Origin of the sequence: Campylobacter ureolyticus ACS-301-V-Sch3b, from assembly GCF_000413435.1 — a bacterium.
Lineage (GTDB): Bacteria > Campylobacterota > Campylobacteria > Campylobacterales > Campylobacteraceae > Campylobacter_B > Campylobacter_B ureolyticus_A.
Genome location: NZ_KE340326.1, coordinates 608887 through 666557, shown reverse-complemented (window position 1 = coordinate 666557; position 57671 = coordinate 608887). Strand labels below are relative to the sequence as shown.

Annotated in this window: 55 protein-coding genes and 6 tRNA genes (2 of these 61 only partly in view); 15 read left to right on the top strand and 46 right to left on the bottom strand. The window is 29.0% G+C overall.

What is annotated here, in order from left to right:
• Positions 1 to 1404, top strand: the 3' portion of a protein-coding gene (ciaB, locus tag HMPREF9309_RS03390) for an invasion protein CiaB (protein ID WP_016646521.1). It extends 381 nt beyond the left edge of the window; 1404 of the gene's 1785 nt are visible here — the last part of the coding sequence; its start codon lies off the left edge, out of view; it ends in the stop codon at positions 1402 to 1404.
• Here the strand turns inward: ciaB and HMPREF9309_RS03385 are convergent.
• Positions 1394 to 1915 carry a hypothetical protein gene (locus HMPREF9309_RS03385; protein WP_016646520.1) on the bottom strand — a complete coding sequence of 174 codons (522 nt, stop codon included), beginning with the start codon at positions 1913 to 1915 and terminating at the stop codon, positions 1394 to 1396. The two genes, ciaB and HMPREF9309_RS03385, sit on opposite strands and share 11 nt — an antisense overlap.
• Positions 1916 to 2041: 126 nt before the next feature.
• Here HMPREF9309_RS03385 and HMPREF9309_RS03380 point away from each other — a divergent pair, with 126 nt between their 5' ends.
• Entirely contained in the window at positions 2042 to 5446 is a 3405-nt protein-coding gene (locus HMPREF9309_RS03380; RefSeq protein WP_016646519.1) for an acyl-[ACP]--phospholipid O-acyltransferase, read from the top strand.
• Positions 5447 to 5499: 53 nt separating this feature from the next.
• Here the strand turns inward: HMPREF9309_RS03380 and brnQ are convergent, their stop codons facing one another.
• From brnQ to HMPREF9309_RS03345, 8 genes are all read right to left on the bottom strand, one after another.
• Positions 5500 to 6834: a branched-chain amino acid transport system II carrier protein gene (gene brnQ, locus HMPREF9309_RS03375; RefSeq protein ID WP_016646518.1), complete on the bottom strand. Its 1335-nt coding sequence runs from the start codon at positions 6832 to 6834 to the stop codon at positions 5500 to 5502.
• A gap of 141 nt (positions 6835 to 6975) precedes the next feature.
• The gene (gene htpX, locus HMPREF9309_RS03370) at positions 6976 to 7824 is read right to left on the bottom strand and encodes a zinc metalloprotease HtpX (RefSeq protein ID WP_016646517.1); all 849 of its coding nucleotides are present in this window, start codon (positions 7822 to 7824) and stop codon (positions 6976 to 6978) included.
• Positions 7825 to 7981: 157 nt separating this feature from the next.
• Positions 7982 to 11458 carry an autotransporter outer membrane beta-barrel domain-containing protein gene (locus tag HMPREF9309_RS09130; RefSeq protein ID WP_016646516.1) on the bottom strand — a complete coding sequence of 1159 codons (3477 nt, stop codon included), beginning with the start codon at positions 11456 to 11458 and terminating at the stop codon, positions 7982 to 7984.
• 410 nt (positions 11459 to 11868) lie between these two features.
• Positions 11869 to 11956, bottom strand: a tRNA-Ser gene (locus HMPREF9309_RS03360).
• A gap of 2 nt (positions 11957 to 11958) precedes the next feature.
• Positions 11959 to 12114: a lipoprotein gene (locus tag HMPREF9309_RS09035; RefSeq protein WP_016646515.1), complete on the bottom strand. Its 156-nt coding sequence runs from the start codon at positions 12112 to 12114 to the stop codon at positions 11959 to 11961.
• A 19-nt stretch (positions 12115 to 12133) separates the two neighbouring features.
• A tRNA-Cys gene (locus HMPREF9309_RS03355) sits at positions 12134 to 12208 on the bottom strand.
• A 12-nt stretch (positions 12209 to 12220) separates the two neighbouring features.
• Positions 12221 to 12307: transfer RNA gene (locus HMPREF9309_RS03350), tRNA-Leu, on the bottom strand.
• A 12-nt stretch (positions 12308 to 12319) separates the two neighbouring features.
• Positions 12320 to 12394: transfer RNA gene (locus HMPREF9309_RS03345), tRNA-Gly, on the bottom strand.
• A gap of 130 nt (positions 12395 to 12524) precedes the next feature.
• Between HMPREF9309_RS03345 and HMPREF9309_RS03340 the strand changes: the two genes are divergently transcribed.
• Positions 12525 to 12600 (top strand) — tRNA-Ala (locus tag HMPREF9309_RS03340).
• A 9-nt stretch (positions 12601 to 12609) separates the two neighbouring features.
• On the opposite strand, the gene HMPREF9309_RS03335 is transcribed toward HMPREF9309_RS03340, so the two are convergent.
• Both HMPREF9309_RS03335 and HMPREF9309_RS03330 read right to left on the bottom strand, forming a co-directional pair.
• Positions 12610 to 13134: a hypothetical protein gene (locus tag HMPREF9309_RS03335; protein ID WP_016646514.1), complete on the bottom strand. Its 525-nt coding sequence runs from the start codon at positions 13132 to 13134 to the stop codon at positions 12610 to 12612.
• A 40-nt stretch (positions 13135 to 13174) separates the two neighbouring features.
• Entirely contained in the window at positions 13175 to 14581 is a 1407-nt protein-coding gene (locus HMPREF9309_RS03330; RefSeq protein ID WP_016646513.1) for an SPFH domain-containing protein, read from the bottom strand.
• 157 nt (positions 14582 to 14738) lie between these two features.
• On the opposite strand from HMPREF9309_RS03330, the gene HMPREF9309_RS03325 reads away from it, so the two are divergent.
• Entirely contained in the window at positions 14739 to 15815 is a 1077-nt protein-coding gene (locus tag HMPREF9309_RS03325) for an FUSC family protein (protein WP_016646512.1), read from the top strand.
• On the opposite strand, the gene HMPREF9309_RS03320 is transcribed toward HMPREF9309_RS03325, so the two are convergent.
• The 25 genes from HMPREF9309_RS03320 to HMPREF9309_RS09295 all read right to left on the bottom strand — a co-directional run bounded on the left by HMPREF9309_RS03320 (position 15795) and on the right by HMPREF9309_RS09295 (position 37233).
• Positions 15795 to 16676 carry a DMT family transporter gene (locus HMPREF9309_RS03320; protein ID WP_016646511.1) on the bottom strand — a complete coding sequence of 294 codons (882 nt, stop codon included), beginning with the start codon at positions 16674 to 16676 and terminating at the stop codon, positions 15795 to 15797. The two genes, HMPREF9309_RS03325 and HMPREF9309_RS03320, sit on opposite strands and share 21 nt — an antisense overlap.
• 45 nt (positions 16677 to 16721) lie before the next feature.
• Positions 16722 to 17246 (bottom strand): thiol peroxidase, encoded by a 525-nt coding sequence (gene tpx, locus HMPREF9309_RS03315; RefSeq protein ID WP_016646510.1) that lies wholly within the window; start codon positions 17244 to 17246, stop codon positions 16722 to 16724.
• Between the two features lie 72 nt (positions 17247 to 17318).
• Positions 17319 to 17738 carry an RDD family protein gene (locus HMPREF9309_RS03310; RefSeq protein WP_016646509.1) on the bottom strand — a complete coding sequence of 140 codons (420 nt, stop codon included), beginning with the start codon at positions 17736 to 17738 and terminating at the stop codon, positions 17319 to 17321.
• Between the two features lie 21 nt (positions 17739 to 17759).
• Positions 17760 to 18311 (bottom strand): ribosome recycling factor, encoded by a 552-nt coding sequence (frr, locus tag HMPREF9309_RS03305; RefSeq protein WP_016646508.1) that lies wholly within the window; start codon positions 18309 to 18311, stop codon positions 17760 to 17762.
• A gap of 25 nt (positions 18312 to 18336) precedes the next feature.
• Positions 18337 to 18672, bottom strand: coding sequence for a preprotein translocase subunit SecG (gene secG / locus HMPREF9309_RS03300; protein WP_016646507.1), 336 nt, complete (start codon positions 18670 to 18672; stop codon positions 18337 to 18339).
• Positions 18673 to 18737: 65 nt separating this feature from the next.
• A complete protein-coding gene (gene serC / locus HMPREF9309_RS03295; protein WP_016646506.1) occupies positions 18738 to 19817 on the bottom strand; it encodes a 3-phosphoserine/phosphohydroxythreonine transaminase in 1080 nt (359 codons plus the stop codon).
• Positions 19818 to 19842: 25 nt separating this feature from the next.
• Positions 19843 to 21009 carry an exodeoxyribonuclease VII large subunit gene (gene xseA, locus HMPREF9309_RS03290; RefSeq protein ID WP_016646505.1) on the bottom strand — a complete coding sequence of 389 codons (1167 nt, stop codon included), beginning with the start codon at positions 21007 to 21009 and terminating at the stop codon, positions 19843 to 19845.
• Positions 21006 to 21722, bottom strand: coding sequence for a bifunctional demethylmenaquinone methyltransferase/2-methoxy-6-polyprenyl-1,4-benzoquinol methylase UbiE (ubiE, locus tag HMPREF9309_RS03285; RefSeq protein ID WP_016646504.1), 717 nt, complete (start codon positions 21720 to 21722; stop codon positions 21006 to 21008). Before ubiE ends, xseA begins: the two co-directional genes overlap by 4 nt.
• A complete protein-coding gene (locus HMPREF9309_RS03280; RefSeq protein ID WP_016646503.1) occupies positions 21706 to 23064 on the bottom strand; it encodes a hypothetical protein in 1359 nt (452 codons plus the stop codon). The genes ubiE and HMPREF9309_RS03280 overlap by 17 nt, the downstream gene beginning before the upstream one ends.
• Positions 23065 to 23090: 26 nt before the next feature.
• Positions 23091 to 23504: a Fur family transcriptional regulator gene (locus HMPREF9309_RS03275; protein WP_016646502.1), complete on the bottom strand. Its 414-nt coding sequence runs from the start codon at positions 23502 to 23504 to the stop codon at positions 23091 to 23093.
• A 40-nt stretch (positions 23505 to 23544) separates the two neighbouring features.
• Positions 23545 to 25395 carry a 1-deoxy-D-xylulose-5-phosphate synthase gene (dxs, locus tag HMPREF9309_RS03270; protein ID WP_016646501.1) on the bottom strand — a complete coding sequence of 617 codons (1851 nt, stop codon included), beginning with the start codon at positions 25393 to 25395 and terminating at the stop codon, positions 23545 to 23547.
• Positions 25396 to 25408: 13 nt separating this feature from the next.
• Positions 25409 to 26497, bottom strand: a complete 1089-nt coding sequence (hisC, locus tag HMPREF9309_RS03265; protein ID WP_016646500.1) for a histidinol-phosphate transaminase — start codon at positions 26495 to 26497, stop codon at positions 25409 to 25411.
• Positions 26494 to 27567: a prephenate dehydratase gene (pheA, locus tag HMPREF9309_RS03260; RefSeq protein WP_016646499.1), complete on the bottom strand. Its 1074-nt coding sequence runs from the start codon at positions 27565 to 27567 to the stop codon at positions 26494 to 26496. Before pheA ends, hisC begins: the two co-directional genes overlap by 4 nt.
• A complete protein-coding gene (gene lysA, locus HMPREF9309_RS03255) occupies positions 27568 to 28773 on the bottom strand; it encodes a diaminopimelate decarboxylase (RefSeq protein WP_016646498.1) in 1206 nt (401 codons plus the stop codon).
• A gap of 50 nt (positions 28774 to 28823) precedes the next feature.
• On the bottom strand, positions 28824 to 29885 hold the full coding sequence (locus HMPREF9309_RS03250; protein WP_016646497.1) for an LptF/LptG family permease: 1062 nt from the start codon (positions 29883 to 29885) through the stop codon (positions 28824 to 28826).
• Positions 29882 to 30430, bottom strand: coding sequence for an aminoacyl-tRNA hydrolase (pth, locus tag HMPREF9309_RS03245; protein ID WP_016646496.1), 549 nt, complete (start codon positions 30428 to 30430; stop codon positions 29882 to 29884). The genes HMPREF9309_RS03250 and pth overlap by 4 nt, the downstream gene beginning before the upstream one ends.
• Before the next feature lies 1 nt (position 30431).
• Complete coding sequence (locus HMPREF9309_RS03240; RefSeq protein ID WP_016646495.1) at positions 30432 to 30965, bottom strand: 50S ribosomal protein L25/general stress protein Ctc; 534 nt, start codon at positions 30963 to 30965, stop codon at positions 30432 to 30434.
• Between the two features lie 54 nt (positions 30966 to 31019).
• Positions 31020 to 32168 carry a type IV pilus twitching motility protein PilT gene (locus HMPREF9309_RS03235; RefSeq protein WP_016646494.1) on the bottom strand — a complete coding sequence of 383 codons (1149 nt, stop codon included), beginning with the start codon at positions 32166 to 32168 and terminating at the stop codon, positions 31020 to 31022.
• A 1-nt stretch (position 32169) separates the two neighbouring features.
• The gene (locus HMPREF9309_RS03230; RefSeq protein ID WP_016646493.1) at positions 32170 to 33168 is read right to left on the bottom strand and encodes a transaldolase; all 999 of its coding nucleotides are present in this window, start codon (positions 33166 to 33168) and stop codon (positions 32170 to 32172) included.
• A complete protein-coding gene (serB, locus tag HMPREF9309_RS03225; RefSeq protein WP_016646492.1) occupies positions 33161 to 33784 on the bottom strand; it encodes a phosphoserine phosphatase SerB in 624 nt (207 codons plus the stop codon). The genes HMPREF9309_RS03230 and serB overlap by 8 nt, the downstream gene beginning before the upstream one ends.
• 9 nt (positions 33785 to 33793) lie before the next feature.
• Positions 33794 to 34525 carry a UDP-2,3-diacylglucosamine diphosphatase gene (locus tag HMPREF9309_RS03220; RefSeq protein ID WP_034907675.1) on the bottom strand — a complete coding sequence of 244 codons (732 nt, stop codon included), beginning with the start codon at positions 34523 to 34525 and terminating at the stop codon, positions 33794 to 33796.
• Positions 34515 to 35513, bottom strand: a complete 999-nt coding sequence (gene argC, locus HMPREF9309_RS03215; protein ID WP_016646490.1) for an N-acetyl-gamma-glutamyl-phosphate reductase — start codon at positions 35511 to 35513, stop codon at positions 34515 to 34517. The genes HMPREF9309_RS03220 and argC overlap by 11 nt, the downstream gene beginning before the upstream one ends.
• Before the next feature lie 8 nt (positions 35514 to 35521).
• Complete coding sequence (greA, locus tag HMPREF9309_RS03210) at positions 35522 to 36007, bottom strand: transcription elongation factor GreA (protein ID WP_016646489.1); 486 nt, start codon at positions 36005 to 36007, stop codon at positions 35522 to 35524.
• 19 nt (positions 36008 to 36026) lie between these two features.
• A complete protein-coding gene (lpxB, locus tag HMPREF9309_RS03205; protein WP_016646488.1) occupies positions 36027 to 37067 on the bottom strand; it encodes a lipid-A-disaccharide synthase in 1041 nt (346 codons plus the stop codon).
• A 7-nt stretch (positions 37068 to 37074) separates the two neighbouring features.
• Positions 37075 to 37233 (bottom strand): YnfA family protein, encoded by a 159-nt coding sequence (locus HMPREF9309_RS09295; RefSeq protein ID WP_414526225.1) that lies wholly within the window; start codon positions 37231 to 37233, stop codon positions 37075 to 37077.
• A gap of 148 nt (positions 37234 to 37381) precedes the next feature.
• Here HMPREF9309_RS09295 and HMPREF9309_RS03200 point away from each other — a divergent pair, with 148 nt between their 5' ends.
• The 3 genes from HMPREF9309_RS03200 to HMPREF9309_RS03190 all read left to right on the top strand — a co-directional run bounded on the left by HMPREF9309_RS03200 (position 37382) and on the right by HMPREF9309_RS03190 (position 39240).
• Entirely contained in the window at positions 37382 to 38302 is a 921-nt protein-coding gene (locus HMPREF9309_RS03200) for an AEC family transporter (RefSeq protein ID WP_231370846.1), read from the top strand.
• Positions 38303 to 38381: 79 nt separating this feature from the next.
• A tRNA-Met gene (locus HMPREF9309_RS03195) sits at positions 38382 to 38458 on the top strand.
• 116 nt (positions 38459 to 38574) lie between these two features.
• Positions 38575 to 39240 (top strand): DNA alkylation repair protein, encoded by a 666-nt coding sequence (locus HMPREF9309_RS03190; protein ID WP_016646486.1) that lies wholly within the window; start codon positions 38575 to 38577, stop codon positions 39238 to 39240.
• Positions 39241 to 39305: 65 nt separating this feature from the next.
• On the opposite strand, the gene sodB is transcribed toward HMPREF9309_RS03190, so the two are convergent.
• The 4 genes from sodB to HMPREF9309_RS03175 form a co-directional block, all read right to left on the bottom strand.
• Positions 39306 to 39962: a superoxide dismutase [Fe] gene (gene sodB, locus HMPREF9309_RS03185; protein ID WP_016646485.1), complete on the bottom strand. Its 657-nt coding sequence runs from the start codon at positions 39960 to 39962 to the stop codon at positions 39306 to 39308.
• Between the two features lie 118 nt (positions 39963 to 40080).
• A complete protein-coding gene (locus tag HMPREF9309_RS09030; RefSeq protein WP_016646484.1) occupies positions 40081 to 40227 on the bottom strand; it encodes a hypothetical protein in 147 nt (48 codons plus the stop codon).
• Between the two features lie 75 nt (positions 40228 to 40302).
• A complete protein-coding gene (locus tag HMPREF9309_RS03180) occupies positions 40303 to 42513 on the bottom strand; it encodes a mechanosensitive ion channel family protein (protein ID WP_016646483.1) in 2211 nt (736 codons plus the stop codon).
• Positions 42476 to 43111, bottom strand: coding sequence for a carbonic anhydrase (locus tag HMPREF9309_RS03175; RefSeq protein ID WP_051115719.1), 636 nt, complete (start codon positions 43109 to 43111; stop codon positions 42476 to 42478). The genes HMPREF9309_RS03180 and HMPREF9309_RS03175 overlap by 38 nt, the downstream gene beginning before the upstream one ends.
• 199 nt (positions 43112 to 43310) lie before the next feature.
• Here HMPREF9309_RS03175 and HMPREF9309_RS03170 point away from each other — a divergent pair, with 199 nt between their 5' ends.
• From HMPREF9309_RS03170 to ung, 3 genes are read left to right on the top strand one after another with little or no spacing between them, the layout of a single operon-like run.
• Complete coding sequence (locus HMPREF9309_RS03170; protein WP_016646481.1) at positions 43311 to 44012, top strand: Bax inhibitor-1/YccA family protein; 702 nt, start codon at positions 43311 to 43313, stop codon at positions 44010 to 44012.
• Positions 44002 to 44439 (top strand): hypothetical protein, encoded by a 438-nt coding sequence (locus tag HMPREF9309_RS03165; protein WP_034907671.1) that lies wholly within the window; start codon positions 44002 to 44004, stop codon positions 44437 to 44439. The genes HMPREF9309_RS03170 and HMPREF9309_RS03165 overlap by 11 nt, the downstream gene beginning before the upstream one ends.
• Positions 44436 to 45128 (top strand): uracil-DNA glycosylase, encoded by a 693-nt coding sequence (ung, locus tag HMPREF9309_RS03160; RefSeq protein ID WP_016646479.1) that lies wholly within the window; start codon positions 44436 to 44438, stop codon positions 45126 to 45128. Before HMPREF9309_RS03165 ends, ung begins: the two co-directional genes overlap by 4 nt.
• On the opposite strand, the gene HMPREF9309_RS03155 is transcribed toward ung, so the two are convergent.
• From HMPREF9309_RS03155 to rpsU, 6 genes are all read right to left on the bottom strand, one after another.
• The gene (locus tag HMPREF9309_RS03155) at positions 45125 to 46468 is read right to left on the bottom strand and encodes a coproporphyrinogen III oxidase family protein (RefSeq protein ID WP_016646478.1); all 1344 of its coding nucleotides are present in this window, start codon (positions 46466 to 46468) and stop codon (positions 45125 to 45127) included. The genes ung and HMPREF9309_RS03155 overlap by 4 nt on opposite strands.
• A gap of 102 nt (positions 46469 to 46570) precedes the next feature.
• The gene (locus HMPREF9309_RS03150; protein ID WP_016646477.1) at positions 46571 to 47509 is read right to left on the bottom strand and encodes a D-2-hydroxyacid dehydrogenase; all 939 of its coding nucleotides are present in this window, start codon (positions 47507 to 47509) and stop codon (positions 46571 to 46573) included.
• A gap of 3 nt (positions 47510 to 47512) precedes the next feature.
• The gene (locus tag HMPREF9309_RS03145; RefSeq protein ID WP_016646476.1) at positions 47513 to 48694 is read right to left on the bottom strand and encodes a glutathionylspermidine synthase family protein; all 1182 of its coding nucleotides are present in this window, start codon (positions 48692 to 48694) and stop codon (positions 47513 to 47515) included.
• 49 nt (positions 48695 to 48743) lie between these two features.
• Entirely contained in the window at positions 48744 to 49340 is a 597-nt protein-coding gene (locus HMPREF9309_RS03140; RefSeq protein WP_016646475.1) for a UPF0323 family lipoprotein, read from the bottom strand.
• 4 nt (positions 49341 to 49344) lie between these two features.
• Positions 49345 to 50019 carry a hypothetical protein gene (locus HMPREF9309_RS03135; protein ID WP_016646474.1) on the bottom strand — a complete coding sequence of 225 codons (675 nt, stop codon included), beginning with the start codon at positions 50017 to 50019 and terminating at the stop codon, positions 49345 to 49347.
• A gap of 122 nt (positions 50020 to 50141) precedes the next feature.
• Positions 50142 to 50354 carry a 30S ribosomal protein S21 gene (gene rpsU, locus HMPREF9309_RS03130; RefSeq protein ID WP_016646473.1) on the bottom strand — a complete coding sequence of 71 codons (213 nt, stop codon included), beginning with the start codon at positions 50352 to 50354 and terminating at the stop codon, positions 50142 to 50144.
• Positions 50355 to 50507: 153 nt separating this feature from the next.
• Between rpsU and ccoG the strand changes: the two genes are divergently transcribed.
• The 5 genes from ccoG to HMPREF9309_RS03105 form a co-directional block, all read left to right on the top strand.
• Positions 50508 to 51884 carry a cytochrome c oxidase accessory protein CcoG gene (gene ccoG / locus HMPREF9309_RS03125; RefSeq protein ID WP_016646472.1) on the top strand — a complete coding sequence of 459 codons (1377 nt, stop codon included), beginning with the start codon at positions 50508 to 50510 and terminating at the stop codon, positions 51882 to 51884.
• A gap of 9 nt (positions 51885 to 51893) precedes the next feature.
• Positions 51894 to 52526 carry a TetR/AcrR family transcriptional regulator gene (locus tag HMPREF9309_RS03120; RefSeq protein WP_016646471.1) on the top strand — a complete coding sequence of 211 codons (633 nt, stop codon included), beginning with the start codon at positions 51894 to 51896 and terminating at the stop codon, positions 52524 to 52526.
• Positions 52527 to 52651: 125 nt separating this feature from the next.
• The gene (locus tag HMPREF9309_RS03115) at positions 52652 to 53767 is read left to right on the top strand and encodes an efflux RND transporter periplasmic adaptor subunit (protein WP_016646470.1); all 1116 of its coding nucleotides are present in this window, start codon (positions 52652 to 52654) and stop codon (positions 53765 to 53767) included.
• Positions 53767 to 56928, top strand: coding sequence for an efflux RND transporter permease subunit (locus HMPREF9309_RS03110; protein WP_016646469.1), 3162 nt, complete (start codon positions 53767 to 53769; stop codon positions 56926 to 56928). Before HMPREF9309_RS03115 ends, HMPREF9309_RS03110 begins: the two co-directional genes overlap by 1 nt.
• A protein-coding gene (locus tag HMPREF9309_RS03105; RefSeq protein ID WP_016646468.1) for a TolC family protein crosses the window boundary here: on the top strand, positions 56921 to 57671 show its 5' portion. It continues 695 nt past the right edge of the window; the window shows 751 of its 1446 coding nt (coding positions 1-751); the start codon lies at positions 56921 to 56923; its stop codon lies beyond the right edge, outside the window. The genes HMPREF9309_RS03110 and HMPREF9309_RS03105 overlap by 8 nt, the downstream gene beginning before the upstream one ends.

Sequence of the window (57671 nt, the reverse complement as noted above, 5' to 3'; positions counted from 1 at the left end):
ATTCAAAAACAGTGGCAACATTTAGTAATTGATAAAAACTCTAAAATTTTTGCCTCAATGAGTGATCCATTTAAATTTATAGAAAAAAACAAACTTTATCAAAAAACCCCAAGAGGTGATATTTGTGATAGAACTTATGGAGTTGTATTTTTTAATGAAAACAACACAAGTGCTGTTTTAAAAACATATTATGAGTCTTTTTTGGATATGCCAAAACTAATTGAAGAGTTTGAAAATTTAATCCAAACACTATCTCTTATTGCTATAAACAGTGATGAAAAAGCATATATAGAATATCTTAAAAAACTAAAAATTGCATTTGCATGTACAAATAACTGTGAAGTTATAAAAGTTTGGAGAGATGCTGAAATGGCGTGGATGGATACAAAATCACATCTTCAAATTGGTCATCCACTTGAATACTATGAAGACTTTTACACTCATGCAGTTGCCTTAGAATGGGACATAAGACTAAAAGAAGAAACTACTTATGATGAAAAAGAGATAAAAAAATCAGTTAAAACTAGCTTTGATAATGTTTATAAAAATATTGGCTCAAATAACGAAATAATGCACTCTATTGTTAATTCAAACATAGATAAAACACAACTTTACATCTCAACTCCAATGATTTATTATGGAGCTGATTTAGAAGGGCTTTTTAGCGCACAAGTTGTGCCAAATGATGAGTTTGTAAGTGCAAACTCAGGCAAAAAAATATTTGCTTTTGTAGATCATGTTTATGAAAGCACAAAGGCAAAACCTTTTATGAAAATAAATGATGAAATTTTTGAAAAAGAGTTTTTAGACTACACACGCGATATTTTATTTAACAAAAAAGAAATTTGGCGTCAAGTTTATGGAGTAAGCACTATAGGGCATGAGTTTGGACATATTTTATTTATAGATGAAGATAGTGAAACTTCAATGAATAAAAGTGGAGTTTTTAAATTTGTAGAAGAGTATAAAGCCACAACTGGTGGGCTTATAGCATTTTTTGATAATGAGATTGAAGAGTTAAAACTTCCAGTTTTTGCCGAACTTATAAAAAGAAGCGTTGGACTTATCTCATGGATGGAAAATGACCCTGTTAAAGCATATTATTGCGAAGGTTTAATTCACCTAACTCTTCTTTTTGAAAGTAAAGCTTTAAAATTTGATGGTAAAAAGCTAAAAGTTAATTTAGAAAAATATAGTGATTTTAAAGACCTTTGTATAAAAAACTATGAAAATTTAGCAAAAATATATGATGAAAAAGAAGATGCAAATAAGTTTTTATCAAAATTTTGCATACCTTATAAATCAAGCTATTTGCCAATTTGCAAAGATGCAAAAGAGTTTGTTATCTACTACTTTGATCTTTATAAACAAATTGGCAACGAAATTTCAGAAGTTAAAGAGTAACTTCTTCAATATCACCTTTTGAAAAGCGAGATTTTATCTCATTTATTTTTTCTGTGGTCTCATCACTTAGTGGAAGCACGATGTGATGACCCTCTTTAAATGAGATAAAATAATTTTCCTTAGTTTTTGCTATCTTATCAAGTGAGTTTAAGCTAAAAATTTCACTTGGCTTTGGTTTTTCATCGTTTGAAAAAGTTATATTATTCTCATCTACATTAAATTTCATTTTTATTTTAGATTCTGGTAAATTATCTGACTTAATAAGCTCTTTATTGCAAATTTTTCTATAATATTTTGGAAAAAATACTAACCATAAAATAGCCAAAACCAAAGAAGTTAAACTTAAAATAGGAACTGTTTTTAAAAGACCATCTAAAATAAGACCAACAACAATAAACTCAAATGGCACAGCATAAAAGCTCATCATTTTTTGTCTTTTTGCTTTTTTACTGTGGAGTATCATAAATTTTCTTAAATTTCCAACATCTTTATTTGTAATTATTACTTCCATTTTTTTCCTTAAATTTTATAAATTTTGACTATTTTATCAAATTTTCTTAATTTATTTCATTAATTTCGCTAAAATCTTAAATTCACAAATGAAAATAATTTTTATATAAAAAATGCTAGGAAAGATATGCGAAAACTTTTTAACATAACAGGCTTTTTGCCTTTTATTGTAGTTCTTTTTATAAATGCAGTAGTTGATCTAGGGCACAAAATTACCATTCAAAATATCTTAGTTAAAAGCTATTCAGGTGATATTTTAATAGCTCTTACTGCGATTGTCAATTTGCTCATTTTACTTCCTTATATTTCACTATTTTCAATATCTGGATTTTTAAATGATAAATTTTCGCGTACTCAAATTTCAAGAGTTGCAGCAGCTGTTACTATAATTTTTACATTTTTAATAACAATTGCCTATTTTAAAGGTTGGTTTTATTTTGCATTTTTTATGACTTTGCTTTTAGCTGTTCAAAGTGCGATTTTTTCTACTGCTAAATATGCACTTATAAAACAAATTGCAAAAAAAGAAAATATTGCCTTAGCAAATAGCGTAGTGGAATCTGCCACAATTATCGCTATTTTACTCTCATCTTTAATTTTTTCTATAATTTTTGAAAAATTTGTAGTTATTGCTGATAGTCCAGGAAAGATGATGAGTTCTGTTTGGTTTATAGGAGTAATTTTATTTATTTTCACCTGTTTAGAAACATATTTTGCATTTAAAATTCCATATTTTGAAGCTGGCGATAAGACAAGTGAGTTTAAAATTAAAAAATATATAACTTTTGGGTATCTAAAAGAAAATTTAACGCTAATTTTTAAAAACAAAAACATCTTATTAAGCGTGCTTGGAATTTCTGTTTTTTGGGCATTGGCTCAGCTTATAATAGCAGTTTTTCCAAGACATTATAAAGATATAATAGATGATAATGTTGCAATAATTCAAATAATTTTAGCAAGTAGTACAATTGGGATAGTTTTTGGAGCACTGTTTTCAGGTTATTTATCTAAAAAAAGAGTAGAACTTGGGATAGTTTGCATCTCATCTTTTGGACTTTTTGTTATGCTTGTGCTTTTTGCAAGTGTAAATTCTATCTTTTTAATGTTTTTAACAGCTATTTTATTTGGTTTTATGGGTGGGGCTTTTATAATCCCTTTAAATGCAAATATTCAACTAAATGCAGGAAAGGAAAATGCAGGTAAGATAATGGCAGGAAGCAACTTTATACAAAACATTTTTATGGTTATGTTTTTATTTTTAGCGATATTTTGCGCATATTTTAGTATAAACTCAAAAAATATTTTTTATTTAGCAAGTTTGAGTGCGCTAATTTGTTCAATAATTTCATTTTTTATTCTACCAAATTTAACTTTAAGACTTTTTGTAATGCCATTTTTTAAACTTTTTTATAAAGTAAGAATTAAAGGTGAGATACCACAAAATGGTGGAGTTTTAATGCTTGGAAACCATCTAAGCTTTATAGATTGGGCATTAATACAAATTGCAGTTAATAGAAAAATTAAATTTGTAATGCATGTAAGTTTTTATGAAAAACTCCATTTAAAGTGGTTTTTTAATACTTTTGATGTTATAAGAGTTGGAAAAGGCACAAATAAACATGCTATGAACCAAATACAAACCGCACTTAAAAATGGCGAAGTTGTGGCAATGTTTGTAGAAGGTCACATAACTCAAAACTCAAATTTAAATGTTTTTAAAAAAGGCTATATGCTTGCCATAAAAGATACAGGTGCTAAAATAGTTGCTTTTCATATAAGAGGTTTTTGGGGTTCATTTTTTTCAAGAGCTGATATTAGTTATAAGAAAAAAACATTTAAAAGAAGAGTTTTAAATATAGCTTTTAGCCAGCCCCTAGACTCACAAATTTCACCAAGCAATCTAAAAAAAGAGGTTATAAAACTATCTTATTTTAACCTTGGGGATTATCTAGATTTACAAAAGCCACTTCAATATGAATGGCTAAAATGGGCAAAAAGAACTCCGTTTCATGCTTCCATGGTTGATTTTAGTGCTAAAACTTTATCAAATTTCAAAGTACTTGTTGGAGTGCTTTTGTTTGCAAAAAAACTTAACTTAAAAGATGAAGAAAATATAGGAATTTTACTTCCATCATCAAATGCTTGTGCGATAATCAACCTTACACTTCTTACACAAAAAAAAGTAATTGTAAATTTAAACTACACATCAAACACAAACTCTTTGCAAAATTGTTTAGAAAATGCAGGCATTAAAACCATTTTAACTTCAAAAAAATTTATAGAAAAATTAAATGTAAGAGAGATAAATTTTAACGCACAAATAATACAGAAATTCTTTTATTTAGAAGATTTAAAAATTACAAAATTTGATAAAATAAGAGCTATTGCTAAAGTAATTCTACCTAAAATTTTAATTGAAAAATTATATTTTAAAAAAGCAAACTTAGATGACACAGCAGCAATTATTTATAGCAGTGGAAGCGAAGGCGAGCCAAAAGGTATAGTTTTAACGCATAAAAATTTACTTACAAATATCGTTCAAGTAAGTGATCTTTTAGGAAGAGCAAATATCGAAGTCATGCTTTCAAGTCTTCCTGTTTTTCACTCTTTTGGACTTACTTTAACTACGCTTTATCCACTTTATTCAAATTTAAAAAGCGTTTTTGTAGCTGATCCAACGGATGGATTTACTCTTGGTACAATGCTTCAAAAACATAAAGCAGAAGTTATATTTGGCACATCTACATTTTTTAGACTTTATACTAAAAATAAAAAAGTAACAAAAGAGATGTTTGAAAGTATTAAATACGCAGTAGCAGGTGGCGAGAAACTAAATTTAAATACAAAAAGTGAATTTGAAGAAAAATTTGATAAAGAAATTTTAGAAGGTTATGGCACAACAGAAACTTCACCTGTAATTAGTGTAAATTTGCCAAATGAGATAAAAGATGGAAAAGTGCAAATTTTTAACAAAAAAGGAAGTGTTGGAATGCCACTAAATGGAACTATTGTAAAGATAGTAGATCCAGATACCCTAAAAGAGCTTGAAGATTATGAAAACGGTCTTATTTTAGTAAGCGGACATCAAGTTATGAAAGGCTACTTTAAAAAAACTAGCAATGTTTTAGTTGAAATAGATGGGATAAAATACTACAAAACAGGCGATATAGGATACTTAGATCAAGATTATTTTATATATATAACAGATAGAATATCTCGTTTTGCAAAACTTGGTGGTGAGATGATAAGTCTTTCAATGGTTGAAAATGCGCTTCACGAAGTATTGTGCGATGATGATATTATAAGTGTTACAAATTTAAAAGATGATAAAAAAGGCGAAAAGATAGTTTTACTTTATGAGGGCGAAAAAAGTATTGATGAAATAAAAGAGTTAATAAAAGACTCACATCTAAATGCTCTTATGAGACCAAGTGTTATCCATAAAGTAGAAAAAATTCCAGTCCTAGGAACAGGAAAGGTAAATTTTAAAGGCGCTAAAGATTTAGCCTTACAACTTGATAAGCAAGATTAAGATATAAAAATAAAAGAGTAAATTTGTAAAGATGAGGGCAAAAGCCCTCTTAGTTATATTGCTTTTTTACTTAGCTTTATTTTTGCCATACCGATAAATAAGCAAACAACACCTGGTATCATCCACTCAAGACTTTGATCATAAAGTGGTAAAAGTTTACATAAATCAACCAAGCCTGGTATCGCAACATGAAAACTTCTATCTAAAGTTCCAACTAAGCTTATCACTAAAACAGCATAAATAACGAAAGAATAAGTAAATTTATCTTCATTTAATTTATTATTTAATAAAGATAAAACTATCAAAGAAAGTGCTAGTGGATAGATAATACCCAAAAATGGCACCGCATAATTAATAATCGCAGTAAGACCAACATTTGCCATAAGTGAGCTTATAACAGACCAAATGATTATCCAGTGTTGATATTTAATCTTTGTAATTGTTATAAAATACTCGCTTATTGCACAAGTAAGTCCAACAGTTGTTGTTAAACAGGCTAAAAACATCGCTAAACCAAATATTACAATGCCGTATTTTCCAAACCAATACCCAGTTGCGATGGCTAAAATTTCAGCTCCATTTTTAGGATCTTGCTTGAACAAACCTACCGCTGCACCTGCACTTGCACCGATATATGAAAGCATCATATAAATTATCATTAAAATAAGTCCTGCTAAAAGTCCTGCTTTTATAGTTGCGCTTACTATTTTTTCATTATCTTGTATGCCAATTCTTTTAAAAGTAAGCAAAATAACAAGTCCAAAACTAAGGCTTGCCAAAGCATCCATTGTCTGATAACCCTCTAAAATACCAGTGGTTATAGGATGAGTTGCGTAATTGCCTTTTGCTTGTAAAAATGAAGAACTGTGAAGTGGATCAATAACAGAAACAGCAAATAAAATAAGTATTAAAATAAGCAAAATAGGAGTTAAAATTTTACCCAATGTTGATATCATTTTTGTTGGGTTTCTTGAAAGAGCCCAATTTACTATAAAATATACTACAGAATACAAAAATAAAGGCATAAAACTAGCTTGCAAACCCTGTGATAAAAATGGCTTAATAGCAAGCTCAAAAGGCATATTTGCAGCCCTTGGAATAGCAAAAAATGGTCCAATTATAAGAAGCAAAAATATTGAAAAAATTAATGCAAATTTAAGTGAAATTCTTTTTGCAAGGTTATGAAGTCCATTTGACTTTGCAACTGCTGCAATACCCAAAATAGGAAATAAGACAGCTGTTAAACAAAATGCAATTATCGCAATTGGAGTTTGTTCTCCTGCAAGATTGCCTAAAAATGGTGGAAATATAAAATTCCCAGCACCAAAAAACATAGAAAAAAGTGTAAGCCCAACTACTAAAAAGCTTCTAAACGATATCTCTTTCATACAAAAACCTTTATTTGACTTTTAGTAATAATATAGCAATTTAATTAAATTTGTATAAAATCACTAAAAATTTTAAAAATATGCAAAATTTATGTTACAAATTTACAATGAATTTAAAATTGTACTTAAATTTAACTAAATTTAAGCTTTTGTTTTTAATTTTTCAAGAGCTTTAATTCTTTCTTCTGTGCTTGGATGAGTTCTAAACAAAGATGAAAAGTTACTTTTGCCACTTAGTGGATTTACGATAAACATATGAGCACTGCTTGGATCTGCATTTTTAAGAGGATTTTTAGAATAACTTTCAAGCTTAGAAAGTGCTTTTATAAGCCCGTTTGGATTTGAAGTAAGCTCAGCTGAGCCACGATCAGCTTCAAACTCCCTACTTCTTGAAATTGCAAGCTGAATAATAGTAGCAGCAAGTGGAGCAATAACAGCAAGAGCGATTAAAACAACAATATTTGATCTATTTGAGTTTTTACTATTGCCTCCAAACATAGCTCCCATTTTTGCAATATTTGCTAAAATTGCGATTGCCCCTGCAAAAACAGCTGCAATTGAGCCAGTTAAAATATCATAATGCTTTACATGGCTTAATTCATGAGCAATAACAGCTTCAATCTCTTCTTCGCTCATTAAATTTAAAAGACCTTCAGTTACTGCAACAACAGCATGCTTTGGGTTTCTTCCAGTTGCAAAAGCATTTGGAGTGGGATCTGGAATAATGCAAATTTTAGGAAGTGGTAAATTACCTTTTTTACAAAGTTTTTCAACTATATCATAAAGACCAGATGCGTTTTGTTTAGTTACTAAAACTGCATTATAGTGCTTTAAAACTATCTTATCACTAAAAAAATAACTAAAAAAATTTGTTGCACAAGCTATTAAAAATGCGATTACCATACCACCTTGACCACCGATTGCATAGCCAATTGCCATAAATAAAAACATTAAAACAACCATCAAAATAGAAGTTTTTATTATTTGCATGAATTTATCCTTTGAATTTAGTATCTAATATTTTACACTAAAAATATAAATTTGTCTTTTTAAATCAATATAGTAGAAGTATGTTACACAGTATTTTACCAGTCTATAAAAAATAGACTGGTAAATTTAATTTTATAGTTATTTTTTGATATATTTACTACCATCCATACACAAATCTAAGATTTGCACTAAGTTCATCTATCTTACCACCCATTGCTCCAACACCAAAGCTTATATTTGATAGAGGTTTTATGCTATATATAACACCAAGTTCACCTCCACCACTAAAGCCTTTATTTGTACTTTCTATAGTTTTATTTATGTTAGGTGCATAGGTACTGCTTTTGCCATCAAGCTCATATATAAGTCTTGCTCTTGCATATAGGTTTGTATCTGTATTTGTATTATAGTAAGCTATACTATCAAATTTAATTCTTTTTGATGAGATATCTTTGATATTTAAAGTTTCACCATTTATATCTAAATCATAACCATCAACATTTGAATAAGCATAGCCAAGTCTATTTGTTAGCATAAATCTATCAAAGTAAGAATCATGTCCTAAAAATGCTCCAAGAGAGTAAAATGTAGAGTCTTTATTAATATTTAGATTATCGTAGCCTTTTAAGGTGTATTTGTTATTTAACTTACCTATTTTTGCATAAGAGTCTATAAAGAAGTTATTTCTTAAATCAAATCTTGCTAACGCTCCTACTGCATAAGCATTTATCTTTCCATCACTTGAATAAGAGTTCGCACTTCCATCATAATCTGCATAAGAGTATTCAAAAAATCCACCCATTAGTGCATTATCAGCTCTACTTGCAACACCAACATCAACAACTACTCCATTTATATCAGTATCGCTTTTATCGATATTGCTTTTATATCCTTTTATATATCCAAAACTTATAATATTATCAGTATTTACAGATATATTATCATCAAGCATTGCTATGTTTGATATATTATCACCCATTAAATCACTCATTTGATTTACAACATGAGAACTTGCCAAATTTGGTATTAATGTATGATTTAACTTAGGATTTACTTTAGGAGTGATAGGTTTATTAGGCTTTGGAGTTGGAGTTGGAGTTGTTGATTCAATTTCTCCAACTTCTAAATATAAATTACTTTCATCTTTATTTAACTTTACATTATAAATTGTACTAGCTCCTACTTCAGATACAATTGATTTAGTAGCTTTAGTCAACTCTTTACTTTTTATTTCAAGGTCTTTGTCTATAGCTTGTTCTTCCTCTAAAGTATTTTCATCAATAGATGCTTTTTTAATAATGTAAATTTTTTCTTTTGGTTTAAGATTTTTAACAATAGCTTTACTTTCTCCTTGCTCAACATAAGGATTTACTTTTACACTTTTTAAAGTTGTCGGTTCATTTTTTGTTAATTGAAGCACTACATCATTTGTTTTTATATCTTTTGGAAGATTAAAATTTACCTCATCAAAGTTGTTAATATTTCCTGCTATTAGATTTTTACCGGTAACATTTAATTTATTGCCTAAAATTGCATCTTTATTGTTACCATCTGAAAATCCACCATGAATTACACCTTTAACTAAAAAGTGTTTACCTAAAGCTAAATCTCTTGCTGAGTTATGAAATAAATTTACAGTGTTATTTATAGCATCACCTTCATTTGAGTAGCCACCATAAACATCACCACCTATATTTGATGAAGTTATATCTAAAATGTTATTGTTTACTTCATCTTTGGCAGAACCACCTGCTACAGAAGAGCCAACCTTTGAAATTTTCAATAAGACTTTGTTGTTGTTAGCAGCTCCTTCTGTTGATTTACCACCATGGATACTGTCACCTATATTTGATGAAGTTATATCTAAAATGTTATTGTTGGCTTCGTCTTTGGCAGAACCACCTGTTACAGAAGAGCCAACATTTGAAAATTTCAATGAGACTTTGTTGTTGTTAGCATTTTTATCTTCTGATTCACCACCATAAATATCATTTGCCATTTCTGAGCTGTCAGCTAAAACTTGATTTGAGTTAGCGTTGCCTTCTTGGCTATAGCCGCCATAAATTACCCAGTCCGCATGCGATGAAGATATATTTACAATGTTGTTGTTAGCATCACCGTTTTTTATTGAAACTCCACCAAAAATAGTATTATCTACATATGATGAAGATGTTATGTTGACTGCGTTTTCATTAGCATTGCCTAGTTCCGAAAAGCCACCATAAACCTTATACATTATAGATGAGTCGCTTATTAAAACATTATTTAAACTAGCGTCATTGTTTGCATACCCACCATGAACTGCACCATTTGCTTCAGTTTTATTTCTTATAACAACACTATTTGAGTTAGCTTTACCTTGATAAGTATTTGAAAAAGTATTTGAAAAGCCACCATATATATTTCCATCTACTGTTGAATTATCAACTGTAACTTCATTCAAAATAACACCATTTCTTGAAAATCCACCAATAACCATTCCTTCTAATTTTGATTTTGAAGTTACAATAACACTATTTTTTTCAGCACCATTGTTACCACCATGACCACCAATAATAACAGTATCATCAATATTCGGTACTTTCATATTAGATGATTCAACAAAAACTTTATTTGAATTTGCTTCTTTTCCTTCATCTGCTTGTCCGCCAACTACTTTTTGAAATATTTCAGAATTTCCTTTTATCAAAACTTTATTTAAATTAGCGGTTCCAGCACTTGAGCGTCCACCAATAACAGAATCTACTATATTCATTTGACCTGTTTTTGTGCCTATTTTAGATGATTCTATAACAACTTTATTTGAATTTGAGTTCATCATAGCAAATCCTGCTGTGGTTAACCCTCCTATTTCTGAATCTTTTATATTAACTTCATTATTGCTAGCTTCATATTGCATATCCCCACCAAATGAACGCCCACCATCAACATTTCCTACTACTTCAGCTGAATTGATGTCAACCACATTTAAATTTGCACTTTTCTTAGTGGAAACTCCTCCAAACACACTGTCTTGAATTTTTGATTCATTTATAGTAACTTTGTTTTCATTAGCTTCACCTTCAAATGAAAATCCACTAAATATTTTAAAAAGACCCCCCTTATCACTACCGTCTTTTATACCAGTAACATTGACCAAGTTATTATTAGTATTTTGCGAAAGAGAAATTCCACCATACAGATTAATTTTTCTTTCAGGATTGCCAGGAATGTTTGTAAAAATTAGTTTATTATTTAAAGCATTATTTTTTACAGATAATCCACCTATTAAATGTGCAGTATTTTTGTCAGGCGTAGTGCTTTTATCAAGATGACTCAAATCTACCTCTAAGGTATAGTTTTTTATATCACTACTTTGTGCTCCTCCTGCAATGTATGAAACTTGATCATCTGTATTTGTTATACCATCAAGAGTAAAATTTTTTTGGTTTGGAATATTCCCTACATTAATCTCTTTAAGACCGGAATCTTTAAAAAAAGAAAGATTGGATCCTACCTGTGGAATACCGGTATAAGTAAAGTCAAATCCACTAAAATCAAAATCGCTTTTTTTATCAACAAAGTCAGCCTCACTTGCATTTATAGTGCCGCACAACATGGCTGCCAATATCGATGAAATGACTATATTTTTCATCTATTTCTCCTTATGCACATAATTTATAGCGTATTTTACATTTTATTTACTTAAAAGGATATAATATATAGCCTATTAATTTTAGTTGGATTTGAAATTTTATCAATAGTTGATTTTATTTTTATAGCTAAAGCTTTTGTGGCTAAAATATCATCTGTAAAAAGAGAGTATTTAATAGTTATAATTTTTCCATCTTTATAAGCATTATCAAAATAATAAAAACTATTTTTTACTTATATTATCAGAAGTCATTTTTAACTCCTAATTTTAAAACCATTTTATGTAACAAAACGCCATATTTTATGTAACATCTTGAAATTTCATAAACAATAGATAAAATTTGATGATTTTTAGAAGTTAAGATAATAACGATATTATCGTTATTTATAAGTATTTTTAGATAGTATAAATGGCCGGGAAATAGGGATTCGAACCCCAGGAGGTGTGACCCTCAACGGTTTTCAAGACCGCCGCTTTCGACCGCTCAGCCATTTCCCGAATTATTCAGTTTTGTCTGAGACCCACTCTGCTCCATCATGAACTTTATCTTTTGTCCATTCAACATTTTGTTTAGTATCACTTTTTACACCGTGCCAAGTGCTAGAACAACCTGTTAAAAACAATAATGCCACAAATGCAGATAAAATAAATCTCATAACTTCTCCTTTATTTTGTTGGAGGCGACACTCGGATTTGAACCGAGGATCAGAGCTTTGCAGGCTCCTGCCTTAGCCACTTGGCTATGTCGCCTTGCAACGCTAATGGTGCCCAGAGCCGGACTTGAACCGGCACGGAAAAAACTTCCGAGGGATTTTAAGTCCCTTGCGTCTACCATTCCGCCACCTGGGCAAAACACCTTAATGGAGCGGGAAACGAGATTCGAACTCGCGACCCCAACCTTGGCAAGGTTGTGCTCTACCCCTGAGCTATTCCCGCATTTTTAAAACTGAATTGAAATAATACCAAATTTAAACTTAAAAATTTATTTATTTTGCAAATTTTTTTATTTTTTTATTTTAAAGGATATTATAAGAAATTTTAAGTAGAATTATGTTTTAAAATATTTGGGGGCATAGCTCAGCTGGGAGAGCGCTTGAATGGCATTCAAGAGGTCGGCAGTTCGATCCTGCTTGTCTCCACCATTTAATTTCTTAATCTATCTTTTCAAAAAGAAGATATAAAAACCCACCCCAACCTATTATAAGCAAGATAAAATAAAAGATGTGTGAATAAAAACCACTTCCTTTAATGCTTTTACTTACATCTTTATCGTCTTTTTCTTCATATTTTTTTTCTAAATATTCTTTAAAAAACTCATTTTCTAGGATAAAATTTTGTATATCTTCAGAGCTTTTTAAATCATTGTTCTCTAGTATGTAAAGCATATCATACTTTTGGCATGCCTCATCTAAATTTGAAAAATCTTTTTTTAAATCATATTTTAAAATTTGAATTTGTCTTATTATGTTTTTATCAACCATATCTAAATTTAAAGCTATTGCTTCATAGTTAAAGCATTTTAAATTTAAATAATAGTTGATTTTTTCATCTAAAAGTTCCAATAAAATTTCTATATTTTCACCACTTAAAATGATATTTTTTGCAAAATTTGCAAAATCTTCACATTTTTTTATTTCCACATCTTTTTGTGATAAAATATCTTCAAAACTTCTCAAAATAAAACCTTTTTATAATTTTAATAATATTATAGCAAATTTACTCTTCTTTTTTGCCTGTAAATTTATCTATTATTTTTTTTCCTATTTCACTTTGATTTAGCCCCTCAAGCATTGAAGCTAAATTTGTACCACCTTTTGAACTTAAAACATCTCCTATTTTATTTACTCCACTTGCAACATTTCCTTCATTTGCAATGATCTTAAGATCTGCATTGCTTAATGCTTTTGCTTGCTCAAGCCCGATATCCCTATTAGCTTCAATTTGTTTTATAGAGATTAAATAAGTTTGATATCCCTCATTTTCTCCAATTTCTTTTGCAAGCTCTATTTGAGCATTTACAGGAGCTAACTCTTTAAGCCTTAAAGCCTCAGCTTCGGCTGAGCCTATTTTAAGAGTTCCTTGGGCTTCCTTATCTTTCATCTCTAAAAGAGCTGCTGCTGCGAGAAATTGCTTTTCTTTATCACCTTGAGCAACTAAAATTTGATTTTCTTTTATAGCTTCTGCATCTTTGATTTTAGCATTTTTTCTAGCTTCGGCATCGATTTCAATTTTTCTTTGATCTTGCTCGGCCCTAACTATTTCAACTTGTTTTTTAATCTCAGCTTCTTTTACATCTTTTACTCTAACTACTTCCATCTCTTTTTCTTTTGTGATTTTTTCTTGATCTTTTATAAGCTGATTTGCAAGCTCTTTTGAAATAGCCACCTCTCTTTCGTTTTCAACAGTTTTTAATCCAACTATTTTATTGGCATCTTGTTGTTTTACCTCTGTTGCTTGAACAGCTTCAATTTCTGCTATTTGAGCTAACTTTAAGTTGTTTGCAACCTCTATTCTACTTTCTTTTTCAATTTCGGATTTTTTCTTCTCCATTATGTTAAATATAACTTTACTTCCACTACTATCTCTAATATCCATTAATTCTATATTTTTAACAGGTTCTATTCCCCAGCTTTGAAGCTGAATTTTAACTGCTTTTGTAAAATCATCCCCAAGCTCAGATCTAATTTGCAAAATATCTTCTAATGCCCTACTTGATAAAATACTTCTAATTGAGCCTTGAATAATATTTGTAAGTTGGATTTGTAAATCTTCGAAACTTTCCACTCTTTGAGCTGCCAAATTTGAATCTTCTATCCTAAAAAAAGCTGTGATATCCACAACAAAAGGAAGTCTTCCTAAATCATAAGCTTCATAATCATCTATTTTTATAGCAAAAACAGAAACCGGTAAAACTATCTTTGTTATACCAAAAATCGGCACCCAGCTAGGAAACTCATAATAAGTATTTCCATTTCCTGTATCTTTTCCATAGCTTACTGTTTTATTTGAACTTTGAACTATATGAACTTCATTTGTCTCAACAACTCGTCTAAAAAACAGTGGGATTATAATACAAAGTGCAATAACAATTGCAATTATGCCCAAAAATATGTTTAAAACCATAACTCTTCCTTTTGAAATAGAAATAATAAAATTATATCTTAATATTTGTTATAGTATTATAAATTTATAATGATTATTAAATATCTTGATTTATAAAAATTTATAGGGTAAAATTTTCAAAAATTTATATTTAGAATTGATATGGCTTTGGGATTTTATGAATATTATTAAAACAATAACCTACGAAATAAATAAAATATTAGAAATAAATAAAGACGATTCAACTTGGCATCTTGCATTTTTTACAGGTTTTTGCATGTCGGCTCCACTTTTAGTAGGGGCTTTTTTAAACAATATGCATTTAGCAGTTATTAGTTCAATGGGTACAATGCTTTTTTTATATACTCCAAAAACACCACTTTATCATAGAATGATAGTTTTAATGGCTTGTGGATTTGGTTTTATAGTAAGTTTTATCTTTGGAGGATTGGCGCATTTCTCACCGCATATAAGCCCAATTGTTTTATGTGTTTTAACTATTATTGTAACAATGACTGTAAGATTTTATCAATTATCAAACCCTGGAAATTTCTTCTTTATAATGATTGCTACGATATCTATCTTTTTACCTTTTAAAACATCACAGCTTATAGAAATTAGTGGATATTTTGTCTTAGGGACTATTTGGGCTGTAATAGTTGCCTTTATATACAGTTTATTAACGGCAAAAATTTTAAAAGTAGAAGATATTAAAGAGATAAAATATGATGGCTTTGATAATGTAGTTGTTGATAGTGTGATAATTGGATTTTTTGTTGGATTTAGTATTTTAATAGCACAAATAATAGGTATTGAAAGAGCGTATTGGGTGCCGATTTCTACACTAGCAATCTTACAAGGAATGACTCTAAGAAGCAAATGGACAAGGCAAATTCATAGAATTTTAGGAACCGCAATAGGAATAGCTTTAGTATATTTTTTGCTGCGTTTAAATTTAAATAGCCTACAAATTGCAATTTTAATAGGTGTTCTTGGCTTTTTAGCACAACTTACAATCACTAAACACTATGGCGTAGCCACAATTTTTATAACCCCGATGACTGTTTATATGGCTGAAATGAGTGGAGTAATAAGTGGTGGAGCAACAACTTTAATTGTGGCAAGGCTTGAAGATATTATTCTAGGAAGTATAATTGGTTTTATTGGTGGAGTTTATTTGCACAATCTTAAATTTAGAAAAATAATAATAAAAACAATTTACTTTTTTACAAATTTACTTCCTTCTAGCAAGTAAAATCGTACAACTTAATATCATTATAAAACCAATATAGTCTAAAAATACATACCTTTGCCCTAAAAACAGATAAATGAAAAAAGCTGATGCGACAGGCTCAATGGCTGCTAATAAACTAGTCTTTGTAGGGCCTAAAATACTTAGTCCTTTCATATAAAAACTAAATGAGATAATAGTTCCAAAAAACACTGTTCCAAATATAGCAAAAAGCCCATCTATATCTTTTACTCCGTGATGAGTCCAGTTTTTATTTATCAATGCAGCTAAAATGCCACCTATTATAAGTCCATAAGAAAGAGTTGTTAAAATACCATATTTTTTATTTATATTTATTGGAGTTATACTATAAACCAAAATGCAAAGTGCTGAAATTAGCCCAAAAACAATAGCTTCTTTTGGTATAGCAAAATCAAATTTTAGATGAGTTGCTAAAATAAAAACACCTCCCATAACAAGAAAAAGCGATAGAATCTCGAGTTTTGTAGGAAATTTTTTGTTTATAACTGCCATATAAATCATAATAAAAGCTGGAGATGTGTATTGTAAAATAGTCGCAATTGCAGCATTGCTTAATTTTATGCTTAAATAATAAGTATATTGACATAAAAAAAGTCCAAAAATAGCATAAAATATTAAAATAAAAAAATCTTTTTTATCACTAAAAATTAAAAAAATATCTTTTTTTTGATTTTTAAATGCTAGGAAAAACAAAAATATCCCACTTGCCAAAAGTCTAACTACAACCAACCACTCAGCTGAAACTTTTTTTATATCAAGTAGATACTGACCACAAGCAGATGAAAGTCCCCAAAAAATAGCACTAAAAATAGTAAATAAAAATCCCGCCATAAAACTATGCATTTATCATCCTAAAATATTGAGCATTATAGCGGGATTTAAGCTTATTTAGCAGCCTCTAGGACCACATCCTAAATTTAAAGCTTTTATCACTCCATCATAATTAGGCTCTTTTGTAATCTCGCTAACTACTTCTTTATAAATAATTTTTGAGTCTTTATCAATAACAAAAATAGCTCTTGCAAGAAGTCCTTTTAAGGCACCACTGTCTATTAAAACGCCATATTTTTTACCAAATTCTTTGCATCTAAAATCACTTAATGCATTAATGTTTTTAATATTTTCAGCCCCACAAAATCTGCCTAGTGCAAAAGGTAAGTCCATTGAAACAACACTGAAATTTACATTTTTTAAATTTGCCATTTTTTCATTAAATTTCTTTGTTTCCATTGCACAAACACCAGTATCAAGTGATGGAACTGTTGCAATAACTTGAATTTTTTCACTTGATCCACCAACCTTTAAAGTTTTTAGATCTGCTAAAACTAATTCAACCTCAGGTGCATAATCGCCAACACTAAGCTCATCACCAACTAGTTTAACAGCTTCACCATTTAATGTAACTTTACTCATAATTTCTCCTTAAATAAATTTAGCATATTATAACTTTTTGGTGTTAATAAAAATGTAATTTTTTATTTATTTTTATTCTTTCTTTTTTGCAGGAGTAGAATTTGTTAAAATATCATGTAGATTTAATCTGTCTTTTCTAAAAAAACACATTAATATCCCAAATAAAAAAGTGGCTCCAAAAATAAAAATAAGATATCTTAAAAAAGCTCTAAAAAAACTTATTTTCTTACCAGTTTTTATATCTATTAGATAAATTTGTTGTGATTTATAACCAGGAGTTTGAGCTTTTAAACTAAAAAAAAGTGAAGTTATAATGCCGTAAACAAGCCAAACTAACAAAATTGCTATTTGACTTTTTTGAAAATTTTCCTTTGAGCCTAAAACGGCATAGGTAGTAAAGTATAAAAGCGGCATAGAAATTAGAAATATATCTATAATAAAAGCTTTTATTCTTAAAAAGACAGGTGCAATAACAGCTTTTTGTTTAGCCATTTTGCACCATCTTAAAATTTATCATACCTTTAAAAGTTCAGCTTCTTTTTGTTTTAAAACATCATCAACTTTATTATTAAAGTTATCGGTGATTTTTTGAACTTCATCATGAGCTTTTTTTACTTCATCTTCTGAGATTTCTTTTTCTATTTTTTTAATCTCATCATTTGCATCTTTTCTAGCATTTCTTATACTAACTTTTGCTTTTTCGCCCATTGCTTTTGATCTTTTAACATTTTCTTGTCTTTGTTCAATTGTCATAGGTGGGAAAAATAGCTTTATACACTCACCATCATTGTTTGGATGTACACCGATATTTGCAGCTTGGATAGCTGTTTCAATAGTTTTTAACATCGGTTTTTCCCAAGGAGTTACGGTTATTGTCATCGCATCAGTTGCTAAAACAGTAGCTACTTGATTTAGTGGAGTTTGATTTCCGTAGTAATCAACATAAACATTATCAAGCACATTAACGCTTACTTTTCCAGTTCTTAGGGTTAGAAAATCTTTTTTTAAAGACTCAATTGCTTTTTTAGAAGCTTCTTCTTGTGTTTTATAAATTTTATCTAACATATTTATCCTTTATAATTTCGCCGTTTTAATTTGCCTTAGGAGCTTCAGGAACTGCTGGGGTTACTGGGGCTTCATTTGTTTGGGCAGGAATTTGAAGGGATTTTGTATCAATACTATCTATGACTGATTTTGAATTGCTTTTTTGATAATAATATCCTAAAGCCAAAGTATTTAAAATAAATAAAATTCCCATAACAACTGTAAATTTTGCTAAAAATCCACCAGCGCCTTTTGCGCCAAATAAACTTTCGTTACTCCCACTATAAACTCCAAGTCCCATTGATGAGCTTTTTTGAAGTAAGATGGCTATAGTAAGTATTACAGTCAGTACAAATTGTAAAACTAATAAAATCGTTGTCAAATTTAATCCTTTTGTTTTTATTAACCTTTGATTATACACAAAAAAATATAAATTTTTAGTTAAATTTAACCATTTTTCTTTGCAAAATCTCTCATAAAGCTAACTAAAGTCTCAACATTTTCATAAGTTATAGCATTATAAATAGAAGCTCTAATGCCTCCTAAATGCCTATGGCCTTTAAGTCCCATCATATTATTTTCTAAAGCTTTTGAAACAAATTTTTTCTCAAGCTCTTCGCCTTTTATAATGTTAAAACTTACATTCATTAAAGACCTTGAATCTTTCTTTGCATGGCCTTTATAAAAGTCACTCATTTCATCAATTGCAGAGTATAAAAGTGCTGCTTTTTTCTCATTTTTTTCATTAACTGCTTTTAGGCCACCTTCTTTGATAAGTTTTTTAAGCATTAAATTTAGCATATAAATTCCAAAAGTATTTGGAGTATTGCTCATAGAATTTGCATCAATTTGAGTTTTATATCTTAAAATATTTGGAACATTTTTGCCTACTCTATCAGCCAAATCTTTTCTTATGACAACTAGCGTAACGCCTGCAGGGCCGCCATTTTTTTGAATTCCACCATAAAAAAGTCCGATGTTTTTTGTATCAATTTCTCTTGAAAAAAGATCGCTTGAACTATCTATGACTAATAAAGATTTTGTTTTTGGGAACTCTTTATATTGCGTTCCATAAATAGTGTTGTTTGAACAAATATAAGTATAATCAGCATCCTTGCTAAGTTCAGGAATTAAAGGAATTCTATCAAAATTTGTATCTTCGCTACTTGCTACAACCTTATAATTTATTCCTAAAATTTCAGCTTCTTTTATCGCTTTTTTAGTCCAAACGCCTGTATTTATATACTCACACACTTTACCTGTGCTTAAATTCATAGGAATTTGGGCAAACTGAAGGCTTGCACCGCCTTGTAAAAATAAAACTGCATAATCATCACTAAAACCATAAAGCTCTTTTACTCTTTTTTCAGCACTATTTATAACTTCATCAAAAACTGCACTTCTGTGCGATACTTCCATTATAGAAAATCCCTTATTTTGATAGCTTAAAAACTCATCTTGTGCTGTTTTTAAAACATCTAATGGTATTGTGCTTGGACCTGCACTAAAATTTATAACTCTATTCAAAACCTCTCCTTTTTTATTAAATTATTTAAATAATAGTTGCTTTTTTGCTTGTTGTTTGCGAGTATAAGGTTATTATATCACCATTTTCAAGATCATTTAAAGAGATATTTTTACCATCTTTTTGAACTTGAATTAAATTTTTAGTAATGCTAAAAAAATGATTTTTTTCTTCCAAAAGTGCTTTTTTTATAGCTAAATCGCTTTCAAATTTTGAAATTTTGCCTTGAATTGCAAAATTTAATTTATGCTCTATATCTTTTAGGTTTGTAAAGCTCATCTCTATTTTTGAATTAAGTGCTATTTTTTTAAAACTTAATTCCAAATTTAAAACTTTATTTTTAGCGTTTAAAAAACGCTCTTTTATTGCTTTTTTAAAATTTGTTTCAAGATTATCTATTTTTTGCATAAGTTCATTTTTATCAGGAAGTAGATCAATCATTGATGCCGTTGGTGTAATACTTCTATGATCAGCTACAAAATCACTTATACTAAAATCTATCTCATGCCCAACAGCTGAAATTATAGGAGTTTTTGCTTCAAATATCGCTCTTGCTAAACCCTCATCATTAAAGCACCATAAATCCTCTTTGCTTCCACCACCTCTTGCTAAAACTATAGCATCATATCCTACTAAATCGGCTTTTTTTAAAGCTTTTATAAGATCATTTGCTGCTAAATTTCCTTGAACTAATGAGTTGTAAAAATAAAACTTGCAAAGATCAAATCTAACTTTTGCAGTTTTTATAATGTCTTCATAAGCAGCTGATCCAATACTTGTAATAACGGCAATTTTGCTTGGGAATTTAGGAAGTGGTTTTTTATGATCTTGGCTAAAAAGACCCTCTTTTAAAAGTTTTTCTTTTAATTCTAAAAAAGCTTTTTCTAAATCTCCAGTTCCTGCTTCTTTCATGGATTTTACAATAAGTTGATATCTACCACTTTCTTTATAAATACTTGCACTTGCCTCTAAAACAACCTCATCGCCGTCTTTTGGATCAAATTTGACAAGCTGGTTATTAAATCTAAACATTGCACAAGATACGGATGCATCTTTGTCTTTTAGGGTAAAATACCAATGTCCTGACGAATGCTTTGTAAGGCGAGAAATTTCACCTTTTACATTTAAATTTGATAAATTAAGCTCAAGTAAAGTTTTAGCCTGTTCGTTTAGCTTAGATACACTTATAATCATAAATCTCTTACTTTTTTAACAATAAATAATGTAGAAATATCAAAGCTATAACTTTTTACAAGCTGGCTTTCAAAACCTGCGCCATTAAGCTCTCTTACAAAACTTTCTTTATCTAAAAAATTTTCTATTGAATCAGGCAAATACTCATAAGCTTCTTTATTTTTAGAAATAAATCCTCCAACTTTTGGAAGTATTTTTGAAATGTAAAAATCTCTTGCTTTTGATATAATACCCTTTTTATCAGGCTTTGCAAACTCTAAAACAACTAAATACCCACCAAGCTTTAAAATTCTATTAAACTCTTCTAGCGCTTTTACTCTTTCAACAACATTTCTTATACCATAACTTATACTTATAACATCTACGCTTTTATCTTCTAGGGTTGTATTTGCTGCATCGGCTTGTATAAATTTAAAATTTGGAAATTTAGTTTTGGCAACTTCAAGCATTCCACTACTTGGATCAATACCTATTAAAGAAGTTATGTTTGCATTATAGCCTTTTGACATATCGCTCCAAAGTCTCATCATATCGCCTGTTCCACAAGCAACATCAGCTATACTTAAATCATTATTTATGAACTTTGCTAAAATTGCAGCACAAGCTTCTTTTCTCCAACTTTCATCTATGCCAAAACTCATAGCTTTATTTGCTTTATCGTATGTTGGAGCTATCTTGTTAAACATATCAATGATTTTATTTTGATTTTTCATAAATTTCCTTTTTATAATATACTTTTAAAACCTTGGAAGACTTTCTAGCCTCATCTATAAAGTTTGATTTTTCACCTATTAATTTGCTTCTTAGCTCAAACATAAAAACTGAAATTTTATCTTTTTGCTCTTTTAAAAAAGCTTTATTTTCACCCTTATCATATAAATTTATTATTTCACACCAGCTATTTTTATCATACAAATCATCAAGGCTAATACTTAGTTTTAAAACTTCTTTATACATTTTTTTTATTACTTTAAGATCAAAAACCAAATAAAAGCTTTTTAATAAAGATTTTAAACTATCGACAAAAATTTTAAACTCAAAAAACTCACTATTTAAAGACTCACTTGATAATTTATTAAATTTTTTCTGAACTAAAACAAGGTTAAATCTTATTTTTCTAGCTACAAATTCTTTAAGAATTTTACTATCTTTTTTATAAAAACCATTAAAATCCTCTAAAAAAACTTCATAATTCAAATCTTTTTTAAAGCCAAAAAACTCATTTTGATTTTTTAAAACAAACTCTAGACTCTTAACCGTTTTTTTAGAATAACTTATAGTTTTAAAATAATCAATCAAGCTTTTAAATTTATAAATTTCATCTATGTTATCTAAATTTTGCTTTAACAAATTTTGCAAATTTGTTAAAATTTCATCATCTATAATGTCTTTAAATTCATTTAAAAGTGATGAAATTTCAATTGTTTTTTGTCTTAAATCATATAAAAAATCACTATTTTTTGTCAAAGTATATTTTTCAAAAGTGTTTAAATATTGAAAATTAAATCGGTTGATTAGAATTAAAAAAGCTTTATATGCATCAATATCATCAGGAAAAACAAGCTCTAAAAAAGGTAAATTTTTTATAGCTTGAATAGTTTTTTTACTATCAAATTTCAAATACGATTTTTTGTAAAAAAATAAATCATCATCAAATTTATCATCTATGATTTCTTTCGTATCTATATTTTCAAAGATAGTAGGCAAATTAAAATTGCTTTCTTTATTATCAAATTCCAAAATAGCAAAATCCTTATAATCTTGTAAAATAAAATCACTACTTTCTATGCTAAATTTATAACTTTGCTTATTTATAACAGGAGATATTTTTAATGCTTTTTTATATTCATCTTTTGAAGTTAAAACTTCAAATTTGGTTTTTTTATCAAAATTATAAGTTGTGATGAAATATTTTTCATCTTTTTTTGAATATATTATTTTTTCAAATTTTGTAAATTTGGTGCAAAATTGGGATATGTTTGATTTAACTACTAAGATATTATTTTCATAAAGAATATTTAAGATATCACTACTTTTAAGTAAAAATTTACGCACAATATCAACTCTCCTTTATGAAAAAATTAATTTTTGCAGTTTTGACACTCATCAACAAAAGCTGTTATGTTTAAATCTTTTATTTTAGTATTTGTATTTTTTTCTAAAATTTTATGATAGTTTTTTAAGTCTGAAGTCTCACAATCACAGTCTTTTACATATCCACATTTTTTACAAACGATATGAATATGTGGCTTTTCTTTAATATCAAATTTAGACTTTAAATTTGGTCTTGAAATCTCCATAACTAAACCACAATCAAGTAAAGTTCCTAAGTTTTTATAAACAGTTGCTAATGAAATTGAAGGGTAATCTTTTTTTATCTCATCGTATAGCTCATCAATTGTTGGATGAGTGTGTTTAGCAAGAGTTTTTAAAATGCAAAGTCTTTGCGGAGTTGCTTTTAAACTACTATCTTTTAGTAAATCAATATATTGCATTACAAAGTCCTTATGAGTTTTTAAATTAGTTATAATTTTATCAAAAGTTCTTTAAATTAGGTTTATTGTGTAAAATTTTATCTTTTTGTATAAAATTTTTTATCTTATCAACACTTATGCCAAGGCTATCTTCAACCAAATTTGTATTTCCGTGAGTTATAAAAACATCATCGTATTCAAAACTTTTTATTCTTACATCAAAAATTTCTTTTTCTTGTAAAAAAGCTGAGATAATTTCTAGCAATCCACCTTTTTTTGCACTATCGCTAAAAATATACCAAACTTTACTATAATTTGCCAAATCCAACAAAAGCTCTTCATCAATAGGTTTTGCAAAGATTAAATCTATTAAATTTATATCATCATCAAGACTTTTTAAAACCTTATAAGCTTTTCCAACAGCATTTCCATAACCTAAAAAGCTTATATTTGCCTTTTTATCTATTAAAATTTCACCTTTTCCTAGCTTTATTTCACAGGGTTTAAACTCATTATCTAAGATAAAGCTTCCCCTTGGATAGCGAATTGCTAAAACGCCTTTATGCCTATAAGAATAATCTAAAATTTCTTTAAAGCTTACTTCATCGCGCGGAGAAATCATAGTGATGTTTGGAATCGCGTTTAAAAAGCTTATATCAAAAGCTCCTTGATGGGTTTCTCCATCTTCACCAACAATTCCTGCTCTATCCATGGCAATTACAACATTTAAGTTCATAATCGCACAATCATGTATCACTTGATCATAGGCTCTTTGCATAAATGTAGAATAAATCGTAATGTAAGGCTTAAAACCCTCTTTTGCCATTGCAGCCATTGAAGTTACTGCATGTTGCTCGGCAATTGCCACATCCCAAAAGCGCTCTGGAAAAGCTTCGATTAACGCATCCATGCCTGTTCCAGTTGGCATAGCAGCAGTAACTCCTACGATATTATCATGCTTTTTAGCTAAATTTAATAAATTTAAAGAGTAAATAGCTGTGGCTGATTTTTTGCCTGTTTTTTTAAAACTTTTTCCACTTTTTAAATCAAATGGGCTAACACCATGCCATTTTGCATCAAACCCTTCAGCATAGTTATAGCCTTTTCCTTTTAGAGTTTGAGCATGAACAACAACTGGTTTATTTAGCTTTTTAGCTGTTTTAAGAGTTTTTATCAAAGCCTCTAAATTATGTCCATCAACTGGACCAATGTATTTAAGTCCAAGCTCTTCAAACAAAAGACCAGGAGTAATTAACTTTAAACTCTCTTCAAATCTTTTTGCTAAATATGAAGCACTATCTGGTAAGTTTTTAGATACAAAATCTTTTATAAAATTTCTAAAATTCATATACAATGGCTCAGCCATTTTTTGGCTTAAATACTTACTTAGTGCTCCTATTGGTTTACTTATGCTCATTTCATTATCATTTAAAATTATAACGCAAGGATATTTTCTATCACCCAACTCATTTAAAGCTTCATAAACCATACCCGCACTCATTGCTCCATCACCGATAAGTGCTACTGGAAGCCTATCTTCATTTTTAAGCTTTATAGCTTTTGCAGCTCCTACTAAAAGAGAAATTGAAGTTGAACTATGTCCTGCTATAAAATAATCAAACTCACTTTCGCTAGGTTTTGTATATCCACTAAGTCCTCCAAACTGCCTAATAGTAGAAAATTTATCCCAACGCTTGGTTAAAAGTTTGTGAGTGTAGCTTTGATGGCTTACATCGAAAATAAAAGGATCTTTTTTAGCGTCAAAGACATAGTGCATTGCAACAATTAGCTCTACTGCTCCAATATTTGAACTAAGATGTCCGCCGTTGTGACTAACAACATCTAAAATTCTTTTTCTTATATCTTCACAAAGAAGTTTTAATTCATCTAAGCTTTTGTTTTTAATATCCAAAACCAAACTCCCTTTAAAGTAGCCTTTCAAGCTCTTTTAAGACTCTTTTATTTTGAGCTCTAAGTCCTATTGTTATACGAATAGCATCTAATTCATAGCTCTTTAAATTTCTTAAAATTATTCCTTTTTTTAGAAGATTATCACAAATTTCACTACTGTTTTTGATAAAAAATGTTATAAAATTTGTGTAACTTGTAATAAATTTAATATTATGTTTTTTTGCAAATTTTTCATATCTTTTCATCTCTTTAAAATTATTTTTTAAAGTTTTTTTAATATAACTTTCATCTTCTAAAACAGCAGTGGCAGCTTTTAAACTAAGGGTTGTTATATTAAAAGGAGCTCTTAACTTAGAAAGATTACTTATTATATTTTCATTTGCAACGCCATATCCTACCCTCATGCCACCAAGTCCGTAAAGCTTTGAAAATGTTCCTAGATAAATGACATTTTCATATTCAGATATTTTTTTAGGATCTATAAATTTTTTTATATCTTTAAATTTAGCAAATTCATTATATGCCCCATCAATTACAATGAGAGTATTTTTATCAATTTTTTCAATAAATTTATAAACCTCGTCTGCATCCAAACACTCACCAAGTGGGTTATTTGGAACGCATAAAAATATAATTGAAATTTCATTTTGATGTTTTTTAAAGACTTCTAAAAACTCATCTAAATTATGTGTATCTGAAGGTGTTTTATAAACTTTTGCTCCAACATGTTTTGCATAAATTTCATACATTGAAAATGTTATTTTAGCTGTTAGGATTGCAGAGTTTTGATTAGCTTTTGCATGTATTAAAAACTCTATTACTTGATCGCTTCCTGAGCCAATGATTAAATTATTTGAAGTGACATTATACTTTTTTGATAAAGCCTCTTTTAGCTCAAACATAGAATCATCAGGATATAAATTTGCAAATTTTGCGTTTTGCTTTATTACTTTTTGAACTAATTTTGAAGTTCCTTGTGGGTTTTCATTACTAGCAAGTTTTATAATGTCATTTTGTTTTATGCCATATTCTCTAATTATTAGCTCAATTGGTTTTCCTGGCTCATAGCTTTTAATTTCACTTAAATGTGCATTAAATATCATTTTATCTCCTCATTCATATAGCTTCCAAGCCACATAATTTCATTTCCTTTTTCTTTTGCTAGGCTTAAAACTTTTTTAACTCTTTCATCATCAATATGTCCTTCAAAATCAATGTAGAAATTTACATTAAAATCTTTTTTTTTAATTGGCCTGCTTTCAAGCTTAGTCAAATTAATTCCCTCATTTCTAAACATTGATAAAAAATCAACCAAAGCTCCTGGACTATGATCAGTCTTAACCATAATGGAAGTTTTATCTTTGCTTGTTCTTTCGTTTTTAAAATCGCTTAATATAAAAAAGCGTGTTTTATTTGAAAGATTATCTTCTATTTTTTCAAACATAATAGGAACATTATATAAATTTGCAGCTATTTTAGAACAAATTGCCGCTGAATTTGGCTCGGACATAACCATTTGTGCAGCTAAAGCAGTTGATTTTGTAGGTATAAACTGAGCCTCATTAAGACCATGTTCTTCTAAAAATTTTAAACATTGATTATAACCTTGTGGATGAGAATAAATTTTTTTAATCTCTGAAAGGCTTTCATATCTACTAGCAAATGAGTGATGAATATCAAGATAAAGCTCGGCAACAACTTTTATATCTTTATAAGTACCAAGACAGTCAAATGTAACTCCTACTCCACCTTCTGTGTTATTTTCAATAGGCACAACACCATATTTTGCCTCTTTGTTTTTTAAAGCTTTAAAAACAGCTTCGATATCTGAGAGTGCAATATAATTACTAATAGCTCCAAATCTACTTTTTGCAGCTTGATGAGAGTAAGTTCCAAATGGTCCTAAAAATGCCACACTTTGAGGTTTTTCTAAATTTCTTGAAATTGAAAAAATTTCAAAGAAAACAGCTTCGATTGATTTTTTATCAAGCTTGCTAATACTTTCAACTCTTGAAATAATGGCTTTTTCTCTTTCAGGCCTATAAATATGGCTTCTTGCTGCATTTTTAAGTTCGCCTATTTTTTTAACATAACCCATTCTCTCATTTAAAAGCCTTACTATCTCATCATCAACTTTATCAATACAAGTTCTTAAATCATCGATATTTTGCATTTAAACTCTTTCATCTTTTATTAAATCTTCAAAACTTTGCCTTTTTCTAATGAGTTTTACTTCACTATTTATCAAAGCAACTTCAGCCGGTTTTAACCTTGAGTTATAGTTACTTGACATTGAAAAACCATAAGCTCCTGCATCTTTTACAACAAGCAAATCACCTTTATCTAAATTTGGCAAATATCTATCTTTTCCTAAAAAATCACCACTTTCACAAATTGGTCCTACTATGTCAAAATTTACCAAATCTTGGCTATTTTTTAAAGAAACAATATTATGAAATGCATTATATAAGCTTGGTCTTAGAAGGTCATTCATAGCGCCATCTACAATTAAAAAGTTCTTACCATCGTTTTCTTTTTTATATAAAACTTTTACAAGCATTTCACCTGCATTTGCTACAATGCTTCTTCCAGGCTCACAAACAATCGTACAGTCTTGCCCATCTAATGCTTTTAAAACTCCTTGAGCATACTCATATAAATTTATAGTTTTTTCATCATCATATTTTATGCCAATTCCCCCACCAATATCAAAAAATTTAATATCAATTTCCAAAGCTTTTAACTCTCGCATCAAGCTTGATACAAGGGTGGCAGATTCTAAAATAGGAGTAACATCGCTTAGTTGTGAGCCAATGTGAAAGTGAATTCCAATGCTTTCTAAAAAATCACTTTTTTTAGCATAAATGTAAATTTTCCTAGCCTCATTTATACTAACGCCAAATTTATTTTCTTTAAGTCCAGTTGAAATATAAGGATGAGTTTTTGGATTAATATTTGGATTTACTCTAACGCTAATTCTAGCTTTTAAATTTAAGCTCTTTGCTATTTTTTCAACATTTAAAAGCTCTTCAAAGCTTTCAATATTTAACATCAAAATGTCTTCTTTTAAAGCATTTTCTATCTCATCATCTGTTTTTCCAACACCAGAAAATATTATTTTATATCTGCTTGCTCCAGATATTAAGGCTTTTTTAACTTCGTTAAAACTAACGCAGTCAAAACCACTTCCAAGATCTGCTAAAAGCTTTAAAATGTTCAAATTTGAATTTGCCTTAACAGCATAACAAATTAAAGATTTTCTTGCTTTAAATGCCTCTTTTAGATCTAAATAATTATTTTTAATTTTATCAAAATCATAAATATAAAGTGGGGTTTTATAAGTTTTGGCTAAATTTTCGTAATTTTTTATATCAATCACATTAAACCTTTTGTTTTTTAAATTTAAAGTAGATTTTACTTAAAATTTACTTAAATGTTTCTAAACACCAAAGAAACGGCATATAACCCAAGCAAAATAATTGGTAATATTATGCCAATTTCAGGCACTATAACGCCTGTTATACAAAATCTTGTAAGCACAAATATAATGCCCCAAATTAAAAGCGTTACTATAAAAAATATAAAGCTTAAAATGGCAAGATTGTGAAATCTATTAGTTACTGGGAAGTGATAAAATAAAATTACAAGCATAATAGAGGCAAAAAATGGTGAAAAAACAAGGCTATAAAGGGCTGATTTGATAGAGCTTATATTTACACCTTGGTTTTTAAAGCTTTTAATTGCTTTTAATGCATCTTTTATAGAGTAAACATTTGAGTTATCATAAACTTTTTCTATACTTGATGGATCAAAACCATAAAGGCTTTGAAATTTTGATCTTTTAAATCTAGTAAAACCATCTTTGCCTATTGTTAAATCAAGCGGTAAAATAATCCCTTCATCATCAAAAAAAGTCCATTTTTCATCATCATAAATTGCGCTTTTTGCATGAGATAAATTTTGTATTTTAGAGTCTTTTATCTTGATTATATTTATATCTTTTGCAGCCTTAGCAAGGGCATTAAATTCTTTTATGTAAAGATAAGTGTCTTCATATTTTAAAAAAACACCGCTACTTATTTTACCAACCATATTTAAATTTTCAAGATTGTCTCTATATCCATTTGAATAAACAAATGATGTTGTGTTTAAATATATAAAAAATGAAGTTATTAAAAGCGAAACGAAAAGTGGACCTTTTAAAAGGCTAAATTTAGACAATCCTAAAGCATAAAAACTTATTAACTCATTGTTTCTTATCATATTAAAAAACTCAAGTATTAAAGCAAAAATTAAACTAAGTGGCAAAATATATCCAACACCGCTCATAGCAGTAAATCCGACATAAAGAAGTATTAAATTTGCACTTGATGGCAAATCTTTTAAGTTTAAAAGTATATCAATACCAACATAAAAGCATTCAAGTGCCACAAAAAGTATGAAAAAGTATTTTATATAAACAAGGCTTACATATTTTAAATATATTTTCACTTTATAATTTCTTTTGTTGTAAATTTATTTCTAACACTTGCAAGGTCATTTTTCACAAGCTCTAAAGTTGCAATTTTAGCATAGTTTAAAATTTCATCCAAATTTTTTACCTCATCATCATTAAATTTAGATAAAACATGATTAATTACATTTTTTTTATCATTTCCTATGCCAATTCTTACTCTTTCATACTCATTGCCAATTAAACTATCAATTGACTTTATGCCATTATGTCCACCACTACTTCCACCTTTTTTAAACTTTATAGCACCAAATTTAAGATCTAAATCATCATGAATTGCTATGATTTTTTCAGGCTTATAGAAGTCGTTTACAGCCTTTACGCTATTTCCGCTTAAATTCATAAAAGTAAGTGGTTTAAGAAGTAAAAGAGAGCCTTTTTTATAAAGCTCTCCTTGAAATTTAGTTGAACTTTCCAAGCTAAAAGAACTATCTTTTAGCTTGTCAATTACCATAAATCCGATATTGTGTCTTGTTAGCTCATAGTTTTTGCCAGGATTTCCAAGACCAACTACAAGAATCATTTTACGCTGAGAAAACTCCAGCTACAGCAACATCATTTCCATCTAGAATAGTTACATTTTCAGGAGCTTTTACATCTCTTACAAGTATAAAATCGCCTGTGTCAAGTGGAGTTACATCTATATCAAAACTATTTGGAAGATCTTTTCCTTTACAATGAACTCTTAATCTTCTTTTTAGTTGAACTAAAATACCTTTATTTTTTAGTCCTATTGGAGTTCCACTAACTTTTACTGGAATATAGTATTTTGAAACCACATCATCTAATACAACTCTTAAATCAACATGAGTTAATGTGTTTAAAACAGGATCTTTTTGATACTCTTCAACGATTACTTTATATGTTTTACCATCTACTTTTATTTCAAATGCAAGATTTTCTTTATCTCTTGCATACTTCATAAAATCGTTTGTTTTAAACGCAGCATAGATATTATCTATACCTTTTGCATAGATATTTGCGATTAGATAACCATCTCTTTTTAAAGCTTTTGCAGCTTTTTTACCGATACTCTCTCTAATAATACCTTCTAACATCTTTTTCCTTTTTAATAAAATGAATTTTGGATGATACCAAAATTTGGCTAAATTTTATCTTATATCTTTAAGTTTTATCTCATCAGCCTCATCTGCTACGCCAGCTTTGGTTTTTCTTTCAAGCTCAATATTTTTAATGTTGATTTCTAAGTCAGCTCTATTTGAGCTTTTATCAAGTGCTTCTTCTCTTGTTATGATTCCATCTCTAAACAGATCAAGCAAGTGTTGATCAAAAGTTTGGGTTCCGTAGATATTTCTTCCCTCTTTTATGGCGTCTGTTACTTCGCCTACTCTATCTTCTAAAATCATATCTCTAATTCTAACACTTCTTCTTAAGACCTCAACCGCTGCTCTTCTTTTATTATCTGTTGTAGCAACTAATCTTTGAGAAATAACAGCTTGCAAAACAGAAGCAAAAGCTATTCTTATTCTATTTTGTTCTTCACCTTCAAACATAGAAATAACTCTGTTGATGCTCTCTTTTGCATCAAGTGTGTGAAGTGTTGATAAAACAAGGTGTCCAGTTTCAGCTGCGTGAAGTGCAGTTTCAATTGTTTCTAAGTCTCTCATCTCACCAACAAATATAATATCAGGGTCTTCTCTTAATGCAGCTCTTAATGAATCAGCAAAAGTATTGCAATTTTGCCCAATAGCCCTTTGATTTATAACACACTTTGCATCATCAAAAACAAACTCAACCGGATCTTCAATAGTTACTATGTGGTTTTGTCTTGTGTGATTTATATGATTTATCATACTTGCAATTGTGGTTGTTTTACCACTTCCTGTTGGGCCAGTTACTAAAACAAGTCCCATTAGTGTCTCATCAGCTATTGTTTTTAAAACAGGCGGCAAAAGAAGCTCTTCCATTTTTGGAATATTTCTTGGAATGGTTCTAAAAACAGCACTTATACCACTAATTTGCAAAAATAAATTTACACGAAATCTATAATCATCATTTAAAATATATGTAAAATCTAAGCTTTTTTTATCATCAAGCTCGTCATATCTTTTACCAACCAAGGCTTTTGCAAGCTCTTCTGCTTCTTCTTTTTTTAAAATTCTATCGCCGAAATTTACAATTTTTCCGTTAATTCTTCCTCTTATTAAAGAGGTTGCTTTTAAGTGAAGGTCACTTCCTTCATGACTTACAAGAGCTTCAAGGTATTTATTAAGAAATTTAATATATGGATTATCGCTCATCTTACTCTCCTTTTAAATTGTTTAGAATTTCATCAAATGCAACTTCAAACTGTTTTAGTCCATCTTCTAAAAGCTCTTTATAAATTTCTTTTATATTTATCTCTTTTTGCTTTAAAAGATCAAAAAACTCATTTATAACTTCATCACTAACTGGCTTGATAACTTTTTTCTCGCCTTTTAAAAACTCTTTTATTGTATTAAGCGGAGCTGTATTTACTGAGTTTTCAAACATAAGCTCATCAACATAATAAGATGGCCTTAAACTATCACCTTTAACTCCAGTACTTGCAAATAAAGCTCTTACATTTGATAATCCAAAATTTTGCACTTCATAATAGCATTTTGTTGCATTATAAATGCCAAGCTTTGCAGTTGGGATATTTAAAGTAGCAAATTTTTCATCCATTAACCTATCAAATCTACTTACAAATATACTAATAACGGCTTTTGGTAAAGTTGCTCCTGGAAATCTTTTTTTAAATTTTTTAGTTCCATTTTTAAAAGCTTCAAGGCATTTTTTAGTTTGACTTGGAGAAAAAATAAGTGTTGCATTTACATTTATGCCTTTTGATAAAAGATCACTCATAGCTTCAAATCCCTCATCTGTTGCTGGAACTTTTATCATAACATTTGGCATGCCAATACTTGCATAAAGTCTTTTTCCCTCTTTATATGTCTCTTTTGCACTACAACTTAGAGTTGGATCAACTTCTAGGCTTATAAATCCATCATCTTTTTCTACATAGTTTTTAAGCATTGCTTCAGCAGCTAAACGAATATCTGAAGTTGCTAAAATTTCATAAATTTCTTTTGGTTTTTTATGTGAGTATTTTGAAATTTGCTCTTTATATGCAGGTGAACTTAAAATAGCATTTTTAAAAATACTAGGGTTTGAAGTCGCACCATTTATCACTCCATTTTTTAAGAGTTCTTTAAACTCACCACTTATAAAATCTCTTTCTACAAAATCACACCAAAGTGAAAAATTACCATCATACATATTCTTTTATCCTTTCTAAGTCTTTTTCATCAATACAATGTGTTGCGTGTTTTTTTAGAACTTCATTTGCACAAAAAGCTATCCCCATACCGGCTTCATTAAACATAGAAATATCATTTGCACCATCACCTACACACATAACTTCATCTTTTTTTAGACTCATTAAATCCATAAGCTCTTTTAAAACCTTACCTTTTGAGTATCCAAACATCATCTCTCCACCAACTTCGCCGGTTAAAATACCATTTTTTTCATGTAAGTAGTTTGCAAAACTTGCATCAAATCCAAGCTTTATTTTTGCTAAGTCAGTAGCAACATGATATCCACCACTAAAAACAACAACAGCAATGCCTTTTTGTTTTAAATATGAAATTATCTCTTTTGCGCCTTTTATATAAGGTAGTTTTTCCACTGTTTTTATAATCTCATCTAAACTTACACCTTTTAAAAAACTAACTCTTTGTTTTAAACTCTCAAAAAAGTCTAGCTCACCAGCCATTGCTTTTTTGGTAATTTCTTCAACTTCTCTTTCTTTATTTACCGCTCTTGCTAAAAAACTGATAGTTTCTCCATCCATCAGTGTATTATCAAAGTCAAACACACAAAGTTTTATCATAATTTTCCTTTATAAATTTTTATAATTATACTCAAATGGCTTTAAAATTAAATTTTTATTTTCAAATTTTGCTTTATAAATTTTAGGCTCTACTGCAAAAGAGTTAAGATTAAAATAACTTTTTTTGTCAAATTTAAAAAATACATCTTGATGATAATGCCCTTCTATAACATAATCTGCGTTGTAATTTAATAGTTTTTTTTCTATGTATTTATCAAAATTTATAAATTTTTTATATAAAATTTTATTCTCTTGAGATTTTAAAATAGCTTTTGAAATTTTATAATATAAAATTTTATCAATTAAATTCATAAATTTTAAAAAAACTTTATTTCTTAAAAAAAGCAAAATTTTTTGTGTAAAAAAAGGTAAAAAAATATCTCCATGCGCCAAAGCTATTTTATGATTAAACTCATCTGTGAAAAAAACTGGTTGAGCACTATTTTTAAAAACCTTAATATTTTTAAAAATTTCACTTAAATTAAAATCATGATTTCCTTCAAGATAGTAAATTTCATATTTTTTTGAAAGTTTGTTTAACAACTCTATCTCTTTTTCATAAAATTTTTTTACAAAATCTGTGTTTGTTAAAAAATCAAAAATATCACCCATTAAAAAAATTTGTGGAATTTTTGGATTTTTCTCATCCAAAAACTCTAAAAAATTTAAAAAAAAATGCTTATTTTTATTCTCGTGACAATCACCTATAAAAATAGCATTTTCAAGCAGTTTAAACTCCATAGGCAAATTTATTAAGTCCTAAGCTTTCATCAAAACCAAGCATTAAATTTGCATTTGCTAAAGCCTGCGAGCTAGCTCCTCTTAGCAAGTTATCAATGCTTGAGTTTATCCAAATTTGATTATTTTTTGTTTTGACACAAATATCACAAAAATGCGTTCCCGCTGTGTCTTTTACACTGACTGGGTTTTGTCTTATTCTGATAAATTTTTCATTTTTATAAAAATTATTTAGCACTTCAAAAGCATCACAATCTTGTTTTAAGGTGCCAAATACACTAACCAACATTCCTCTTGTTATAGGCACTAAATGTGGAACAAACATCAAATTTATGTTTTTTTTAGATGCGATTTCAAGTTTTTCTTTTATCTCATCTGCATGTCTGTGAGTAAGTGGGGCATAAGCATTTATGTTTTCATTAACACTTACAAAATGACTTGTTTCTTTTAGGCTTTTTCCAGCTCCACTTACTCCACTTTTTGCATCAACAAATATATTTGGTTCTAAATACTCAATAAATGGAAGCGCGGCAAGCAAAGTTGCTGTTGGATAGCATCCTGGATTTGCAACAAGTTTTGCACCTTTTATAAAATCTCTATTTATTTCAACTAAACCATAAACTGCATTTTTTAAATTTTCTTTATCTAAATGTGTAGTATAGTTTTTTTCATAATTTTCTAGGCTTATTCTATAATCAGCTGATAAATCAACAACTTTAACATCATATTTTAAAATTTCTTTAGCAAATTCCATCGATGCTTTATGTGGAAGCGCTAAAAAAACTAAATCACATTTTTGGGCTGCTGTTTTAGCATCTGCAACCTCAACATCAAAGTCTAAAACACTACTTAAAGATGGAAAAATTTCATCTATTTTGGATTTTTTAGTAGCTGCTAAATAGGTTAAATTTAATTTTGGATGATTTAGTATAAGCCGTAAAAGTTCAAATCCAGTATACCCGCTAACACCTATAATTCCTACATTTTTCATAATATTGCCTAAAATTTAATTTCTTTATAAAAAACTTCTAAAATTTCAACTTCACTTGTTCCATTTGGAAGATTTAAAGATATATAATCTCCCTCTGCTTTTCCTAAAAGTTGCCTTGCAAGAGGAGTATTAATACTAATTAGTCCTCTACTTATATCGCTTTCACTACTTCCAACTATTGTATAGGTTTTCTCAAGTTCAGTTTCTACATCTAAAAATTTAACAGTTGAACCAAATTTAACTTTATCATGGATATAAGAGCTTGGATCAATTACTTCGGCTTTTGCCAAAATACTACTAATTTCTGCAATTTTTCCTTCCATAAAACTTTGCTTTTCTCTAGCTGCATGATACTCAGCATTTTCTTTTAAGTCTCCATGACTTCTTGCAATATCAATTTCTTCTGCAACATTAGGTCTTTCAACCAAAGTTAAGTGTTTAAGTTCGTTTGATAACTTTTCATACCCATAAATTGTCATAGGTTCTCTTGCCATAATTTTTTTCCTTTTTCTATTATTTATCAATTATACTTGTTTTTAAAATTTGAGCTACATTTTTTGCACTTCCAAATTTCAAATATTTTTTTAACTCATCTTTTGCCTCTTTAAATTTATTAATATCACACTCTAAATACGCCTTATATAAATTTAAAGCCGTTACATCGCCTTGTAAAAGCTCTTTATGAAGTTCGGCTTTGTTCATAAAATCATAAAATATATTTGCTAAACCAATATGTTTTATTTTAACAAAATTCTTAGCTATGAAAAAATCAATCTCTCTAGCTTTATAGCAAAGCACAAAAGGTGTTCCTATTAAAGCTGATTCAAGCGTTGCTGTCCCTGAGCAAATAAAAGCAAAATCACTTTTTTGCAACGATTCATGAGTATTTGTACTAATCACAAATCCACTTGTATCTCCATAAATTTTATCATCTTTTAAACTTGGTGGAGTAACTAAAATTTTAGTAAAATCATCATCAAATTTACAAACTAGCTCTCTAAAAATAGGCATAAGTCTTTTTATCTCAGCTTTTCTTGAACCGGGCAAAAAAGAGATAGTTTTTTTAGGAGTATAGTCATCTTTAAAGCTCTTAATCTGATCTAAAAGTGGATGTCCTACAAAGGTTGATTTTGAATAGAATTTTTCATCAAAAGGCAATATTGAGGCCAAATTATCACAAAATGCTTCTACTTTTTTTACTCTTTTTTTCTTCCATGCCCAAACTTGTGGCAAAATATAATAAGTAATTTTTGCTTTTACACCATCTTTTTTTAAGGCTTTTGCAAGTGGGAGATTAAACGCTGGACTATCTATTAAAAGCACCACGTCACACTCTTTGGCAAGCTTTACCATTTCTTTTATAGCTCTTTTTGCTTTAAAAATAAGCGGTAAAACTTCAACAAATCCCATAGCACTAAACTCACTACTTGCAAGCAAAGGTTTACCAAATTTTGGATCAAAAATACCTTTTAGCTCATAATTTTCAAGGTTTTTTAAAATATATCCTAAATGTAAATTTGCCGATGGTTCCAAAGATGAGACTAAAATTTTCATAAACTTCCTATTTTTTAAAAACAATTATATCAAAATATCTAAAAGCTTTTTTAAAAATTCCGCTAATTATCATCAAAGCCCCACTAACACACAAAAACAGATCTAAAATATCATATTTATTCACGCTTTGTTTTTCAACAAAAAATAACCATAAAAGAGAGCTTATGATATAAAGTCCTTATTTTATAATTTTAAATTTAAAAAAGAATTTTAACAAATTTTTTAAAAAATATTTTAATATAAATTTTTTAAATTTAAGTATAAATTTAGATTTAAAATATTATATTTCCACCTTTAATTTTTAAAAAAGGAGAATTATGGTTTTTGAACCTTTATTTGCCATTTTTATGATACTTGGTGGAGGTTATATAGCAAAAAAAGCTAAAATTTTAAAACAAAAACAAACCAGAATGTTTTTTGACTTTGCGATAATTTTTGCAACTCCGTGTTTGATATTTAATAGAATTTATCATCTACAAATTGACTTAACTTTAATTTCGCTTATTTTTACAGGATTTATTTCTACATCATTAGCAGCTTTTATCTCATTTATAATAGGAAAAATTTGTAGATTTTCAAAAGCGACTTTGGTTTCAGTTGTAGTGCTATCATCTTTTGGAAATACATTATTTGTTGGAATGCCAATAGTTGAAGGTGTTATAGGCACACCAAGTGCTATTGGTGAAGTTATATTTTATGATGCATTAGCTGGTGCTTTACCGATATCTTTATTTGTGCCACTTATTTTATCGCTTGGCTCAAATGAGAAATTTAGCCTTATAAATAGTGTTAAGAAAATATTTTCCTTTCCACCATTTTACGGACTTTTGCTTGGAATAGGACTTAAAGTTATAGATATTCCTGATTTTATTTTTAAACCTATTATAATGCTAGGAGATGCTGCCACACCAGTTGCACTATTTGCCATTGGATTAAGTCTTGGATTTGGTGCTATAAAAAGCTCATATAAACAAACAATGGTTGTAATTTTATGTAAAATGATAATAGCTCCACTAATTTTTATTATACTTTTTAAATCTTTTGGTTTTGAAATTACAAATAGCCTTAAAATTGCATTTTTAGAAACTACTATGCCAACAGCTACGATAGTTTGTGCAATGGTTATGAAAGCAAAAATGGATTCAAATTTAGCAGTTAGTTCAGTTGCCTTTGGATTAATTTTTAGTATTATTTCAATGCCATTTTGGGTCTATATAATGCAAAATTTAGGCTAAATTTGATTTATAGTAAAAATGTTTAAAGTTAAAATAAGAATTTATTTGGTATAATTCATACTTCTTTTTTTAGCTTTGTGTCAGGGTAGCTCAGCTGGTTAGAGCGCTGGTCTCATAAGCCGGAGGTCGGGAGTTCAAGTCTCCCCCCTGATACCATTTTTATTTTAAATCCATTTTATAACAAATTGATAAAACACAATTTTTACTTTATTGTAAAATTTTGGTTTTATTATTTTGTTAAAACTATAAATATAGTTCTAAAAAGGTAAAATTTGAATGAAATTTTAAATATTTTAAACAATTTAAAAACTCAAAAACAAAAAACTTTTATACAAAAATTAATTTTTACAAAATATAAAATTTTAGGTGTAAAAACTCCGCATTTAAGGAAGATTGCTAACAATTTATGTAAAAATTTAAATAATTCTAATCTTTTAAATTTTATAAACTCAGATGATGAAATTTTTGAAATGATTTTACTTAAAGGGCTTATTTTGACTGATTTAAAATGCGAGTTTTCTAAAAAACTAACTCTTTATGATAAATATATTAAAAAAGCTGATAATTGGGCATTAATTGATACTATTAAGTTTAAAAAAATAGATGAGAATTTACTTTTTAATGAAATAAATTTATGGTTAAAGTCAAATGATGAATTTATTTTAAGAGCTGGTTTTGTAAATTTACTCTATTATTTTATTAAAGATAAATATTTAGATTTTATATTCAATACACCAAATCCAAATAAATACTACGCACAAATGGCAAAAGCATGGCTGATTTGTGAATGTGCGGTACAATTTCCAAAAAAAACTTTATTTTTTCTAAAAGACAAAAAACTAAACAGTGAAATTTTTAAAATGACTAAAATAAAAATAAAAGATAGTTTTAGAATCAGTAATGAGTTTAAAGATGAAATTTCAAAAGTCATTTATTAAATTTTAAATAAATAAGTGATTTGAAGCCCATTTTGGACTTCAAAATTTAAAGTATTTTTGCTAAATTAAGCTTTGCATGAACAGCCACAACTTTTTTTAGCAAGTTCTGGATGAATGTCTTTTATGTAAAATTTAACTGAATTAACACCTTCTTTTAAAGCCCACTCATAAGCTTGTGATACAAATTCCCAGTTAATATTCTCATAAAATTTCTCTAAATATGCAGGTCTTGCATTTTGAGTATCAAGATAGTATGCATGCTCCCAAACATCAACAACTAAAAGTGGAATTTTTCCATCAGTTACAGGTGTTGCCGCATTTGAAGTTTGAATAATTTCAAGTTTTTTTGAGTTTGGATCATAAGCCAACCAGCACCAGCCAGAGCCAAATAATGTTGTAGCTGCTTTTAAAAACTCAGCTTTAAAATCATCGAAATTTTTATCTAAAGCTTTTTTTAGCTCATCGCTAATATCTGATTTTTTAGCTATACAATCCCAGTAAAAATCGTGATTGTAAACTTGAGCAGCATTATTAAAAAGACCACCTTTTGCTTTTGTTAAGATATCATAAAAACAAGCATCTTTAAACTCACTATCTTTTACAAGATTATTGAAATTATTAACATAAGTATTATGATGTTTTCCGTAATGAAAATTACAGGTTTGTTCACTAACTACCGCGTTGCTTTTTGCACAAAACGGAAGAACTCTAAGTTTTAACATTTTTTATCCTTTAATATAAAATTTAAAATCATTATATTATTTTAAAGTAACAAAAAAGTAAGCAGATTGTAAATAAGAGTTATTTTGTATTATTACAATCTGCAAATTTTAGCATTTTTTAGCATTCATCATCAAAAGTATAGTCGTCTTTGTCATAAACAAACTCATCATCCTCATCTAAATCTTCCCAATTTTCTTCTTCATCATAAAGATCTTCATCAAAATCTTCACTTGGGTCGAAGTCATCTTCAAAGTCGTCTCTCATACTTATCTCCTTAGTAAAAATAGGCTTTAACTAATTAAAGCCTTGTAATTTTACTATTTTTTTTCAAAATTTCAACTATTTTTTGTTAATATTTTTATCATTTTTATCATCTACATCGATCTGTTTTGTTTCTGTAGCTTTATCGCCATTATCCTTAACTGAAATAATATCTTTAAGCATAGGAGTTTCTTCTATGTAGACGCTTTTAGAGGGAAAGGCAAATCCGACTTTATTTTTTTCTAAAATTTTCATCATTTTTATCATAACATCTTGTTTAACGTCCAAAAATTCAGCCCAAACAACACTTTTAGTAAAACAATAAATCATAATATTTATAGATGAATCATCAAATTTATCAAGTGTTACAAACAAATTATTTTTATATCCTGCTAAATCATCCAATGAGACAATGCTTTGTCTATATTTAAATCTCATATCATTTAATGCATCTTTTTTTGTAGGATTTGCAATGCCTGGATGAGTATAAAGCATCTCTTTTATCTCTTTTATGACTTGCTCAACCATATGCGGAGGCGTTGAATAATTTAGACCTAAAAACATTTTTATCTGTCTTCCAACTTTTCTTCTACTCCAGTTTATTATATTATTATCAATAATTTTTGAGTTTGGAACAAAGACTAAAGAGTTATCAAAAGTTCTAATAGTTGTTTTTCTTAGCCCTGTTTCAACAACAGTTCCCTCAACATTACCTACAACTATCCAATCTCCTTGAGAAAATGAGTTGTCAAATAAAACCATAATTGAAGCAAATAAATTTGCAATAATATCTTTGGTTGCCAAAGCAACAGCCAAACCACCTATTCCAAGTGAAGCAACAATGGCTGAAACGTTTATCCCCATTTTTGTTAAAATAAGTAAAAATGCAACTATAACAACCACGATATATAAAATTTTAACAACTAAATTTAGCACTTCTTTTCTACTGCTTTTTTTGGCTAATTTGCTAATTATTATGATTCCATAACCATTAATAATTTCAATAACAAGCCAAGAGTATAGAAGAATAAAAATCACTCCAAAGGCCTTGTTAAATATCAGTGGAACAGGGCTTGGATAGTAAAAAATACTTAAACAAATATCAACACCATAAGCTATTAATAAAACACCAAGTGGTTTTTTGATAAGATCAACAACTTGCGTTTTTATCTCTATATTTTTTTCTTTATTTTTATTAAAGAGTGTAAAAACAAAATAGATAATATTTGCTAAAAATCGTCTTATTGAAAACAGAAGAACCATTATTAAAATAATTGGAATTATTTTTCCCAAATTTATAGCACTTGCCTCAAAAGGTGATAAGTCGTTAATATAATCAATTATAAATTTTAAATTTAATCCAACAAAAAGAGCATTTCCAGTTAATAAATTTGTATTTTTTGAAAGATAGCTTAAAATTTCTTCATAAGTTTTTTTATTTGATATTAAATTTGAATATTTATTATTAAGTGTGGCATTTTGATCATCTTTTATATTAAGCTCATCTATCTTATTTTTTATATTTGAAAAATCTTTAATTTGTAAATTTAAAAGTGTATCTTGGATAAGTTTTTTTATCTCGCTTTCTTTTCTACCATCTTTAAACATATATTCAAGCTTTAATAAAGATGAGTAAAAGTTCTCACCAATCTCTATGGCAGTAAAACTTAAATTCGCATCAATATAATCAAATGAATTTTTTCTATTTTGGAGTTTTGATAATTTTTTACTTAAATCTTTTTTATTTGTAAGATATGCTATTAAAGCAGCCTCATCAACTGTTTGATTTGTAATAGCAGATGGGATATGAAAAAGCAAACTTTCTTTTGTGCTTTGCAAACTAGAAATCTCATCAGCTGTTTTATTAGCATCAGTTGAAGTTTTTAAAAGATCTATTTTTATATTTATATCTTTTATCTCTTTAACTATATCGCCTAAACTTTGCTTATTAGAATTATCAGTCTTTTTTGGTGAATTTACAGCTTTTTCAGCTACAAGCTCAGCAATTGTAATTTCATTTTCACTTTTATTTGCCTCTTTTCCATCGGTTAAAAACTCAACAAGCTTTTCTTTTTCAGCGGTTTTATTTTCTTCTGAAATTTGATCTGTGCTTTGCTTTATAATTCCGCTTAATACCGAATTTTGCTTAACTTCTTCAGTTTTGTTTGTCTCAGTTTGATTTGATTCGGTTAAAACTTCATCAACCTTTGGCAAATCTGTATTTTTTGCTTGTAAGCCAATGAAAAAAATACTAATTATCAGCAAAAATTTCGTTATAAATTTTTTCATAATCACTTCCTTCATTTAATAATTCAAAATCTTTTGTTACCATATCATAGCTAAACAAAGAACCAGTTTCTATGATATAATGCCAGCCATAAATTCTTATCTTTCCAAGCTTAACGCCCTCTTTTACACCTGGATAAGTTAAAAGGTTGTCAATCGAGTTTATTATATTTAATCTCTCAACAAACCAAGCTTTTTTCTTTAAGTTACTAAGTCCTAGCGCCTCAACTTGGGCTTTAACATTATCCAAAGATTTAAGCCAAGTTTTAACATTTGGTGTTTTATCAAATTTACTCTCATCGTAGTAAAGTGCCGCACACCCACCACAGTTACTATGTCCACAAATAATAATATCTTTTATATTTAAAATATACAAAGCATACTCAATGGCCGAAGTTGTGGCTAAAAACTCATCACTAACTCTATATTTTGGTATGATATTCGCTATATTTCTTATGACAAACATCTCACCTGGTTTTGTATTTGTTATAAGATTTGGCACAACTCTTGAGTCAGAACATCCAATAAAAAGTGTGTGCGGAGTTTGGTTATCTTTTAAAGTTTTAAAAAGTTCAGCATTTTCCTTAAAATACTTTTCCATAAACTCTATTCCGCCTTTTACAATATTTCCATTTTCCAAATTATCCAAAATTTTTTCCTTAAATAAAAATTTTCATTATTCTACCTTAAATTTAAAAACAGATATAAAATTTAAACTTACTTTTATATAATAAATTCAAATTTATATTTTATTTACTGAGTTTTTGATAAAATCAAATAAAGATTACAAAGGAGAAAATATGAGTTTATACGATAGAGATTATGCACAAGATTCTCAAAGTATAGAGCATTCACTAGAACAAAGCTCAGAATTAAGTACCTTTATAAAAGATACTTATAAACTAATCGCAGCTTCATTAATTGCAGCTGTTGCAGGAGCGTTTGTAGGCATGAATGCAGGAATTCCAAGAAGCCCTATGCTTTCAATTTTATTTTTAGCAGTTGAGCTTATTATGCTTTTTGGAATGAGTTTTGCTGATAAAAGAGGTATGAGAGGACTTGCTCTTGGATTGCTTTTTGCTTTTACTTTTGTTACAGGACTTTTTTTAGGACCTGTTTTAAATATGTATACTAATGGTGGCGCAGGACATATAGTCACACAAGCTTTTGTTATGACAGCAGTTGCTTTTGGCGGACTTACACTTTATGCTATAAATGCAAAAGCTGATTTTAGTTCTTGGGCAAAGCCACTATTTTTCGTGCTTTTAGGCGTGATAGTTGCTGGACTTTTAAATCTATTTTTATTTAGAAGCACAATGCTCTCACTTGGAATTTCATCAGTAAGTGCGATTTTATTTAGTATGTACATACTTTTTGATACACAAAATATCATAAGAGGAAGATATGATTCTCCTATTATGGCAGCTGTTGGTATGTATCTAAACATATTAAATTTATTTATTTCACTTTTAAATATTTTAGGAATTTTAAATAGAGACTAAAATTTATCGCATAATTGATGCGAATTTAAACCGCTTTAAAGAAGGTATTAGAGTTGTTGAGGATATACAAAGATATATTTTTAACGATAAAGAGCTTTCTTTAAAGCTTAAAAACTTACGACATTTAGGAAATTTAAAGAGTTTAAAATTGCAAATAAATTGTTTAAATTCCCGCGATGCAAATCTCGATGTACTTAAAAAATCAATAGATTTAGAACTCCAAAGAAAAGATTTAAGCTCAGTTTTAACTGCAAATTTAAAACGCTCACAAGAAAGTGCAAGAGTTTTAGAAGAAATTTTTAAACTTATTGATTTAGAAAATTCACAAATTTTTAAAAATGCAAGATATGAGCTTTATGATTTAGAAAAAGAAATTTTAACTAAATTTTTAGAGCATTCAAAAATAGGAGATAAGCCTATAAAATGAGTATTTTGCTTGAAAATGTTAAAATAGAAAAAAGCTGGAAAGAGGCGTTAAAAGATGAGTTTTTATCACCATATTTTGAAAATTTAAAAGAAAATTTAATCATCTCTAAAAAATCTGCCACCGTTTTTCCACCATCAAATTTAATATTTAATGCATTTAATCTAACACCATTTGATAAAGTAAAAGTTGTTATTTTAGGACAAGATCCGTATCATGGGGATAATCAAGCCATGGGACTTAGCTTTTCAGTTCCAAAAGGTGTAAAAATTCCACCAAGTCTAATTAACATCTATAAAGAAATTTATGATGATTTAGGCATAATTGAGCCAAATAGCGGAGATTTGACATATTGGGCAAAGCAAGGTGTTTTACTTTTAAATGCGAGTTTAAGCGTTGAAAAAGGTAAGCCAAACTCACACAAAGACTTTGGTTGGCATCTGTTTAGCGATGCGGTTATTAAAAAAATAAGTGATGAAAAAAATGGAGTTGTTTTTTTACTATGGGGCAATTTTGCTAAAAATAAAGCAAATTTAATAGATCAAAATAAACATTTTATTCTAACAGCTCCACACCCAAGCCCTTTGGCAAGAGGCGGTTTTTTTGGATGCAAACATTTTTCAAAAACAAATGAAATTTTAAAAAAGCTTGGAAAAAGCCCGATTGATTGGGATTTGAATAATTTTATCTAAGCTGTGGCAATTTTATCTTCGCCTACCTTTAAATCGTTATCATACTCCATAACTCTTAGTTTTTTACTTGATTTTACTTTTGCATCATCTCTAAATGCAGCTCTTACTTTATCCATGCCAGTATAAAACTCTTTCATTAAAACCATTGTAAGATAGCTTCCAAACTCGGTTGGTTTTAAGACTCCGTTTTCTTCATAAATGGCATTTACAAGTTTTAATAAGTTTATTTCTAAAAATAGTTCTTTTTTAAGGTTTGTTTCATTTTGAGCATTAAAGCTAGCGATATCAACACTTCCATCAAATAGTTTTGTCAAAAATACATATTGAATTTTTTCTTTTTTATTAAAATCACAAACAGCAATAACGGGACTTTTTTTAGATTTTATTCTATTAGAATACTCCTCTAAATTAAAAGCATTTACCAAAAGCCTGCCATTTAAAAAACTAAATGCTCCACTTCCAACACCCACATATTCAGCATTTGAACCAACATACTCATCAACTAAATTTGAATTTTGTTTAGAAAATGCCCAAGCGTTACTTGCATGATAGTGCTTAAACTCTTCTTTTATAATTTTGTAAAATTCCCACTCTCTATCATCATCACTAACTCCCAATGTCTTAGCAATTGCCTCTCTTGTGATAGGAGATTTCATTAACGGATAAAATGTAATTTGTTGTGGAGCAAGTTTTTTAGCTATATTTATATCACTTAAAAGTTGTTCTTTTGTTTGGAATGGAAAGTTAAATATTAAATCTAAACTTAAAGTTGGAAGAATATCAATCGCTTGGCTTAATTTTTCTATTAAAACCTCTTGTGAGCCAAATTTATAATATCTTGAAACTTTTTTTAATATGTCATTATCAAAGCTTTGAACCCCAACACTTAGCCTATCAATATAGCCTTTAAATCTTTCTAAGGTTTTTGGCTCAATGTGATTTGGATCGCTTTCTGATGAAATTTCTTCTATGCTAAAAAGTTTTTTTGCTAAATCTAGAGTTTTTAAAAGTTCATCTTCATCTATTAAAGTAGTTCCACCACCAACATACATCGAAGTAAAATCATAACCAGCTTCTTTTATTTGTTTTAACTCTTGTCTTAAATTTGCAAAATAATCTTTGCATAAATTTGCTTCAAATTTATATTTATGAAATGAACAATATGGACAAAAAACGTGACAAAATGGCACATGTGCATAAAGCATATATTTTTTATCTTTACTTGGAATTTTTTCTATATTTTCATTTGTAATGTCTATGTTTAGGCTTTTGTAAAGAGCTTTTTGCATTTTATTATGTGCGTAATTTACAGCTTTTTCTTGTGCAAAATTTAGTAACATTTCTTAAAGTCCTCTTGATAATATAATTAATTTAATTTGTTAAGTTTAGCATAATAAAATTAAGGTTTTATTAACAAATAACGATAGATAAAACAAATTTATCTATCTATTTTTTAAAAAATTTTCTATGTTTAAAGATATTTTTTTAATAAGCAAATCCCTAGCTGTTTTACTTCCCCATGCCACATGCGGAGTTATTAAAACATTATTTTTATTTTTGACATTTAAAAGTGGATGGTTTTTAATCATTGGCTCAACTTCAAGCACATCTAAAATAGCTTTTATATCTTTTTCATCAACAGCCTTAGTAAGAGCTTTTTCATCAACTATTCCACCTCTTCCAAAGTTCATTAAAACAGCACCATTTTTCATTTTATTAAGCTCGTTTTCGCCAATTAGATTTTTTGTATTTTCATTAAGCGGAGCGTGGATTGATATAATGTCAAAGCTTTTAAGCATTTCATCTAGCGAAATACTCTTAAACTCATCATTTTTATTTTTGCCACTTGTTGAGTAGTATGCAACTTCTGCACCAAAGCTTTTTGCTATTCTTGCAACGCCTTGACCGATTTCTCCAAGACCGATAATTCCAAATTTTTTACCATAAATTTCAACTATTGGCTTATCTAAATTTGTAAAAATTTCACTTTTTGCCCAGTTGCCACTTTTTACATAATCACTATAAAATATTGTGTTGTTTAAAAGTGTGAATAAACTTGCAAAAGTTTGTTGAATAACGCTATTTGTTGAGTATCCTGCAACATTTTTTACCTCTATTTTAAGCTCTTTTGCTGCTTTTAAATCGATATTATTCATCCCAGTTGCACTTATACAAATCAACTTTAAATTTGTTTTTTGCATAATCTCTTTTGTTATTAAAACCTTATTGACTATCACAATATCAGCATCTTTTAATCTCTCAATTACCAAATTAGGATCTAAATTTGAAGTATTATCATAGCTTTTAAACTCACCAAATTTATTAAATATACTTAAATCAATATCTCCCAAAGTAAGAGCATCCAAACAAACTATTTTCATTTTTTAATCCTTTATATAATGTCCTACAAATTTGGCAAAATTTCCTAAAATTTCCCCGCCTTTTCTATATCCTAAAGCACATCCCTCGTAAGCAAAAAATACTCCTGCTTGATATGAATTTCCATCTTTGTCTTTATTAAACTCATAAAACTCTTGGTAAATTTGTTTTTGATTTGCGTAATCACCACTTTCTTCTAGGATTTTTTTACCATCTTCATCAAAAATAGCAACATTTGCACCCTCTCTTCCCAAAACTGGTTTTCTTACCATTTTTTTGCCTATTGAAGGCTCATTTGAAGCCTCAAGCAAAAGCGGATGATTTGGGTATAAATCCCATAAAATTTTTAAAATTCCTTTTGTTTGAAATAGCAAAGTATAAGCTGGATTTAAAATAATAGCTTTTTGATTTTTTATAATATTTTTTAAAATTATTGCAAGCTCACCCTCATCAATTGCAATATTTTCCCAAGGAATTAGCTTAAACCAAAACTCATAGTTAACATCGTTATAAAAAATGCCCTCTTCATCGTTAAATTCAACCTCATCAACATAGGCAAACTCAGTTTCATAGCCTGCTTCTTTTGCACAAAGCTCTAAAAATCTAGTCGTAATTTCATCCTCGATATTTCCAGCAACGCTACTAAATAATATTTTCCAACCATCATAATACTCATCAAATTTAGAAGTATCTTCGCTTAAAGTTACAAGGCGTTTAAAATTCTCTTTCAAAGCTTCAAAAACATCATTAAATTGTGAACTTTCATCCATATTATTTTCTTTTAGCATAGCCCATTGGATAATTGCTGTTTCAAACAAAGCAGTTGGCGTATCAGCATTAAACTCAATTAGTTTTATAGGTTTTCCATCAAGCCCACCAGCTAAGTCAAATCGTCCATAAAGGTGCCAATGAACATCATTTTCCCAACTATCTTTTATAATATCAACTAAATTATATGGAATTCCAACTTCATGAAAAAGATTATTATCTATTATATGCTGTGCAGCATTTATAAACATATCATAAAGCTCATTTGCCGCTTCATAATAGGCATTTGCCTCATCTTGACTAACCTCAACTAGCTCATCGGCTAAATATGGAATTTTATCTTCATCAGTGTGCCAAGAAAAGCCTAAACTTTCTAAATATTCATCACTTAAAGGTTTAATTTTTTTTAAATTTATCATTTTATTCCTTGTTTTGCTGTTTGAAGTTTATTTTGTGATTTTTAAAAATTTAACTTGCGGCTGATTTTTGCTTTGAGCCACCACCGAAAAAGCCACTTTTTCCAGTTGATTTTTTACTTGAAGCACCTGTTTTTTTAGCATTACTAAAACTATTTACACTTCTTTGATAAGCAGATGGATTTTTATAAGCATTTTGTCTTTGATTTTGATAAGCTGGATTATTAAAAAGCTTACTACCTATCCAACTACCTATCATGGCACCTGCAACACTTGTTAATAAAACTTCTCCAAGCCCCATTCCGCCACTACTGATTTGAGCGTTTGGATTGGTTAAATTTGAAGTTCCATTTTCTATTTTTTGGTTTTCAGCTCTTATTAATGCATCCATTTCTTCTTTTGTTAGAACTTTTTCTGTTCCATCGAGTTGCTTTAAAATAATTCTTGTCTCAGCACTTGGAAATTCTTCTAAAATTTTATATTTTCCAGGAGCTGTTTCTTCAATAACAACAAACGCACCTTGCTGAGATTGTTGTTCGTTTACAGTGTCATTATTACAACCTGCAAGTCCACCAGCCAAAACTAGACCTAAACCACCAACTAAACTATAAGCTGCTATTTTTTTTACTTTATTAAATTTCTTTTTCATCTATTTACCTTTGTATTGAATTTATATCAAAATTTAAGTTTATATAGAGCATTCCAGCTTCTATTTTTATGTTTTCGTTTTCATACGCATTATCAACTAAGTATTTTTTAAGCTCTTTTCTCTCTTTTTTCTTCATATTTTGAGCATCTAAAAACTCTCTTAAAGAAACCCAAGTTTTACTTTTTTCTTCTTTATTTTTATCTTCTACTTTGAGCTCATCTTTTGCTTTAGTCTGTGCAAGGCTTTCTTTTATAATCTCTTTTTTAAACTCAATTGCCTCAGTGCTTGCCTCAACATCAATTGGCTCTTTTGATAAAAAAGGTTTTTCAAGAAGGGTTAAAAAATATTTAAGTTTTTCATCTCTTTCTTTATAGATTGATTTTATTTCATCTTTAGTGCTTATTAAAAGCTCTTCTTTTTCTCTAAAAAGTTTTTCTTTATCCTCTTGCAATGCCCTATTTTTAAGCTTTAAATACTCAATTTCGCTTTTTAAATACTCTATAAAATCACTATTTTTTTGAACTTTTTCTCTTACAGGAGCTTGTTTTTCATCTAAGATTACATATTTTACGCCATTTTCTTCAAAACTTTTTATTGTATTTCTTCTTATTCTATTATAAATAGCTTCTTTTGAAATTCCAAGCTTTGAAGCCGCATCAGCAATGGAAAGTTTTTGCATATTATTAACCTTACCTAATAATTTTAGTAGATATTATCTCAAATTTAGGCTAAAAATCTTATAAAATGAAGTTTATTATTTATACACTAGCTAGAAAAATAGCTAGCTAGTGTTTTTTGGGCTTAGAGTCTTGACTCATAGCGTCTTAGCATATAAAGTCTTTTTAGCATTTTTTTGCGAGCTGAAATTTTTTGTTTTTTACGAATTTCAGTATTTGGCTCAAAAAATCTTCTAGCTCTTGATTCAGTAACAATTAAGTTTCTGTCAGTTTGCTTCTTAAACTTTCTATACGCTTCGTCAAAAGACTCGTTTGGATGCACTTTAATACCAGGCAATCCAATCACCACCTTTCATAAAAATTTGAATCAAAATTATACTTAAAAAAAGTTAAATTTACAAATTTAATTTTCTTATAACTTAAATAATAGTAAAATGGTAAATAAATTTTATAAATTTAAAACAAATTTATCATTATTAAGGAGCTTAAAATGCCTGATAAATCAAATTTTTTGACAAATTACACGAAAAAAAGGTATTTTGTTTTTTCTTTTATTGCGCTAGTTGCTTTAATCTTACCGTTTATTAGAATTGGCGGAAATCACTTTTTTTTACTAAGTTTTGATAAAAAAGAACTTCATCTTTTATTTTCAGTCTTTTCGACCCAAGAGCTTTTTTTAATGCCTTTTGTTTTAATAATGGTATTTTTGGGAGTATTTTTTATAACAACTTTAGGCGGCAGAATTTGGTGTGGATGGGCCTGTCCTCAAACTAGCTTTAGAGCTTTTTATAGAGATTTTATCTGCACAAAACTTCTTAAAATAAGAAAAAATATAAAAAATAAACAAGTAAATCCAAGTGGTCAGTTTGCAAAAAAATTAGCTGCTAATCTTATTTGGGCGTGTTTAACTCTATTAATGGCTTCAAATTTTATGTGGTATTTTATCCCACCAGAAGATTTTTTTAAGTATTTGGCAAATCCAAGCGATCACCTTTTAATGATTGGTATAGTTTTAGGAATTGCTTTATTTATTTTTACCGATATTGTTTTTATAGCTGAAAATTTCTGTATTTACATCTGTCCTTACGCAAGAGTTCAATCAGTTATGTTTGATGAAAATACATTTCAAGTTATTTATGATGAAAAAAGAGGCGGTAAAATTTATGATGAAAAACATAACAAAATAAACGATCGCCCAACTGGTAAAAACGATGAATGTATCGGATGTTTAGCCTGTGTAAAAATATGTCCAACTCATATAGATATAAGACGAGGAATGCAACTTGAGTGTATAAACTGCCTAGAATGTGCTGATGCTTGTAGCAGTATCATGGCAAGAAAAAACAGACCTTCTCTTGTTAGATGGACAAGCGAATATGCGCTAAATAATGGTAAAACTAAAATTTTAAGATTTAGAACAGTTGCTTATATGATTGCTTTATCTATTGCATTTATAGCTCTTTTAATAGTTGGCTCAAAAAGAGAAACTATGCTTTTAAACATCAATAGAGATAGTAGCTTTTATAATTTAAAGGTTGAAAATAGCCAAGTTGTCATTGAAAATAACTATATATTTTTAATAGAAAATACAGATAAAGTAGCTCATGAGTTTTATTTTGAAACAAACAATGACAAAATAAGTGTTAAAAAGCCTAAAAAACCTGTAAAAATTGATGCAAGAAAAAAAGATAAAATAATTGTGACTTTAGAGGCAAATGAAGGTGCTTTTGAAAAAAGCAGTGTTGATATAACTATTCCTTTGGTAATTAATGCTTATGCAACTGATAACAAAGAAAATATAAACGTTAAAAGAGATACTATTTTTGTTTATCCAAAAAATAGCGTTATAGAAAATAAGCTAAAATAAAGGCTTTAAGTGGAATTTAATCTAGAAAACAAAAGAGCAAAAAACAGATATGAGACCATTTTAGAAGATGGTCTTTATCTGTTTTTAAAAAAAGGTTATGCAAATACAAGCTTAAACGATATAGTAGAAAAAAGTGGGGGCTCACTTGCTACGATTTATAAATATTTTGAAAATAAAGAAGGTCTTTTTAAGGCAATTGTTTTAAAAGCAATTTCTAAATTTAAAGACAATCTTGAAAAAAACATAAGCGTTAGCTCAAACTTAAATCTTGAAGAGTTTTTATTTAAATTTAGTGAGCTTTACTTAACACTTATTTTAAGTCCAAAATCTATAGCCCTACATAGACTTATTTTAAGTGAAGGTTTTAACATAGAAAATCACAACATAGGCAAACTTTTTGCCGATGAGTGTTCTAAATTTTTAAATGAGTATTTGATTAATTTTTTAAAATCCTATAAAAAAACTGAAAATTTAAGCATCGAAGATATAAGTAAATTTGCAAATATCTACCTTTTTGCCATAAAAGAACCATTTTTTTATGGCTCTTTAATAAATTCGAAAAGGGTAAAGCTTACACAAAAAGATAAAAAAGCACATATTAATAAAACTATAAAAATGCTTTTATACGGATTTTTAGGTTAATTTGGCTAAATTTTGCTAGTAATTTTTAAAATAAATAGCTTGACAAATAAAAGCTAAAAAGGTAAAATCAGACTTTATTTTAGTGTAATAATAATTACACAAAGTCTTAAAAAAGGAAATTTAATATGAAAAAAAAGCTACTAATTATCATCTCTTGTTTGCTTTTAATAACAGGTTGTGATTCTAGCAAAAAACAAAACCAAGGCAAAGAAGCTATGAAAAGAGCTCAAGGACCAGTTCCAGTAGCCACTTTTACAGCTAAAATGGCAGATGAGCCAATCACACTAAGATATCCAGCAAGAATTGTAAGTGATCAAAGCGTTGATATTATTGCAAAAGTTCCAGGAACTTTGATAAAGCAATACTTTAATCCAGGTGATTTTGTAAAAAAAGGAGATATTTTATTTTTAATTGAACCTGATAAATACGAAGCTGCCTATGAGGTCGCAAAAGCAAATTTAGCACTTTCAAAAGCAAATTTTGAAAGAGCAAGGCTTGATTACAATAGAGCTATAAAACTTAATAAGACAAAATCAATAAGTCAAAAAGAGTTAGATACTGCTGTTGCAAATTTTAAAAGCTCAGAAGCTTCTATAAAAAGCTCAGAAGCTTTGCTTAAAAATGCAGAAGTTGATCTAAACTATACAAAAGTAATAGCACCATTTGATGGTATTTTAGGCGATAAATATCAAGATGAAGGTGCTTATGTAGGGCCTCAAAATCCAAATTTAATCCGCCTTACAAAGCTTAATCCTATTTATGCAAAATTTGCAATTGCTGATGTTGATGCGCTTAGAATAAACTCAAAAACACAAAACAATGAATGGGTACAAAAAGAAACTTTTACCAAATTTTATGTAAAAGATATGGAATTTGATGGAAAGACTATTTTTATAGATAAAGTTATAAATCAAAAAACAGGCTCGGTTGATGCAAAGGCTATATTTGATAACAATGACTCAAAACTTTTACCAGGAAGTTTTGGAACTGTTGCTATGAGTGGACTTTATCAAAAAGATGGTTTTAAAATACCTCAAATTGCAGTTCAGCAAGATACAACAAATACTTTTGTATATGTCATAGAAAACAATACAACTGCAAAAAAAATAGTTGATATAATTTTTCAAACAAGTGAATTTGCCATTATTTCAAAAGGACTTGCAAATGGTGATAAAATTATAATTGATAATTTTATGAAAATAGCTCCTGGAGTTCCTGTTAAAGAAATAGAGGTTAAATAATGTTTTCTAAATTTTTTATCCATAGACCAGTTTTTGCATCTGTAATTTCTATAATTATAGTAATTGCTGGAATAATCTCTATGAGAGTCTTGCCAGTTGAAGAGTATCCTCAGCTAACTCCTCCAAGAATTGTAGTTCAAGCTCACTATAGCGGTGCAGATGCCCAAACTATAGCAGACACTGTTGCAGCTCCACTTGAAGAGGCAATTAACGGTGTTGAAAATATGATCTATATGCAATCAACTTCAAGCTCATCAGGTGAATTATCATTAAGTGTTTATTTTGATGTAGGAACCGATCCACAAGAAGCATTAGTAAATGTTAATAACCGAATTAGAATCGCTCAAGCAGGACTTCCTGAAGAAGTTAAAAGAATAGGCGTTAATGCTTTTGAAATGAATCCAAATATTTTAGAAGTTGTACAATTTTATGATCCTAGCGGCGCAATAGACATTGTTGAATTAAACAACTATGTAAATATAAATGTTGTTGATGAAATAAAAAGAGTTCCTGGAGTTGGAAATGCTGTTTTAATAGGAAATCAAAACTACTCTATGAGAATTTGGATAAAGCCTGATTTACTTCAAGAATATAAAATAACAATACCTGAAGTAATCGCATCTATTAGAGAGCAAAACAGCCAGTATGCAACAGGTAAGATTGGTGAGCAGCCAATGACTACTGAAAATCCTTATGTTTATACAGTTAAGCCAGAGGGTCGTTTAAAATCAATAAAAGAATTTGAAAATATCATTTTAAGAAGTAATGAAAATGGCTCAACTTTAAAACTAAAAGATGTAGCTGAAATTTCACTTGGATCAGAAAACTATGCTTTCCAAAGCTTTATGAAAGAACACTCAGCAGCTCCTGTTTTAATATTTGCACAAAGTAATGCAAATGCTCTTGAAGTGGCAACTGCGGTTAATGAAAGACTACAAGAATTATCTCAATTTTTCCCAGGCGAGCTAACCTATAAAATCGTTTATGACACAACGACTTTTGTTCAAATTACAATAAAAGAAGTTATAAAAACTTTTATAGAAGCTATGACTTTGGTTTTTATAGTAATGTATCTATTTTTAGGAAATATAAGAGCTACAATTATTCCTATGCTTGCAGTTCCAGTATCTATTATAGGCTCTTTTGCTGGACTTTTAATAATGGGTTTTTCTATTAATATGATAACGCTTTTTGCGATGATTTTAGCCATTGGTATAGTTGTGGATGATGCAATTATCGTTATAGAAAATGTTGAAAGAATTTTAGAAGAAGAGCCAAATTTATCCGTCATTGAAGCAACTGATAAAGCAATGGACGAAATTATTGCACCAATTATTTCCATTGTTTTAGTTTTAAGTTCTGTTTTTATACCAGTTGCTTTTATGGAAGGGTTTGTTGGCATCATCCAAAAACAATTTGCCTTAACCATGGTTGTCGCAGTTGCAATATCTGGATTTTGTGCTTTAACCTTAACTCCTGCACTTTGTGCATTGATGCTAAAAAAAGAAAGAGGCAAGCAGTTTTGGTTCGTAAGAAAATTTAATGAATTTTTTAATCTAAGCACAAGAATCTATTCAGCTGGTGTTGCAAAAACATTAAGACACATAATTCCATCTTTAATAATTGTAGCAATTATGATATTTGCAATTACAAGTTTATTTAAAATAGTTCCAGGTGGTCTTGTTCCAAATGAAGACAAAGGAAGCTTAATAGTTATGAACACATTACCATCAGCTTCTTCAATCACAAGAACAATAGATCACGCTCATTTGCTTGGAAGTTCTGCAGAGCAAGATAAAAATATTGATTTGTATGCACTTATAACAGGCTATGATTTAATATCAGGCTCTTTAAGGGAAAATGCATCTGTTATGTTTATGAAACTAGCTCACTGGGATGAAAGAAAAGATCCTAGCCAGTCATCATTTGCACTTGCTGGAAAATACAATCAAATTTTTTCACAAAATAGAGATGGAGTAAGTTTTGTCGTAAATCCACCACCAATTACAGGTCTTTCAGTAACAGGAGGTTTTGAACTTTACGCTCAAACAACTACTGGAAAAAGCTATGCTGAAATTGAAAAAGATATTAAAAAAGTTGTTGAAATGGCAAATCAAAGAGGTGATTTGTTTTTAGTAAGAACCAGTCTTGATACAAATTTCCCACAATATAATTTAATATTAGACAAAGATAAGATTAAAGCGTATGGAGTAAGCATAAATGAGTTATTTGCAACAATTAACTCAACTATAGGAAATTATTATGTAAATGATTTTAATATGCTTGGAAAAACATTTAAAGTTAATATTAGAGCTAAGTCCAATTTTAGAGACTCAGAAGCTGCATTTAGAAATATATTTGTAAAAAGCCATACAACAGGTGATATGATACCAGTAAATTCACTCGCCAAACTTGAAAGAAGTCTTGGACCTGATAATGTCGATAGATTTAACGCTTATCCAGCGGCTAAAGTTATGGGCGAACCAGCTCCAGGATATACCTCTGGTCAAGCAATAAAAGCTATTTCAGAAGTATTTAAAGAAGTTTTTCCTGATAATGATTATATTCTTGGCTGGTCAGGAACAGCATATCAAGAGGTTCACTCAGCTGGAACTGGAATGATAGCTTTTATCTTTGGACTAATTTTTGTTTATTTAATTTTAGCTGCACAATACGAAAGATGGCTTATGCCAGTGGCAGTTTTAACTGCGGTTCCTTTTTCAGTATTTGGAGCTTTGCTTACAACATGGGCAAGAGGTTTAAATAATGATATATATTTCCAAATAGGACTTTTACTATTAATTGGTCTTGGTGCAAAAAATGCTATTTTAATTATAGAATTTGCTATGGATGCTCACGAAAAAGAAGGAAAAAGTCTTTTTGATGCAAGTATTCAAGCTGCAAAGCTTAGATTTAGACCAATAGTAATGACATCGCTAGCATTTGCGTTAGGAGTTTTACCAATGGTATTTAGCACAGGAGCTGGTGCAGCATCAAGACACTCTATTGGAACAGGTGTTGTAGGTGGAATGATAGCAGCTTCAACAATAGCAATTTTCTTTATTCCTATGTTTTATTATATGATTGAAAATTTCAATATTTGGCTAGGTAAAATTTTTGGCAGGGGTGAAAAACAAAATAGAAAGGTAAAAAATGTTTAATAAAAAATTACTTCTTACTCCTTTGGTATTATTTTGTTTAGCAGGGTGTTCTTTTAAACCAGTTACTCCACTTAAAGACACAAGTTACACTTCAACTTACGATGAAGCAAATATAAATGCTCTTTGGTGGAAAGAGTTTAATGACCCTGTTTTAAACGATCTTATTGATAGTGCATTAAAGTATAATTCTGATTTAGCACTTGCTTTAAACAACATAGAAACAGCAAGGGCAAATTTAGGACTTAGTAAAATAGAGTATTTGCCAAATGTAAATTATCAAGGAAAAGCCTCAAGAGGTGCTCCAAGTGGTGATTTAAACTCTTATGCTTCATATAGTGCAAGTGCTGTTTTAAACTACGAGCTTGATCTTTGGGGAAAAGTAAGAAATAGTGTAAAAGCTAAAAATTCCCTTTTTAAAGCCACAAAATATGACTATGAAGCAGCAAGATTAAGCATCGCAAGTAGTGTTGCAAATAGCTATTTTAAACTACTATTCTTAAAAGAGCAAGAAAGTGTTTTAAGAGATACATTAAAAAGCTATGAAGATACATTTAAATTTAGGCAAAATCAATTTAGCGTTGGAGCAATAAGCTCAATCGCACTTTATCAGGCTAAAACTCAAGTTGATAGCGCTAAAGTAAAACTAACAAATGTTATAAATGAACTCTCAAGCACAAACACAGCACTTGCTATTTTAACAGGCAAAAGCTATGATGAAATTTTATATAAAGATATAATTACAG

Bases quoted from the DNA above. Each gene is read 5' to 3' on its own strand.
- tpx (WP_016646510.1), bottom strand. From the start codon at position 17,246: ATGAGTAAAGTTACATTAAATGGTGAAGCTGTTAAACTAGTTGGTGAT.
- HMPREF9309_RS09035 (WP_016646515.1), bottom strand. From the start codon at position 12,114: ATGAGATTTATTTTATCTGCATTTGTGGCATTATTGTTTTTAACAGGT.
- HMPREF9309_RS03235 (WP_016646494.1), bottom strand. From the start codon at position 32,168: ATGAGCGATAATCCATATATTAAATTTCTTAATAAATACCTTGAAGCT.
- ccoG (WP_016646472.1), top strand. From the start codon at position 50,508: ATGCCTGATAAATCAAATTTTTTGACAAATTACACGAAAAAAAGGTAT.
- HMPREF9309_RS03115 (WP_016646470.1), top strand. From the start codon at position 52,652: ATGAAAAAAAAGCTACTAATTATCATCTCTTGTTTGCTTTTAATAACA.
- HMPREF9309_RS03180 (WP_016646483.1), bottom strand. From the start codon at position 42,513: ATGAAAAAATTTATAACGAAATTTTTGCTGATAATTAGTATTTTTTTC.
- HMPREF9309_RS03275 (WP_016646502.1), bottom strand. From the start codon at position 23,504: ATGCAATATATTGATTTACTAAAAGATAGTAGTTTAAAAGCAACTCCG.
- lpxB (WP_016646488.1), bottom strand. From the start codon at position 37,067: ATGAAAATTTTAGTCTCATCTTTGGAACCATCGGCAAATTTACATTTA.
- pheA (WP_016646499.1), bottom strand. From the start codon at position 27,567: ATGCAAAATATCGATGATTTAAGAACTTGTATTGATAAAGTTGATGAT.
- HMPREF9309_RS03230 (WP_016646493.1), bottom strand. From the start codon at position 33,168: ATGTATGATGGTAATTTTTCACTTTGGTGTGATTTTGTAGAAAGAGAT.
- hisC (WP_016646500.1), bottom strand. From the start codon at position 26,497: ATGATATTTAATGCACATTTAAGTGAAATTAAAAGCTATGAGCCAGGA.
- HMPREF9309_RS03155 (WP_016646478.1), bottom strand. From the start codon at position 46,468: ATGTTACTAAATTTTGCACAAGAAAAAGCTGTAAATTACGCACATAAT.
- argC (WP_016646490.1), bottom strand. From the start codon at position 35,513: ATGAAAAATGTAGGAATTATAGGTGTTAGCGGGTATACTGGATTTGAA.
- HMPREF9309_RS03175 (WP_051115719.1), bottom strand. From the start codon at position 43,111: ATGGAAAAGTATTTTAAGGAAAATGCTGAACTTTTTAAAACTTTAAAA.
- HMPREF9309_RS03145 (WP_016646476.1), bottom strand. From the start codon at position 48,694: ATGATAAATTTAAAAAAAATTAAACCTTTAAGTGATGAATATTTAGAA.
- HMPREF9309_RS03320 (WP_016646511.1), bottom strand. From the start codon at position 16,676: ATGCATAGTTTTATGGCGGGATTTTTATTTACTATTTTTAGTGCTATT.
- HMPREF9309_RS03110 (WP_016646469.1), top strand. From the start codon at position 53,767: ATGTTTTCTAAATTTTTTATCCATAGACCAGTTTTTGCATCTGTAATT.
- HMPREF9309_RS03325 (WP_016646512.1), top strand. From the start codon at position 14,739: ATGAATATTATTAAAACAATAACCTACGAAATAAATAAAATATTAGAA.
- HMPREF9309_RS03310 (WP_016646509.1), bottom strand. From the start codon at position 17,738: ATGGCTAAACAAAAAGCTGTTATTGCACCTGTCTTTTTAAGAATAAAA.
- HMPREF9309_RS09030 (WP_016646484.1), bottom strand. From the start codon at position 40,227: ATGAGAGACGACTTTGAAGATGACTTCGACCCAAGTGAAGATTTTGAT.
- HMPREF9309_RS03380 (WP_016646519.1), top strand. From the start codon at position 2,042: ATGCGAAAACTTTTTAACATAACAGGCTTTTTGCCTTTTATTGTAGTT.
- serB (WP_016646492.1), bottom strand. From the start codon at position 33,784: ATGATAAAACTTTGTGTGTTTGACTTTGATAATACACTGATGGATGGA.
- ung (WP_016646479.1), top strand. From the start codon at position 44,436: ATGAGTATTTTGCTTGAAAATGTTAAAATAGAAAAAAGCTGGAAAGAG.
- HMPREF9309_RS03135 (WP_016646474.1), bottom strand. From the start codon at position 50,019: ATGCAAAAACTTTCCATTGCTGATGCGGCTTCAAAGCTTGGAATTTCA.
- HMPREF9309_RS03330 (WP_016646513.1), bottom strand. From the start codon at position 14,581: ATGGTTTTAAACATATTTTTGGGCATAATTGCAATTGTTATTGCACTT.
- HMPREF9309_RS03150 (WP_016646477.1), bottom strand. From the start codon at position 47,509: ATGAAAATAGTTTGTTTGGATGCTCTTACTTTGGGAGATATTGATTTA.
- pth (WP_016646496.1), bottom strand. From the start codon at position 30,430: ATGATTCTTGTAGTTGGTCTTGGAAATCCTGGCAAAAACTATGAGCTA.
- frr (WP_016646508.1), bottom strand. From the start codon at position 18,311: ATGTTAGATAAAATTTATAAAACACAAGAAGAAGCTTCTAAAAAAGCA.
- xseA (WP_016646505.1), bottom strand. From the start codon at position 21,009: ATGATTATAAGTGTATCTAAGCTAAACGAACAGGCTAAAACTTTACTT.
- HMPREF9309_RS03220 (WP_034907675.1), bottom strand. From the start codon at position 34,525: ATGGAGTTTAAACTGCTTGAAAATGCTATTTTTATAGGTGATTGTCAC.
- greA (WP_016646489.1), bottom strand. From the start codon at position 36,007: ATGGCAAGAGAACCTATGACAATTTATGGGTATGAAAAGTTATCAAAC.
- HMPREF9309_RS03240 (WP_016646495.1), bottom strand. From the start codon at position 30,965: ATGTTAGAAGGTATTATTAGAGAGAGTATCGGTAAAAAAGCTGCAAAA.
- ubiE (WP_016646504.1), bottom strand. From the start codon at position 21,722: ATGAAAAATCAAAATAAAATCATTGATATGTTTAACAAGATAGCTCCA.
- htpX (WP_016646517.1), bottom strand. From the start codon at position 7,824: ATGCAAATAATAAAAACTTCTATTTTGATGGTTGTTTTAATGTTTTTA.
- brnQ (WP_016646518.1), bottom strand. From the start codon at position 6,834: ATGAAAGAGATATCGTTTAGAAGCTTTTTAGTAGTTGGGCTTACACTT.
- HMPREF9309_RS09130 (WP_016646516.1), bottom strand. From the start codon at position 11,458: ATGAAAAATATAGTCATTTCATCGATATTGGCAGCCATGTTGTGCGGC.
- sodB (WP_016646485.1), bottom strand. From the start codon at position 39,962: ATGTTAAAACTTAGAGTTCTTCCGTTTTGTGCAAAAAGCAACGCGGTA.
- HMPREF9309_RS03385 (WP_016646520.1), bottom strand. From the start codon at position 1,915: ATGGAAGTAATAATTACAAATAAAGATGTTGGAAATTTAAGAAAATTT.
- HMPREF9309_RS03170 (WP_016646481.1), top strand. From the start codon at position 43,311: ATGAGTTTATACGATAGAGATTATGCACAAGATTCTCAAAGTATAGAG.
- HMPREF9309_RS03140 (WP_016646475.1), bottom strand. From the start codon at position 49,340: ATGAAAAAGAAATTTAATAAAGTAAAAAAAATAGCAGCTTATAGTTTA.